The sequence below is a fragment of the Curtobacterium sp. NPDC089991 genome (genome assembly GCF_044748425.1).
Classification (GTDB): Bacteria; Actinomycetota; Actinomycetes; order Actinomycetales; family Microbacteriaceae; genus Curtobacterium.
Genome location: NZ_JBIVGB010000002.1, coordinates 733993 through 788472 on the forward strand (window position 1 = coordinate 733993; position 54480 = coordinate 788472).

Consider the following 54480-nt stretch of genomic DNA (forward strand, 5'->3'; position numbering starts at 1 on the left):
TGCTGTCAGCCGACGGCTTCCGGCTCTACCCGTCGTTCCAGTTCGATGCACGGGGCATCCTGCTCCCACGGTTGCGCGACGTCCTGGCCGGCCTGGACCCCGACCGGGTCGACCCCTGGGGCGATGCCGTGTGGCTGAACGCGCCGGCGGACGAACTCGACGGACTCACGCCGGCCCGGGCGCTCCGGACGGACCGCGCGGACGAAGCAGTCCGTCTCGCCGCACTCGCCGGAGCGTTCCGACTCGGATGACCACCGTCGCACGCACCGACGTCGTCCAGACCGCGCCACCGGCCGGTCTCGACCTGACCGGCTTCCCCGACGGGGGCAGACTCCCCGCCGAGGTGTTCCGCGCGCACCTCGCCGAGTTCGCGCCCTGGTACTTCGCCAGCCACCCCCACAGCCGCTTCAACCTCCGGGAACCGAACGGCACGTGCTGCTTCGCAGCCGCGGCCTCGACCGCTGTCCGAGAGTTCTTCGGCCCGAAGATCCGCCGCAACGAAGTGAGCGCTGCCGACGCTGCCGTCCTCCGCGTCTCGACGATCACCCCGCCGTCCGATGCGAGCTCCGCCCACGTCAGCGGCGCGGGCGCTGCACGCTTCGGGGTCACGAGCGAACTCACGACCATGGGCGACTACGCCGTGACGCAGACATGGGCCGAGCTGTTCAAGGACCTGGTCGATGCGCTCCGCTACGACTCGCGGTTCGACCCGGGGGGCGAGGCGTGGGCACTGTTCGGAACCGCGGGGCCGGCACCGTCGCTCGGCGGCGCGACCGCGGTCATCGACGGAGCACGTGCGGTCGAAGCAGCCGGCGTCTCGGTGCTGCCCGGGCCGCCGCGGAAGAGCGCCGTCCGGATGGTGCCGAACCCACCCGCCTGACCGGCCGGGTCGTGCATGGGACAGGATGGGCACATGGCCCGTGCTCCGAAGTCCCCCGACGGCGGACTCGTCGTCGCCGGCTGGCGCGAGTGGGCCGGCCTGCCGGACCTCGGGCTGCCGTGGATCAAGGTCAAGCTCGACACCGGTGCGCGCAGCTCGGCACTGCACGCGTTCGACCTCGAAGAACTCCCGGGCGACCGGGTGCGGTTCTCGGTGCACCCGTGGCAGGACACCGATGCCGACGCCGTCACGATCGAGTGCGCCGTGCACGACCGGCGCATCATCCGCAGCTCGACCGGGCACACCCAGGAGCGCATCGTCGTGCTCACCACGATCACCCTGGCCGGGCGCGCCGTCGTGTCCGAGGTCACCCTGAGCAACCGCGACCAGATGGGGTTCCGGATGCTCGTCGGGCGCGAGGCCCTGCGACAGGGCTTCCTCGTCGACCCTGCGAGGTCCTTCATGGCTGGTCGGGCGCCGAAGGAGATCCGGCGCCGCAACCGCGGGCGAGCCTGAGCGCTGCTCGCCACGCGGCACGGGCCGTGGGCGCGACCAGTCGACGGCCTGGAGGCGCGGTGCGGGGCCGCCACGGGCCTCCCGTCCGCCTCGGCGACCGCCCAGGGCGCGGGCTGGGTCAGCGACCCAGGTGACGGCCGAGGAAGGCGAGTTGCTGCGGTGCCAGGCGGCGCCAGTAGCCGTGTGTGTGGGCGCCGGGCTCGAAGCCCCCGGCGGGCGGCGTCGGGAAGCCGTCGACGTAGGCGTGCGCCGCCGGAGCGAACCCGTCGCCGTTGCCGCAGTCGACACGGACGGCGACTCCCTCGAGCGCGCGCTGCCGACCGAGGACCGTGTTCGCACGGAAGTCGGCCGCGTCGTCGAAGGCTCCGCGGGCGGTGTCCGCTGCTGCCGTCCAGAGCGCCGGACTGATCGCCGACACGGCGCGGACGCGGGACGCACCGAGCACCCCGCCGAGCCGGAGGGCGCCGAACCCGCCCATCGAGTACCCGGTCAGCGCGAGCCGGTCGGTGTCGAACCCGCGCCGCGCGATCCGGGGCAGGAACTCGTCGACGACCATCGCTGCGGGGCCGTCCCCGTCGGAACGGTGGTGCCAGTAGCGGTTGCCGCCGTCGATCGAGGCGATCGCGAACGGAGCGCCGCCACTCGTGATGTGCGCCGCGAGGAACCGGTCCCATCCGAGCTCCCGCCCGAAGAACGCCGAGTGGTCGTCGCCGTAGCCGTGCAACGCGACGGCCACCGGCAGCGGGGTGTCCGACTCCGGAGCGGCGATGGTCCACCCGACGGTCCGTCCCTTCCGCGCGGTCGACACGAAGGTGCCGGAGACCGAGGGGACCGGGTCGACGTCGGGGATCGTGCCGTCGGCACCGTTGAGCCCGAGCACGCGGTACATCGTCGACCGACCCGGCAGCAGGTCGAGGTTCACCGCCTCGGCGGCTGCACCCGCGGCGACGATGCCGACTCCCCCGATCAGCAGCGACCGACGGGTGATCGTCGACGCACGCGAACGGGTCATCCGAGGGGCACCGTTCCGTCAGGGGTCACGCGCTGCATCACGAGGGTCGGGGAGAGTCGCTGCACACCGGGCAAGATACCCAGCGCAGCGTCGGAGAACCCCGGGGCGCTGACGAGCGGTCAGGCTGCTGCGACGAGCGCCACGGCGACCGCACGCGCCGTCGCCGTGCCGACCGACGGATCGCGCAGGCGCATCGCGAGGTACCCGGAGACGACGAGCAGCAGCTGGTCGGCCAGGGCCCCGGCGCGCTCGCCGACGACGGGCGCGGCACGTTCGGTCAGCCGGGTCCGGAGCGCCCCGGTCTCGCGGTCGAGCACCTCGTGCACCTCGGCGGGGGCGTCCGCGTACTCGGCAGCGGTCCCGAGGAACGCGCACCAGCGTGAACCAGCGGCGGTCGACCGGTAGTCGTCGAGCGCGTCGAACACCGCGAGCAGGCGGCCACGGTCGTCCGGAGCAGCCTCGACCGCGCGGTCCCACGTGGCGAGCCAGTCGTCGTGCCGCCGATCCAGTGCCGCGGCGACCAGGGCTTCCTTGCTCGCGTACCCGCGGTAGAGCGTGGCGCTCGAGATCCCGGCGCGGTCGAGCACGGCGTCGATCGGGGTGGCGGCGATTCCCCGCGTGAAGAAGAGCTCCTCGGCCGCGTCGAGCAGCCGCTGCTCGGTTCCTGGACGCATCGCCATGCAAGCACCCTAGGCTCTCAAAAGTGAAACGATCGTTTTCGTTACGACAGTGGGTGTTCCTCGGCAGCGGGCTGGCCCTGATCGCCGCGACGTACGGGCTGGTCCGCCTGGCGTTCGGGCTCTTCCTGCCCGACGTCCAACGCGACCTCGGCCTGCGCCCGGACGCCGCCGGGTGGGTCTCCGCGGGGGCCTCTGCGATGTACTGCGTCGGCGCGGTGGTCGGGTTCCTGGTCGCCGCACGCGTCCCCCGGGGGCTCGTCGCCGCAGCCGCCGGAGTCGCCGGGGTCGGTGCGCTCGCGATGGCGGCGGCGCCGGGGACGTGGTCCTTCGGGATCGCCGCGGTGGTCGCCTCGACCGGGGCCGGGCTCGCCTCACCGGCCCTCGTGCAGCTCGTGTCGCGCGCGGTACCGGGGCCCGTGCAGGGAACTGCGCAGGCGGTCGTCAACTCGGGGACCGGTCCGGGGCTGGTCGCCGCGGGGGCGCTCGCACTCGTGCTCCTGCCCGACTGGCGGACGGCCTGGGCGTGGTCCGGGGTCTTCGCACTCGTCGTCGGCGTCGTGCTGCTGGTGGTGTCCCGTCGGAGCGGGTCCGGCGGTGGCCGACCAGCCGCACCGGGGACGGCGTGGTTCGCGGCGCACCGACGGGTCATCGCGCTCGCGCTGCTCTTCGGTGCCGGATCGGCGGTCGTGTGGACCTACGGCCGCTCCGCGCTGGTCGACGCGGGCGCGCCCGTCGTGGTGTCGGTGTCGGCGTGGATCGCGCTCGGGGTCGGCGGTGCTGCGGTCGCCGTGACAGCTCGGTGGACGAGCGGACTCCGCGCGCGGACGCTCTGGGCGGTGACCGCGGGCGCCGTGGCGGTGGCTGTCGTCACACTCGGTGTCGCGCCGCAGTCCACGGCGGTGGCGATGCTGGCGTGTGCGGTGTTCGGCTGGGGCTACACGGCGGCGACCGGCGCGTTGATCGCCTGGACGACCGAACTCGACGCTGCGCGGTCGTCGGCGGGGACGTCGGTGCTCTTCGTCGCGCTCGTGCTCGGCCAGGCCGTGGGATCGGCGGCATCGGGCGCACTCGTCGGAAGGGCGGGCTACGCGGCGACGTTCGTGGTCGGGGCGCTCGTCACGGCGGCGAGCGCCGTGCCCGCCGTGGTCGGGAAGCGGAGCGGGCCGAGGAGCGGTACCCGCGTCACAGCAGTGGACGCAGCTCGATCTTCCGGTTGCACGCCTGCGACGCCTCGTGCGCCACACGGAGCGCCGTCTCGGCATCCGGCAGCTCCATGACCCAGAAGCCCGCGACGAACTCGGCGCTGTCGGCCACCAGTCCGGGCGTGGTGTCCGAACCGCCGCCACGGGCGTCGACGACGGTGCCGTCGCCGGGGGCGGACACCCCGGCGGCAAACACGACGGCGTCGCCCAGGCGTTCGTTGAGGGCATCGACCGCAGTGGCCTCGGCTTGGGTGGCGGACTCCGTGCGACCGGCGGCGTCGGCCTGCCCGTCGTCGATGACGTTGACGAGGAACTGCATGGTGACTCCCCTGCTCGATGGCGGGAGGATACTCCCCGACCACCCGGTTCCGTGACGCTCCGTGACGAGCGACGGGACCGCGAGCCCCGGGACGTGCCTACGCTCCCTCCGACGGCGACCCGGCCGCCCACGACCACGGAGTACCCGATGCCCCACGACACCATCGCTCGTCGAGTCGACGAGTTCAACGACGGCTTCACCGCGCAGATCGGCCCCGAGCTCAGCGCCGTGTTCGATCGGGAACAGGCCGACCTGCGTGCCGACGGCGTCCCCGACGGTGTCCTCGCCGTCGGGGACGACGCCCCGGACGCTCCACTGCTGGACGCGACGGGCGCCGCCACGTCACTGGGCGCCGCGCGTGGTGACACGCCGACCGTGATCGTGTTCTACCGCGGCGCCTGGTGCCCGTACTGCAACCTCACGCTCCGCACCTACCAGCAGGAGTTGCTCCCCGCGCTGCAGGGACGCGGGGCACGACTCGTCGCCGTCTCGCCGCAGACCCCCGAGGGCACCGAGCAGTCGATCGCGAACGGCGAGCTGGCATTCCCGGTCCTGTCCGACCCGGAGAACGTGCTCGCCGGTCGGTTCGGCGTCGTCACGGCGCCGAGCACTGAGGCACGAGCAGCCCACACGGAGCTCGGGTTCGACGTCGCCGACAGCAACGCCGACGGAACCGCCGCGATCCCGTTCCCGTCGGTCTTCGTCATCGACGAGCACGGTGTCGTCCGGTTCGTGGACGTGCACGTCGACTACACGACGCGCACCGAGGTCACGGCGGTCCTCGCGGCCCTCGACGGCCTGGACGGGGGCGGCACCCGCTAGCGTTTGCTGCATGGGGACGACAGCGGAGTGGTCACGGCTGCCCGTGGGGCGCCGCGAGCACCGGCAGGACGCCGTGCTCGCCCTGGTGCTCGCCGGCGGCCTGACGATCACCACCGTCCTGTACGGGTCGGCGGGGACCTACGGCGACGACCAGGCGGCCTGGTGGGTCTCGGCCCTGATGATCGTCGCGAACGCGGTCCCGATCGCATTCCGTCGCCGGTTCCCGATGTCCGCTGCCGTGGTGTCCGCGCTGGCGTTCGCTGCCACGCAGCTGCTGCACGTGCCCGAGGTGTTCCTGGTCAACTTCACCCTGTTCATCTCGCTGTACTCCGTCGGCGCATGGTGCGCCGACCGGGTGCGGGCCGAGGTGGTCCGGTGGGTCGTCATCGGCGGGATGTTCGCGTGGCTGTTCCTCGCGATCTCGTTCGGCTGGGCGGTACCGAACGCACTGCCCAACGACGAGGGCGCCCTCATCCCCCCGTACATCGCGTACTCGCTGCTGAACATCGTGATCAACGTCATCTACTTCGGCGCCGCCTGGTACGCGGGCAACCGGGCCTGGGCCTCGGCCGTCGCCCGGCATCAGCTCGACGAGCGCACCGCGGAGCTCGCGGCCGAACGGGAGCGCAGCGCTGCCCAGGCCGTGACGATCGAGCGGGTCCGGATCGCCCGCGAACTGCACGACGTCGTCGCGCACCACGTGTCCCTGATGGGCGTGCAGGCCGGCGCTGCCCGACGGGTCATCGACCGTGATCCCGCGCAGGCGACGGCATCGCTCGGCGTGGTGGAGGAGAGCGCGCGCACGGCTGTCGAGGAGCTCCGCCGGATGCTCGGCACCCTGCGGTCGGCGGACGAACCGGGAACCGGTGACCGCGGTGTCGGGGACGCTCCGAGCACCGAGGGCATCGCACGCATCGTCGAGCTCGCCGAGTCCGCTCGGGTCGCCGGTCACCCGACCGAGTACGTGGTCGTGGGCAACGAGCGTCCCGTGCCGCCGACGGTCGCCGCCGTCGCGTACCGGATCGTGCAGGAGGCCGTGACGAACGTCCTGAAGCACGCTGGGCCCACCGCCCGCGCCGACGTCCGGCTCAGGTACCTCGACGACGGGCTCGAGGTCGAGGTCACCGACGACGGGCACGGTGACCGTGCTGCGCGGAACCCGTCGGGCAGCGGCCTCGGGCACATCGGCATGCGGGAGCGGGTCGCAGCCGTGGACGGACGGATCGAGATCGGGCCACGCGCCCGGGGAGGCTACCTGGTGCGGGCATGGCTGCCGACGACGTGAACGAGACGAACGACCCGAACGGCGCGACCGACCTGACGATCGTGCTCGCAGACGATCAGGAGCTGGTGCGGGCCGGGTTCCGCGTGATCCTGGAGTCCGAGCCGGGGTTCCGGGTGATCGGCGAGGCCCCCGACGGCGCCCGTGCGGTCGAGGCCGTCCGGGCCCTGCGCCCCGACGTGGTCTGCCTCGACGTGCAGATGCCCGGCGTCGACGGACTCGAGGCCGCTCGGCGGATCGCAGCGTTGCCGGACCCGCCGGCGGTGCTCATCCTGACGACGTTCGACAGCGACGACGCACTGTTCCAGGCACTCGAGGCGGGTGCCAGCGGCTTCCTGCTGAAGAACGCCTCCCCCGAACGGCTGATCGACGCCGTCCGGACCGTCGCCGCCGGGGACGCCCTGCTCGCGCCCGACGTCACGCGCCGGGTGATCAGCCGTGCGACCGCCGCACCGGTGGCGAGCGCGCGGACCGCGGACGGCGCGCTGGCAGCCGCCGGACTCACCGAGCGCGAGACCGAAGTGCTCCGGCTGCTCGCCCGGGGCCTCAGCAACGCCGAGATCGCCGCCGAGCTGTACGTCGGTGACGCCACCGTGAAGACCCACGTGTCGAACGTGCTGCAGAAGCTCGCGCTGCGCGACCGCATCCAGGCGGTCGTCTGGGCGTTCGAGCACGGCGTCGCCGGCTGACCGAGGCCGACAGATCCGGCACCGGCAGGACAAGTCCGCACGGTGCCGCGCTCGCACTACGCCCGCACCGTGCGCCCTCGCTCACCCCGTGCGGCGTTGACCGCACCGTGCCCCGCCACGACGACGCACCGAGCAACCAGAGCCCCACCGGCCGAACAACCCAGCACCGTGCCCGCCACCCGCCCGCCGCCCGCAGCCCGCAGCCCACCGACCCGCTCCCCCGCGCGGTGGAGCCAACCACCCGCCCAAGTCCCGCCGGATGGCGGAGGCGCCCCGTGCCTCCCGGCCAATAGCGTCGACGCAGGCGGCGCAGGCCGTCGCGAGAGGGGTACGACATGCTCACCATCGAAGGGGTGACCAAGCACTTCGGCGACCGCCGGGTGCTCGACGACGTGGGGTTCACGGTCGGCAACGGCCGCCTCACCGGGTTCGTCGGCGGCAACGGCGCCGGCAAGACGACCACCATGCGGATCATGCTCGGCGTGCTGCAGGCCGACTCGGGATCCGTCTCGATCGACGGCACCGCGGTCCGGCCCGCCGACCGCCGCCGCTTCGGCTACATGCCCGAGGAACGCGGGCTGTACCCGAAGATGCCGGTGGCCGAGCAGATCACCTACATGGCCCGGTTGCACGGCGTCGACAAGCGCGCGGCGACCACGCGGACCACCGAGTTGCTCGAACGACTCGAGCTGACCGGCCACGCCGACGACCCCGTCGAGAAGCTGTCGCTCGGCAACCAGCAGCGGGTGCAGATCGCCGCGGCCCTGGCTCACGACCCCGAGGTGCTGGTGCTCGACGAGCCGTTCTCGGGCCTCGACCCGATGGCGGTCGACACGGTGCTCGGCGTCCTGCGCGAGACCGCGGCGCGCGGGGTCCCGGTGCTGTTCTCGAGCCACCAGCTCGACGTCGTCGAACGGCTCTGCGACGACGTCGTCGTGATCGCGGGCGGCACCATCCGTGCCGCCGGCCCGCAGGACGAACTCCGCAAGCAGGCCGGGCCCGCCGCCTGGGAGCTGCTGGTCGACGGCGACGTCGCCTGGCTCCGCGACGAGCCCGGTGTGACGGTCCGCGAGTTCGACGGCGGCTACGCCGTCTTCGAGGCCGACCCGTCCACCGCCCAACACGTCCTGCAGCGGGCCGTCCAGCAGGGCACCGTCGGGTCGTTCGCCCCGCGGGTCCCGCGGCTCAGCGAGGTCTTCCGGGAGGTCATCCGATGAACGACTCCTTCGTGCAGGCCGTGCGGCTCGTCTCCGCACGCGAGATCCAGGCACGCATCCGCAGCAAGGCCTTCGTGGTCTCCGCCCTCATCCTGATCGGCATGGTCGTCGCGTCCATCGTGGTCGGCGGCATCGTCGGCAAGGCCACCGCCGACGACACCACGCCGGTCGCCGTGGTCGACAGCGTCTCGCTGCCCACCACGAGCGGGCTCGACGTCACGAAGTCCGGTTCCGTCGCCGACGCGGAACGGCTCGTGCAGAACGGCGACGTCGACGCGGCGATCGTGCCGTCCGACGACCCGCTCGGCTACAAGGTCGTCGGCCTCGACGAAGCCCCGACCGACGTCGTCTCCGCGCTGAGCGTCACACCGCGGATCGAGCTGCTCGACCCGGACGCGCTGCCCGGCGGACTCGTCTACCTCATCGCCATCGCGTTCGGCGTCGTGTACTTCGCCTCGGCCGTGACCTTCGGCCAGTCCATCGCGCAGAGCGTGGTCGAGGAGAAGTCGACCAGGGTCGTCGAGATCCTGATGTCCGCGATCTCGGCCAGGGCGCTGCTCGCCGGCAAGGTCCTCGGCAACAGCGTGATGGCGTTCGCGCAGATCGTCGCCGTGGCCATCGCCGCCGTCGTCACCCTGGCGGTCACCGGGCAGGACAACATGTTCTCGATGCTCGGCCCGAGCATCCTGTGGTTCGTCGGGTTCTTCGCCGTCGGCTTCGTGCTCATCGCGTCGCTGTTCGCCGCGGCGGCCGTGCTGGTGTCGCGTCAGGAGGACGTCGGCAGCGTCACCACGCCGGTGATGATGCTCGTGATGATCCCGTACATCCTGATCATCGTCGCGTACAACAACCCGACGGTGCTCGGCATCATGTCGTACGTGCCGTTCAGTGCACCGATCGGCATGCCGATGCGGATCTTCCTCGGCACGGCCGAGTGGTGGGAGCCGATCCTGTCGCTCCTGATCGTGGTCGCCGCGGTGGTCGTGGTCGTGCTGGTGGGCGCCCGCGTCTACGAGAACGCGCTGCTGCGGACGGGCAGTCGCGTGAAGCTGACGGAGGCGCTGCGCGGCTGACGCCGCGGTGTGGACGGGAGGCCCGGATCACGTGAGCAGATCGCCTCACGTGGTCCGGGCCTCCTGTCCGTTGCCCGGTGCCGGCCCGGCACGCAGCGTCGGTCCGGCACGCAGCGCAGGTCAGGCGCTCAGCGTCGCGAAGGCGGACCGGTGCCAGACCAGCGGGCTGTGCGCGAAGTCGGACATGAGTCCGAGCACCCGGAGCACGACGATGTCGTGGTCGCCGGCCGGGTAGGTGTGCTCGACCGAGCACTCCAGCCAGATCGGCGCCCCCTGCAGGAAGACCGCTCCCGTGTCGGCGACCGTCGTGTCGACCCCGACGAACCGGACCGACTTGTCGCGTGAGGCGAGCTGCCGCGTGACCTGCGCGTGCCCCTCGCCGAGGATCGAGACGCCGATCGTGCCGGCGTCGCGGAGCACCGGCCACGTGGTCGAGGTGTGCTGCACGGCGAACATCACCAGCGGTGGGTCCTGCGAGACCCCGACGGTGAACGACGACGCGACGAGCACGGTCGGTTCGCCGTCCACGACGGCGGACAGAGCGGCGACACCGCAGGGGAAGCCCGAGAACGCCTGCTTGAGTGCGGAGAGGTCCGGGGCCTCGGTGGAGTAGGGGCTGATCATGACGCGGTTCCTTCCTGGTGGCTGGCGGTCGCACCGAGGACGACGTCCCGCCAGCGGGCGAGCCAGACGTCGGTCGATGCGGGGTCCGAGTACTGCTTGTCGTTCAGGTACAGGGCGGGGGCGGGGACGGTCGCGCCGAGTTCGACCAGCACCGGTTTGAGGAAGACCTCCGGGGCGAGCGCGTGGGCCGGGCCGGCACCGAGCATGAGCGGTACCGCGACGACGCCGGCGAGCCCGTCTCCGGTGCCGAACTGGTCGAGGAACAGCTTGAGCACGCCGGTGTAGGTCGCCTTGAACGTCGGCGACGCGACGACCACGAGGTCGGAGCCGGCGACGGTCCGGACGGCGTCGGACACCGCCGTGTCACCCCAGCCGAGCAGGCCGGCGCCGAGGTCGATGACGTCGACGACGTGGTCGGGGGCGCGACCGGTGAGGCGTTCGAGCACGACCGTCGCGGCGTCGAGCGTCCGTGAGGCCGGCTTGGGGTTGCCGGCGACGACGGTGGTGATCATCGGGGTGCTCCTGTCGTGGTGGTTGGTGCTGCGGTCGTTGGTGCTGCGGGTCGTTGGTGCAGTCCACCGCTCGTTCGTTTCGCCGCCGTGCCGGATCCGTATCGGCTGGGTTACGCCAGCGGCCCGCGGACCGGCCACGCCGGAATGTCCCGGTCAGCGCGGCTGTGCGGCCGGGGCCCCTGGGCATTCCGCCAGCCGCCGTGCGCGGCCGTCGCCCGCGAATTGTGAGAGCGCCGTTACCGGAAGTCGCCTCGGATGCGTCCGGCGTGTTTCGCCCCGCCGTCGCCGCCCCGTCACCGCCCGGATCCGCGCGTCCACGGGCCTCGGTGGCGCAGTCGTCCCCCGCGGAACCACGCGGCGGACGCCCCGCGCGCACCATCGCGGCGGGTGGCCTAACACCAGCGAAACAAACGCCTAACAGGACCGTTACCGGGCGACCGCCTGCTGGCTCCCCGCTGCCGTTACATTCGCATCAGCCCCACTGCAGCGGCCGGCGTCACCCCGACGCCCCGCCGCCGGTGAACGTCTCCCGGCTCCCAGCACACGCCACCCCGCGCCGCGGGGTGTTCGTCGTACCCGCTGCAGCTTCCCCGCACCTTCCCTGCTCCACCCGTCCAGGAGGTCCCCGACCGATGTCGTCCCCCGCACCGTCCCGAACGCGTCTCCCCCGCCCCGCGCTCCTCGCCGCCGCACTCTCCGGCGTGCTGTTCCTGTCCGCCTGCTCGGCCACGTCGACCGCAACGACGACCTCCGGTGACGACACCGCCGGGGTCGAGCACGCCACGAGCCAGATCAAGGCGGCCAGCGTCGACCCCGAGTTCACCTTCGAGGGCGAGCCCTTCGACATGTCGGGGATCGCCGGCAAGACGATCTTCAACATCCCGAACTCGTCCGCCGTCCCCTTCATCACCGCGGTCGACGAGGCCGGCGAGAAGGTCGCCGAGCAGTACGGCGCGAAGTGGATCGAGTACACGAACCAGGGCACGCCCACCGAGCACTCCGCCGGCATCGACCAGGCGATCAGCCGCGGCGCCGACATCATCGTGCTGGCGCAGGGCGTCAACGGTGAACTCATCGTCCCGGCGCTGAAGCGTGCGAAGGCCGCGGGGATCCCCGTGCTGATCAGCCACACGTACCAGACCGGGGAGGCGCTGCCGGACCAGCTGCAGGACCTCGTCGCCGCGCAGGTGACCGCCCCGTTCCACGAGGCCGCGAAGCTCAACGCCGACTGGGCCATCAAGGAGACGAAGGGCCAGGGCGACGTCCTGATCATCACGTCCTCCGAGGTCCCCCCGTCCGGCGGCATCGTCAAGGCGATGCAGGACGAGTTCGAGGCGCAGTGCGACGGCTGCAGCGTCAAGGTGACGAACGTGCCGGTCGCCGACTGGGCGACGAAGATCTCGTCGACCGTGCAGTCCGCCGTGCAGTCCAACCCGAACCTCGACTACGTGCTGCCGGTCTACGACTCGATGACCCTCTACGTCGAGGCCGGCGTGACCGCGGCGGGCAAGACCGGCCAGGTGTTCACCTCGTCGTACAACGGCACCCCCGCCGTGCTGAAGATCCTGCAGGACGGCAGCGTCCTCACGATGGACATCGGCGAGAACATGGAGTGGCTCGCGTACGCCACGCTCGACCAGGCCGGCCGCGTCCTGACCGACACCCCGATCATCGAGGACGGTGACGAGAAGACCCCGCTCAAGGTCTTCACGAAGGACAACGTCGACGAGACCGGCACCCCGCCGGCGCCGAGCAAGGGCTACGGCGACGCGTACAAGACCGGGTACGAGGCCATCTGGGGCGCGGCCGAGTGACCGCCGTGCCGGTGCTGCGGATCAGCGGACTCACGAAGCGCTTCGGCGGACTGACCGCACTCGACGACGTCGACCTCGAGGTCCTGCCCGGCCAGGTCCACGCGCTCCTCGGCGAGAACGGCTCCGGCAAGTCGACCCTCATCAAGATCCTGTCCGGCACCTACGCGCCGGAGCCGGGAGCGACGATCGAGGTCCGTGGCGCCCGACTGCCCCTCCCGGTGCCGCCCGGGTACTTCCGCCGCGTCGGGATCAGCTTCGTCCACCAGGACCTCGCGCTCGTCCCGTCCCTGGGCGTGACCGAGAACCTACGGCTCGCGACCGTCGTGGCCGGCCGGGGCCCCTTCGTCCGCTGGGGCGCCGAGCACCGAGCCGCCGCCGAGCTGTTCGCACGGTACGGGGTCGACATCGACCCCCGCGCACGGATCGACGAGCTCTCCGACACCCAGAAGGCGCTCGTCGCGATCCTGCGGGCCGTCGCCGAACTCGGTGACGACCGCGCGCTCATCGTGCTCGACGAACCGACGGTGTTCCTGCCGAAGGAGGACGCCGACCTGCTGTTCCGGGTCGTCAAGGACCTCGTCGCGGACGGCCGCACCTCGGCACTGCTGGTCTCGCACGACATGTCCGAGGTCCTCGAGCACGCCGACCGGGTCACCGTCCTGCGGGCCGGCCGGGTCCAGGCGCACCGTGACACCGCCACGACGACGGCCGACGAACTCGTCGCGCTCATCGTCGGACGCGGGCTCGACGGCGCCGCCGCCAGGACCCCCCGGCCGGCGACCACCGGTGACGCCGTCGTGGCGGTCCGCGACCTCCGGGTCGGTGTCGTCGACGGCCTGTCGTTCGACGTCGCCGACGGCGAGGTCGTCGGCATCACGGGCCTCGCTGGCTCCGGGGTCGAGGACGTGCTGCCCGGCCTGTACGGCGCACGACCCGCGACCGGTTCGCTCACTGTGCGGGACGACGGGGTGCAGGCCGCCCCGATCGACCTGACCCGGGTGTCGCCCGGTTCCTCCATCGCCCGCCGTGTCGTGTACGTCCCCGCCGACCGCAAGCGCGAGGGCGGGGCGCTCACCCTGTCCGTCGAGCAGAACGTCACGCTCCCCGTCCTCGGGAAGCTGCGCGGACTGCTCGGCCTCTCCCCCGCGCGGGAACGGTCGCACGTCGCGGGACTGGTCCGCGACTACGACGTCCGTCCCGCCGACCCGTCCGCTCTGTTCGGCACGCTGTCCGGCGGCAACCAGCAGAAGGCCGTCCTGGCGAAGTGGATGCAGGACGACCCCCGGCTCGTGCTGCTCCAGGAACCGACCCAGGGCATCGACGTCGGCGCCCGCGCGGCGATCTTCTCGATGCTCCGCCGGAGTGCGGAGCAGGGCGTCGCCATCGTCTGCGCCTCCACCGACTACGACCAGCTCGCGAAGCTGTGCGACCGCGTCGTCGTCCTCGCCCACGGCCGCGTGCACGACGTGCTGACCGACGAGCGCGTCGACCGCGACGTCATCGCGGCCGCCGTCGTGGCGAGCCTGGTCGACGCGGCCGAACCCGCTGCTCCGTCCCCCGCTGCTCCGTCCCCTGCTGCTGTTCCCTCCCTCGTCAAGGAGAACGCCTGATGTCCACCACCGCCGACCCCGTCCTCGAGACCTCGATCGTCCGTCCGACCCGCCCGCGCTTCTCGTGGGGGCACACCGAGCGCTACGCCCTGCTCGGTGCCTGGCTCGTCATCGTCATCGCGTTCAGCATCGCGCTGCCCGACACCTACCCGACCCTCGGCAACCTGCAGAACATCCTCGGGTCCCAGTCGGTGCTGCTCATCCTGGCGCTCGGGTTCCTCTTCCCGCTGACCGCGGGCGAGTTCGACCTGTCCGGCGCCTCGACGATGTCGCTCTCCGCCATGACCATCGCCGTGCTCAACGCGAAGATGGACGTCCCGCTCGTGCCCGCGATCGCCGCCGGTCTCGTCATCGGCGTCGTGGTCGGGCTCGTCAACGGCCTGCTCACCGTCGGGTTCCGCATCGACTCGTTCATCGTCACACTGGGCACCTCGACGTTCATGATCGGGATCATCCAGTGGATGAGCGCCTCGTCGTCGGTGACGGGCATCGACCCCGCGCTCGTGCAGGCCACGGTCGGGTGGCGCGGGCTCGCCGGCCTGCCGCTGGCGTTCGTGTACGGCCTGATCGCCACCGTCGTCGTCCTGGTCGTGCTGAGCGCCACCCCGGTCGGCCGACGGCTGTTGTTCGTCGGCACCGGTCGCACCGTCGCCGAACTGTCCGGGCTGAACGTGCGACGGCTCCGGGTCGGTGCGTTCGTCGGCGCCGGCCTCACCGCCGCGGTCGCCGGGGTCGTCTACGCCGGCACGCTCGGCGGCGCGGACCCGTCGAGCGGACAGTCGTTCCTGCTCCCGGCGTTCGCCGCCTGCTACCTCGGCGCGACCGCCATCATCCCGGGCCGGTTCAACGCGATCGGCACCTTCATCGCCGTGTACTTCCTGTTCTCCGGGGTCGTCGGCCTGCAGATGCTCGGCGCGGACAACTTCGTCCAGCAGCTGTTCTACGGCGGCGCCCTGATCGTCGCCGTCGCCGTGTCGCAGACCATCCGGCGGCACTCCGTCGCGACCGCCGCCAAGGCCGCCGCGAAGCGTTCCTGACCCACCTCGTCCTCCCCTTCCCTGCTCGACACCCACCACAGAAAGCGAGTCCCCCATGGACATCGGAGTCTTCATCCCGATCGGCAGCAACGGCTGGCTCATCTCCACCACGTCGCCCCAGTACAAGCCGTCCTTCGACCTGAACCTCGAGATCGTGCAGAAGGCCGAGGCGTACGGCTTCGACTTCGCGCTGTCGATGATCAAGCTGCACGGGTACGGCGGCCCGAGCGGGTTCTGGGACGAGAACCTCGAGTCGTTCACGCTGATGGCCGGTCTCGCCGCCCGCACCGAGCGGATCCGCCTGTTCGCCACCACCGCGGTCCTGACGATCCCGCCGGCGATCGCGGCGCGCATGGCGGCGACGGTCGACTCGATCTCGCACGGTCGCTTCGGCCTGAACCTCGTCGCGGGGTGGCAGAAGGCCGAGTACGACCAGATGGGTCTGTGGCCCGGCGACGACGTGCACTTCAAGCGCCGCTATGCCTACCAGACCGAGTACATGCAGGTCATGAAGGAGCTGTGGGAGCACGGCGAGTCCGACTTCAAGGGCGACTACTTCACGATGAACGACTGCAAGATGCTGCCGAAGCCGACCGGACACATCCCGATCGTCTCGGCCGGCCAGTCGTCGCAGGGCATGGCGTTCGCCGCCCAGTACTCCGACTACAACTTCTCGATGGGCGTCGGCGTGAACGCCCCGACCGCCTACGCCGACCAGAACAAGGCCCTCATCGAGGCGCGGGCGAAGACCGGTCGTGACGTCGGCTCGTACGTGCTGTTCATGATCATCGCCGACGAGACCGAGGAGGCCGCCCAGGCCAAGTGGGCGCTCTACAACGACGGCGTCGACGTCGAGGCGATCTCGTGGATGACGGGCCAGGCGCTCACCGACACCGAGGGTGAGGAGGGCAACACCGCCAAGCGGATCTCCCTGCCCGAGGGCGCCGTGAACATGAACATGGGCACGCTGGTCGGCTCGTACGAGCAGGTCGCTGCGATGCTCGACGAGGCCGCCGTCGTCGAGGGCACGAAGGGCATCATGGTCGTGTTCGACGACTTCCTGCAGGGCATGGACGACTTCGGCACCCGCATCCAGCCGCTGATGCGCACCCGCGAGGGCGTGGAGTCCGTTGCTCCGAGCGCGGTCACCGCATGAGCGCCGCAGGGAGCCGACCGGTCATCGAGGTCGCGGTCGTGCAGGCCGGACAGACCCCGGCCGACGGCGACGTCGCGCTCGACGAGCTCATCGCCCTGTTCGAACAGGCGGCCGAGGGCGCCGACCTCGTCGTGTTCCCCGAGCTCTGCACCACGCCCTACTTCTGCGGCGTGGTCAACGACAGCCGCAAGGCCTGGGCGCAGCCCGTCCCCGGCCCCGCGACCGCACGGTTCGCCGCCGCGGCGAAGCGTCTGGGCACCGCCGTCGCCTTCGGCCTGTACGAGGACGCGGTCGACGCGCAGTACAACAGCGCCGTGCTCATCGACGCCGACGGCACGCTCGTGCACGGCACCGACGTGCACGGCGAGCAGGTGGCGTCATACCGCAAGACCTCGATCCCGACCAACGCGATCTCCGACGTCGACGAGAAGCACTACTTCGCCGCCGGCTCCGGACCGGTCGTGTTCGACGCGCTCGGCACCCGCTTCGGGATGCTCATCTGCTACGACCGGAGCTTCCCGGAGTACTGGCTCGCATCGCGGGCCGCCGGTGCCGAGGTGATGCTCGTGCTCGTGTCGTCGATGGGCTTCCGCGAGACGCTGTTCACCCAGGAACTCCAGGTCCGCGCGCTCGAGACGCAGACGTGGATCGTCGCCCCGAACCGCGGTGGCGAGGAGACCGTCGACGGCAAGACCGTGAGCTACTTCGGTCGGTCGTCGGTCGTCTCACCGCGGGGCGACCTGGTCGTCTCGGCACCGGCCCACCAGGCGGGGCCGATCATCCGGGCCACCGTCGACGTCGGCGAGGTCGCCGCGGCACGCCACGACTTCCCGCTCGGACGCGACCGCCAGCCCGGGGTGTTCCGGTACCTCGCCGACGCCCACGCACCGGCGGCGGTCCCCGCGTGACGGACGTCGCCGCCGTGGTCCGCGGCACCATCGCCCCGCAGCTCGACCGGGCGCTGGCCGCCAGCCGCGCGAACCCGTTGCCGGCCGCCCCGTCGGCGCTGCGCGCGGAACCGGCACACAGTGCGCAGCTGTTCGGTCGGCTCCTGGGCGCAGCGATCGAGGCGGCCCCGGCCGTGGCGGCGACACCGGGCACGGGCGCCGACACGACCCCGGCCCGGCCCGCAGACGCACCGTCGGCGTCCCGCCCCGCCGCCGACCCCGCCGCCGCCTCGGTCGTCGAGCTCCTCGACGCCTACCGGACCGGCACCACCACCCCGTCGGCCGTCCTGGCCGCACTCGCCCCGCACTGGACGAGCGACGACGTCTGGTCGGACGCGGTCCTGCGCCTGGTGGACGGAGCCGAGGCAGCCGCCGCCGAGTCCACCCGCCGCTGGGCGGACGACGAGGCCCGGCCGCTCGAGGGCATCCCGTTCGCCGTGAAGGACATCATCGACGTCGCGGGGACGATCGTCACGAGCGGCTCGCTCCAGACCGGCGACCGCGTGGCCCCGGCCGACGCGACCGTCGTGGCCCGACTCCGCGCAGCCGGCGCGATCCCCGTGTTCACGGCGGCCACGACGGAGTTCGCCTGCGGTGGGCCGCACAACGCCCGCTACGGTGCCGTGCGGAACCCCTGGGACCCCGAGCGGTGGACCGGTGGCTCGTCGACCGGGTCGGGTTCGGCGCTCGCCGCCCGGATCGTCCCGTTGGCGCTCGGATCGGACACCGGCGGGTCGATCCGCGTGCCGTCCGCGCTCTGCGGCACCACCGGGATCAAGCCGACGTACGGCCTCGTGCCGCGCACCGGGGTCGCGAGCCTGTCGTGGACCCTCGACCACGTCGGACCGATGGCCCGCTCCGCCGAGGACCTCGCGCTCGTCCTGGCGGTCATCGCCGGGTCCGACGGCGAGGACCCGACGACGTTCACCGCCGTCCCGCTCATCGAGGCGGAACCGGAGCGGGTCGAGGGGCTCCGCATCGGGGTGCCGCGCGGCTGGTTCACCGAACGCGTCGACACCGCGGTGCTCGACGCCCACGCCGCCGCGACCGAGCAGTTCCGCACCCTCGGAGCGACCCTCGTGCCGATCGAGTTCGACGACCTCGAGTCGATCGACGCGGAGTGCTGGACCGTCTTCTACGGCGAACTCGCCGCGAACCAGGAGGCCAACGCCGCCACGGCCGACCTGTTCGACGCCGGGACCCGAGCCCGGTTCGACGTGTCGTTCCTGCCGACCGCGGCGGACTACCTCCGGGCGCTCCGCCGCCGCCCGCTCGTGCAGGCCGCGATGGTCGCGCGGATGGACGAGGCGGGCGTGGACGTGGTGCTCACCCCCGGCATCGGGGCCACCGCTCCGCGACTCGACGACCTGACGATGTCCGTCGACGGTGAGCGGTTCAACCTGCACGACGTCATCCCCCGGAACACCCGCCTGTTCGACTACGTGGGGTTCCCGGCACTGATGATGCCGGCGGGTACCGCGCCCGACGGTCTACCCGTCGGCGTACAGCTCGTCGCGCGGCCGTGGGACGACCGCCTGGTGCTGTCCGCGGCCGCCGCCTTCCAGCGGGTCACGACGCACCACCGCCTGGTGCCGCCGTCGTCCGCCGTGCGAGGGCCGACCGATCAGTAGCCGCACCATCGACGAGGGCGCCGCCCGACGACGCGCCTGGCAGGTGCTCTGCGCCTCGAGCCTGAGCGTCGTCCTCGTCTTCATCTCCTCGAGCGCCCTGCTCGTCGCGCTCCCCGACGTCAGCCGCGACCTCGACGCCAGCGCGGTGCAGTCCAGCTGGGTGCTCCTCAGCTACATGCTCACCACGACCACCCTGATCCTGGTCTTCGGACGGATCGCCGACCTCGTCGGTCGGCGCCGCCTGTACATCGCCGGCATCCTCGTCTTCCTGCTCGCCTCGCTCGCGTGCGGGTTCGCCCCGGACGCCGCCGTCCTGCTCGGCGCCCGGCTCGTGCAGGGCGTGGGTGCGGCGGCCATCGTCACGAACACGACCGCACTGCTCACCGACGTCTTCCCGGAGTCGATCCTGTCGCTCGGCCTCGGCCTGAACGCCACCGTCGCCGCGGTGGGGCAGGTCATCGGCCCGGTCGTGGGCGGGTTGGTCGCCGAGTCCTTCGGGTGGCGCTGGATCTTCCTCGCCGGTGTGCCGATCTCGCTCGCCGGACTCGTCTGGTCGCTCCGGTTGATCCCGCACAGCACCCGCCCCCGTTCCGGCGAGCGCCTCGACGTGCCGGGGTCGATCCTGTCGGTCGCGGCCGTCGGCCTGCTCGTCGGTGCCGTCTCGATGGGTGGCTCGATCGGCTGGTCGGCGGTGCCCGTCGTGGCGATGGCCTCGGGCGCAGTCGTCCTCGGCGGCGTGTTCGTGTGGACACAGCGCCGGGTCGCGCACCCCCTGGTCGACCCGGCGATCTTCCGCGACCGCGCCACCATCACCCTGTTCTCCGCCGCCGGGCTCTGCGCCCTGTCCAGCTACGCACTGGTGCTGCTGGCATCCCTGTCGTTCCAGGCCGTCGACGGCAAGGACGCCGTCGAGGCCGCCCTCTGGGTGCTCCCGACCCCGATCGGCACGACCGTCGCCGCCGTGACCGCGGGGTTCCTCGCCCGTCGCGTGGCCGCCAGGACCCTGTCGACCATCGGCATGCTCCTCATCGCCCTCGGCGCCGCGGTGCTCGCGGTCTCCCTCGCCGACGGCAGCGCCTACGTCGTCACCGCCACCGGCCTCGGCGCGGTCGGGGTCGGGACGGGCGTGTTCATGACGCCGAGCACGTCCGCACTGATGACCCGGGTCCCGGAACACCGACGCGGCATCGCCAACGCCATCCGCTCCGCCCTGCAGAACGCCGGCTTCCTGTTCTCGACGGCCCTCGGACTCGCGATCGCGACGGGCGGCCTGTCCGCCTCCCAGGCGGCAGCCGCCTACGACGGCAGCCTGCTCGGTCTGCCGGCCGGCGACGTCCAGGTGTTCGTCGACGGCGTCCGCGCCGCAGCGCTCACCTTCGCCGGCTGCGCGGCCCTCGGTGCACTCATCGTCGCGTTCGGTCCGTTCGGACCACCCGACCGGGAGGCACCACTCCGGCCCGACAGGTCGGGTCCGGTCCCCGAGCCGGGGGCGTCCACGTGACCGTCCCCACCCTGGCAACGACCACCCACGACGGAAGCAGGACCCCATGACCGACGACCACCAGGACTACGCGGCGGCCGGGTTCACCGGCGCGCTGCAGCCAGGACGACGCGCTGCGCTCGTCGTCGTCGACCCGGTCCGCGCCTACGTCGACCCCGACTGCGGGCTCTACGCCGGGGTCGAGGAACCCGTCGAGCGGATGCGGGAGCTCACGATCGCTGCCCGCGCCGCCGGGGTGCACGTGGCGATCACCACCATGGCGCTGTCCGCCGACGGGTCGAACGCCGGGGTGTTCTTCCGCAAGGTGCCGGCGCTCGCCGCGTACCTGCCGGGGGCGTCCACGGGGGCGTTCGTCGACGGGCTCGAACCCCAGAGCGGGGACACCCTGGTGCCCAAGCAGTACCCGAGTGCGTTCTTCGGCACCTCGCTGGCCGCCGACCTCGTCGCCCGCGGTGTGGACACCCTGTTCATCGCGGGGCTGTCGACGAGCGGGTGCATCCGCGCGACCGCCACGGACGCCATGCAGCACGGGTTCGTCCCGATCGTCGTGCGCGAGGCGGTGGGCGACCGGTTGCCGAGCGTGCACGAGGCGAACCTGTTCGACATCGCCGCCAAGATCGGCGAGGTCTGGAGCATGGACCGGGTCCTCGAGCACTGGGCCGCGGCATGAGCCCCGCGACGAGCACGGTGACGAGCACCGCGGCGCCGGTCCGCGGTCGGCCTCGGAGTGCCGCCGTCGGCGAGGCCGTCTACACGGCGTGCGTCGAGATCCTGGCCGAGGGCGACCCGCGCGCGTTCACGATCCGGGCCGTCGCCGACGCGGCCGGGGTGGGGGCGGCGACGATCTACCGGCGGTGGTCGAGCAAGGAGGTGCTGCTCACCGAGACCGTCATCCGGTTGATGGAGGAGCACATCCCCACGATCCAGGACGCCCCGATCGCCGAGGGGGTCCTCGGGCTCACCCGGGGGTGGGTGCACGCCCTGGTCGCGACGCCGGTCGGCCGCGCACTCCCGCTCATCGTGGAGACCGCGTCGCACGAGCCGCGCGTCGCCGAGGCCGTCACCGAGTGGCACCTGGACCGGCGGCTGCGGGTGAACGCGATGCTGCAGCGGGCGATGGACGCCGGCGACCTGCGTCCGGACGTCGACCTCGGCATCGCCGTCGACCTGCTCGGCGGACCGACGTTCTACCGACGCGTGTTCGTCTCACTCGACATCCAGGCGCCCGACTACCCGGTGCGCCTGGCCCGGGAGTTCCTGCGGTGGGCCGGCTGGACCGGCGACGTCTCGACGGTGGGGGTGGCCTCGTGACCGGGATCGTGCCGGAGGAGTTCGCCCCGACCGCGGCCTGGACCGACATGGGCGTCGGGACGACCCCGTCGGCGCCGGGGCACTGGATCGGGTTCAACCGACGCTCCGACGCAGCGCGCCAGGTCTCCGATCTGATCCGGGCCGACATCGTCGCCGGCCGGTTCACCGGCCCGCTGCCGTACGAGTGGGAGTTGCTCGACCTGTACGGCACGACGCGGAACGTCCTGCGGGCTGCGCTGACCTTGCTCAAGGAACAGCGACTGCTCACCCGTGCACCGCGATCCGGCACGTTCGGTGTCCGGCCCGTCGCCTCGGTGAGCCTGGCCCGCACGTCCGACGAGGTCACGATCTACGGCGAGACGGCCGGCGGCAGCGTGTTCGAGTCACCCCGGCTCAGCATCGTGCACCTGTGCGTGCAGCAGGTGACCGCGCCGGAGACCGTCCGACGCAACCTGCAGATGACCGGCAGCAGCGCGTTCTTCGTCGAGAGCCTCATCTCGTTCGACGGCGAACCGAGCCGGGTCCGGACGAGCTGGGTCCCGCACGAGCGCTTCCCCGACCTGGTCGCCGAACCGCTCACCGAGTACGTGCCGGACGTGCTGGTCCGGAAGGCCGGTGCGCGTCCGGAGGCTCGGCGGCTGCTGCTGAGCACCGTGAACGCCGACCAGTGGACGGCCGACCTGCTGGACATCGATCCCGGGCAGGCGATCTTCCACATCGAACGGCTGATGTGCCTGGCGGACGGGACGCCCGTCGAGTACGGGTTCTCGCGGTACCGCGGCGACCGGGCGGTGATCGACTCGCGGATCATCTGAACGGTGCGTCCGCGCTCAGTCGATCCGTACCGAGAAGACGTCGCCCGGCTGGCACCCGAGCTCCTGGCAGAGCCGGGTGAGGGTGGAGAACCGGATCGCGCGTGCCCGGTTGTTCTTCAGCACCGACAGGTTCACCACGGTCACCCCGACCCGGTCGGCGAGCTCGGTCAGCGTCATGCCACGAGCGGCGAGCAGCTCGTCGAGGTGGCAGACGACCGCGTGGCCGTCCTCCTGTTCCGGGGGCATCAGACCAGCCCGGACTGGTCGCGCACCATCCGCTGCGAGGCGGTCAGGGCGAACCGGAAGCAGATGACGACGAGCAGGCCGAGGTACACCGGCACGAACTGGTGGTCGACGTCGGGCGTCGGGAGACGACCGTCCCAGCCGAGCCCCGACACCACCCAGTTCCACCCCATCCGGCGGACGAACTGGGGCACGAACCCGGCCACCAGCACCGCAGCCGCGAGCCAGTCGAGGATGCGGGTCGTCGACCGGTCGAACAGCCCGCCGCGCGAGATCTTCCACGCCACCGCGGCGACGAGGGCGATGAGCGCACTGACGAACAGGACCTCGAGCGCGTCACCGACCCGGATGTACCCGATCGCCCCGGCCGGCACGTCCGCGATCGGGGCCCGGAGCACGAGGTGTTCGGCGGTGACGGTCGCACCACCGGGCGGCTGCGGGACCTCGCTCGTCGCGGTCATCCGGACGGGCACCGACACCGTCCCGGAGCTGAGCGAGCGGACGAGCAGGTCGACGTACCGCCAGACGACGAGCGCGATGCCGATCACGCAGCAGGCGACGTAGGCGAGGTAGGAGTTCCGCCCGCGGGGCGGTTCGTACACGGGTGCGGTCATGGCGTCTTCCCCTGTCGATCATCGATACCATCGAATTTCGATACAACGATAAACGATGGGTCGGATCGGTGCAAGACCCCGCCCGGCTCCGACCTACAGCAGGCCGAACACAGCCTGCGCGCCGAGGCTCGTGCCCGCCACGAGCACCCAGAGCGCGATGCCGAGCAGCATCGGACGGAACCCGGCACGTCGCAGCGCCGCGAAGTCCGTCGAGCAGCCGATCGCCGCGAGCGCCACCGTGATGAGGAACGACGCCGCGGTCGAGAATCCCGGAGCAGCGTCAGCCGGCAGCACCCCGACGGTCCGGAGCAGCACCACCACCAGGAACCCGATCAGGAACCACGGGACCAACCGGAACACACGGAACCCGCTGCGCGACCCCGTGTCGGGCGCGAGCTGCTCGCGGGAGGCGCGTCGGGCCTCCAGTCCGGCCAGCCCGATGACGATCGGGATGATCATCAGGGTCCGCACCAGCTTCACGACGACCGCCGTGTCGGTCGCCTGGCGACCGTAGACCGTCGCGGTGGCGACGACGGACGACGTGTCGTTCACCGCAGTGCCCGCGAACACGCCGAAGGCGTGCTGGCTGAGGCCGAGGGCGTGGCCGAGCAGGGGGAAGGCGAACACCGCGGCGATGTTGCAGAGGAAGATCGTCGACATCGCGTAGGCGACGTCCGCGCTGACCGCACCGATGACGGGCGTGACGGCCGCGATCGCGGACGCACCGCAGATGCCGGTCCCCACGCCGATCAGGGTGCGGAGGGCGCTCGACACCCGCAACAGACGGCCGATCCCCCAGGCGGCACCGAGGCACACCACGAGGGTCGTCAGCATGACCGGCAGGGTCTCGCCGCCGATGCGCAGGACCTCGCCGATCGACAGCTGCGCGCCGAGCAGCACCACCGCAAACTGCAGCACACGGCTCGACGAGAACTTCACGCCGGGAGCGAGCACGGCGAGGGTGCCGCCGGTGCGCCGACGGACGAGCCAACCGAGCACCGCGCCGATCAGGACGGCGGGGACGGGTCCGCCCACGACCGGGACGACCGATCCGATCAGGGTCGCGACGAGGCCGATCGCGACGGCGACGGCGACACCGGGTGCGGTGGTGCGGGCGAACTGCATGGGAACAGCATCTCGTGCTCGCGGCCGTCGTGCGGTCCAGCCGGGCAGGATGGTGCGGTGGAGTACTCGGGCGAGCGGTGGGTGCAGCGGCTGCGCGACGGCGAGATGCCGAAGCGGTGGCCGTTCCTGGTCGGCCTCACGATCGTCACGGTGGCCGGCGGGATCGGGGTGTACTTCTCGGCGACCCACCTCGACGGCATCCTGCACTCGGACGCCCGACGCCCCTTCGCCGTGCCGTTGTTCTCGGTGCTGCTGCTCGGGTTCGGGCCCGTGGCCGCGGTGCTGTCCTGGCTGCGCGGGCGGCGCGACCGCGTGGTGCTGGACCGGATCCGCCGGAACGGGACCACAACGCGCTTCCACCTGCCCGTCCTCCGCTCGGGCCCGTACGCCGCCGACGACTTCCCGGACCCGAGGCCGGAGCTGTGGACGGTCGACGCGGCGGGTCTCCACGCGTGGTCACCCGAGCGCGACGATCCCGTGTTCGACCTGGTGTGGGACGACGTCAGGACGATCGAGCTGGCCTCGACGGACGTCCGCGGACAACGCACCGACACCGGGATCTGGATCGTCACCGAGGCGGTGGGCCGGTTCGTGCTGCTGCCGCGCGCAGTCATCGGGCGGCCGTTCGGCGCGAGCGTGACGAGGATCCACATCCTGATGCAGGTGCTCCGGTCGCTGCGGCGGGAGCTCGATCCGCACCACGACACCGGGCGCTCCGGTCGAGCCCCGGCCGATCGATGACGACACCCGACGAGCAGTGGGTGCAGCGGCTGCGTGACGGCGAGATGCCGAAGCGGTGGCCGGTCCTGCTCGTGGCCGCGGTGACGACGGCCGCGGGGCTCGGCGTGCTCGTCGCCGAGTTCGCGTCGCCGGACTTCCTGCGCGGTCTCGACAGCGCCCGCACACAGGCCAACTTCGTCCTGTGGCCGCTGCTCGTCGCCGGGTTCGGCCTGCTGCTGGCGGTGGTGACCTGGAGCGCCGGTCGGACCGATCGCCGCACCATGGCACGGATCCGGGAACGCCGCGCGCCCCGGTTCCACCTGCCGGTCTCCGCGTCGGGGTTGCGGGCAACCGACGACCTGCCGGGCCCCCGACCTGAGATCTGGACCGTCGACGCGTCCGGTCTGCACGCGTGGGCGCCGTCGCGGGCGGAGCCGGTGTTCGACCTGCCTTGGACCCGCATCCGGAAGTTCTCCGTCGCCACGAAGGACGCACGCGGACAACGGGTCGACTTCGGCGTCTGGATCAGCACGACGGTCGGCGAGGACGTCGTGGTGGAGCCACGACCAGCGCTCGGACGCGGGTTCGAGGGCGGCCCGGACGAGCTCGCGACGATCGTTCGGGTCCTCCGCGCACTGCAGCGCGAGCTCGGCGGTCGGGGTGCTGCCGCCGATCAGCCCTGAGCGGGCGGGACCTCGCCGGTCATGTCGACGCGCTCGGTGCCGTCGTTCCAGATGTACGTCGCGGTGGTGCGACCGGAGGCGTCAGCGTTCGCCTCGTTCTCCTTCGCGTACGTGTAGGTGACCTTGATCGAGGCGTCGGCCAACCGCTCGACCGTCGGCTCGAACGCGTACTGCTCGGAGGTCGCGGTGCCGAGGTACCGGCCCTGGTGGAAGAGCAGGATCGCGTACGGCGACCCGGCGGTGCCGAACTCGGGCGCGACGACGGACCAGGACAGTGAGGCGCAGGCGTCGTAGCCGGTGTAGTCGGCGTTCGCAGCGTCCCACTTGGTGTCCTCGAGGCCGGCGGGTGACGGCAGCGCAGCGATCCCCGCTGCTGCTGCTTCGGAGCCGGTCGCGGGACCACAGGTCGGGGTGGGGGTCGGCGTCGGTGTCGGCGTGCTCGTCGGCGTCGGGGTGGCTGCCGTGTCCGTCGGCGCCGCGGTCACGGTCTCGGTGACGGTCGGGGCCGCGTCGCCACCGTCCCCGCCACCGGAGCAGCCGGTCAGCAGGGCGACCACGGCGGCGCCGGTCAAGATCAGGGCAGTCTTCGAGGTGCGCACCACTCCACGGTGCACCGACCGCGGTGTCGGCGCTCGCATCGTTACCGACCCGTAGTCTGCTGGCATGCGGGGAGAGGGCATCGGGGCGTCGGTGGGGACGGTCGACGTCATGGACGACGTGCTCCCCGGCCCGCACGGACCGGTCCCGATCCGGCGCTACCGACCGCAGGATCCGGCAGCCGCTCCGGCCCTGGTCTGGCTGCACGGCGGCGGGTTCTTCCGGGGCGACCTGGACCTGCCCGAGTCGGACGCCGTGGCAGGGGCACTCAGCGCCCGCGGCATCCCGGTGGTCACCGTCGACTACCGCCTCGGTCCGCTGCCCGGCATGCCCTGGATCGGGCGGACGGGTCCACGAGCACGCCGACGTGCACCGCATGCGCGCGACGAGGTCGTGGCGGTGCTCCGCTCCCTCGCAGAGGAGGGTCCGGCCGGGCTGGTGCTCGGTGGCGCGAGCGCTGGAGCGTGCCTCGCCGCCACCGCGATCCCTCACGGACCCGCGCTGGCCGGCACCGTGCTCGTGTACGGGTTCTTCCACGCGCGGATCCCCCGCGACCCAGCGGTGCAGCGTCTCGTGCGCGGGCACCGGCGGATCACGCACGCTCCACTGTTGCTCGACGCCGCGAACCGCACCTACGCCGGGCCGCTCGGCGCCGGAGCGTTCCCGGCACCGGAGGACCTCAGCACGTTCCCGCGCGCCCTGATGCTCGACGCCGAGCGGGACACGATGCGCGCATCCGGCGACCGGTTCGCACGGCAACTCGGTGCCGCGGGGGTCGATCTCGAACGGCACGTCCTGCCCGACAGCCGGCACGCCTTCCTCAACCGACCGGACAGCATCGACTTCGCGGCTGCCGTCGACCTGATCGCTTCGTGGATGGTCCGTCGGCCCGTCTGAACGTTCGAGCGTGTGCGACCGTCGGACATTCCGGTGACGCCACGACGAACCGGACGTATTCTGCTGTCGGAAGCAACGGCGGTTCCGAACACCCTTCGCCACGTTCACCGTCGTGGCGTCCCGCCTCTGTGACGAAGAGTCCTACTGTGACCGAACACCTCATCGAGTACGTCGCCCGTGACCGCACGGGCATCACCGCCGTCGTGACGACCACCAGCGTCATCGACGTCGACACCGTGATCCAGCACATCCGCTCCGGCCACACCGGCTACTACGTGGCTGCCGACTCCTGGAAGCGCACACCGGTCCGGAGCATGTCGTTCATCGGCGGCACCTACCTGTTCGCGAACTGGGACGGCTCGAAGCGGAACATGCTGCACGACCTGGCGTTCCGGTCGCCGACGCGCGCGGTCCCGACCGCGCCGCCGTCAGAGTCCCGCTTCGCGCGGTTCCTCGACGCCGTGTTCGGCCGCCGGCTCCCACAGCGCTGAGCTGCCAGTACCGCCGCTGCCCCTACCCGTTCGCAGGCCCGTGAGAGCATGACGGGCATGCAGAAGGGGGAGCAGATGCTCGCGAAGGACGTGTCCGACAAGCGGTTCCGACCGACGAAGTGGCGGGAGGGCTACGACCAGGGCGAGGTCGATGCGTTCCTCGACCGGATCCAGACCACCCTCGCCGGGTACGAGCAGGGGCGGTCGGTGGATCCGCTCACACCGGAGCAGGTGACCGCCGCCCGGTTCCAGCCCACGAAGTTCCGCGAGGGCTACGACCAGGACCAGGTCGACGACTTCCTCGACGAGGTCGTCGTCGCCCTCCGCCAACACGCGGTGCGCTGAGACCGACACCGACGCAGAACGACATCCCCGTCGTCGTGCGACAACGGGGATGTCGTTCCGGGTCGATCCCGGCAGTCGATCCAGGCCTCAGACCTGCGCGCCCTCCAGCGTCGCCGCGAGCGGGTCGAAGTCCTCGGGCAGCGACGCGATCGGTGCGACGGTCGACTCGACCTCGATGAACGAGCGGGCGGCGACGGACTCCTCGACCGCGACCATGGTGTCGAGCACGTGGTACCCGACCTCACCGGTCGCGATGTGCGAGCCTCCGCCACGGATGGCCCGCGCCATGTCGAGCACGCCGAGCCCACGGCCGACGGTGGGCTCCTCGTCGAGCAGGACCTCGAAGTCCTGCGAGAAGGGGAACGTCGCGTCCGCGGTCAGCGGTCGCGCGATCCGGATCGGGTGCCCGCCACCGAACGTGTTCGGGTCGGGCAGGACGATCGTGCCCTCGGTCCCGTTGACCTCGAACACGCCGTGCCGGAACAGCGGGGTGTCGAACGACAGCAGCGACTGTGCGTTGCCACCCTGCTCGAACGAGGTCAGGACGGAGACGTGGGTCGGCACCTCGACGGGGAACGAGTCGCCCGCGTTCGGTCCGACGACCAACTGCCGCGTCGACCGCGACTGAGACCCAGTCGCGACGACCGAGTCGATCGGTCCGAGCAGGTGCACGAGCGCCGTGAAGTAGTACGGGCCGATGTCGAACAGCGGGCCCGCGCCCTTGGCGTAGAGGAACGACGCGTTCGGGTGGAACACGTCCGGCCCCTGCCACTGCATGCTCGTGACCGCGGTGAGCGGGGTGCCGATCGCGCCCGCCTCGATCGCGCGCTTGGCGGTCTGCCACCCCGGGCCGAGCACGGTGTCCGGCGCGATGCCGAGCTTCAGACCGAGGGAGTCGGCGAGTTCGACGAGCGATGCGGCTGAGGCACGATCCACGCCGATCGGCTTCTCGCTCCACACGTGCTTGCCGGCACGCAGTGCGTCCATCGAGACGGCGACGTGCGTGGCGGGGAGCGTCAGGTTGATGACGATCTCGACGTCGGGGTCGGCGAGCACGGATGCGCCGTCGCCCGAGGCCGCGACACCCCACTTCGAAGCCGACGCCGCGGCGCGCTCCGTGTCGATGTCGCCGATCCGGACGACCTCGACGTCGGGGAACGTCGTGAGGTTCGCCAGGTACTGCTCGCTGATCATGCCGGCGCCGATGAAGCCGATGCCGACGCGTCCGGTGCGGGTCATGCGGACACCTCCGACGCGGACGACGAACCGGCCGGCGCGAGCTGCGCCGCGAGCCACTCGTACGACTGCTGCACACCGTCGAAGACGTCCCCGTCGAACCCGTCGAACTCGATGACGGCGTACTCGAGGGCCGTCGCCGCACGCAGCGCCTCGGCGAGCCGGACGTCGCCCTGGCCGGCCGGGGTCTGGTCGGTGGGGATCGTCGCGGTGGAGATGTCGTCGCGCATCGGACCGTCCTTGACGTGCACGGCGACGATGCGGTCACCGAGCTCCTCGATGAACGCGACGACGTCGATGCCCGCGGCCGATGCCCAGTACAGGTCGAGCTCGAGCACCACGGCCGGGTCGAGCAGCGACGCGAGCACCTGCAGCGCGGGCTGCCCGTCGATCTGCGGCCGGAGCTCGTGGTCGTGGTTGTGGTAGCCGACGCGCAGACCGTGCTCGGCGGCCTCGACGGCGGCGGCGTTCAGTCGTGCGGCGACGCGCTCGACGCCCTCGCGGGTCGTCCACGCGTCGGGTCCGACGAACGGGTCGATGACGATCTCGAGGCCGAGTTCCTTCGCCGCGGCGAAGGTGTCGGCGTGCGACGGAGCGGTCATCACGGTGCCGTCCGGCAGCGGGATGGTCTCCTCGACCAGGAACGCGTGGCCGGTCTTCGCGGTGATGCCGTGGGCGTCGAACGCGGACTTGAGCTGCGCTGCTCGGTCCACGAACGCGAACGCTTCGACGGTGTCGAAGCCGATCTCGGCCAGGCGGCGGACGCCGCCGTCGAGGTCGGGCTCCAGCGCGGCGTTCACCGTGTAGAGCTGCAGGGAGATGGCGGGAGCCATGTCGGGTCCTTTCCGGGGGTGGTACAGGTGACTGCCTGGAGGCGCGACTCGCGTTGCGGACGCGAGTCGCGCCTCCCGGCCGCTGGTTTGGTGCGTTGCCTACCGGACCGACTTGATCGGCAGGATCACGAGGGCGCCGAGGATGACGGCGACGCCGGCACCCCAGAGCATGAGCGTGTAGTTCTGACCACCGCCGATGCCGAGCAGGAACAGGCCGACGGCCGGAGCGAGCGACTGCGGCAGCGCGTTCGCGATGTTGATGACGCCGAGGTCCTTGCCGGGGCGTTCCGGGTCGGGCAGCACGTCGACGATCAGGGCGGTGTCGATGGCAGCGTAGATGCCGAAGGCGAAGCCGAGGACGATCTCGGCGAAGTAGAAGCCGCCGACGGTGTCGACGTGGGCCAGGATCACGAGGCCGACCGCGGTCAGTGCGGTGGAGCCCCAGACGAAGACCTTGCGGCGCTGGACGCGGTCCGACACCCAGCCGGAGACGGCGGCGCTGACGAGCAGGGCGACCGTGTACAGCAGGACACCGAACGCGACGACCCCGACGGCCTCGGCCTGCGGCAAACCGATGCGGTCCTGCATGTAGAGCAGGCGGTACGTCGTGAACATGAACGTGCCGAAGGTGATGAGGAAGCGACCCCACCATGCCAGGCCGAAGTCCGGGTGCTTGATCGGGTTGGTCCAGAACGAGCTGATCAGGTTGATCCAGCTGAACGGCTTGACCGGCGTCGTCGGCAGTTCGTCGCGGGCCACGAAGCAGTAGACGAGGATCGCGATGATCGCCAGGACACCCGGGGCGATGAAGAGGACCGGCAGGTTCCCGACCAGGTACACGGCGAGGTACAGGCCGGCGAGGATCGCGATGTTCTGCGCCAGGGCGATGACGCTCGAGGCCTTGCCGCGCTGGAACTCCGGCACGTTGTCGGCGAAGCTCGCGGTCAGCGTGGCGAGGACGGCGTTCGCCGTGACCTGCGCGAGGACCCAGGCCAGCGTGAGCTGCAGGACGTTCGGCGAGAACGCGAGCCAGGCGAGCGAACCGACGAAGACGATGACGCCGCCGAGCATCCACGGGCGTCGGCGTCCCCACCGGCTGCGCGTGCGGTCGGAGATCGCGCCGAACAGCGGGTTGGCGAACAGCGCGCCGAGGGCACCGAACGGCAGGACGGAGCCGACCACGGTCTCGGGGCTCGTGGGGTTGAGCTCGGTCGCCTTGATCGACATGCTCACGAAGACCGGCGTGAGCAGGGCGACGAACAGGCCGAACTGGGCGAAGCTGAGGCCCCAGAGGTAGCCGCGGCCCACACGCATCGTGCTGACGGACTGCGTGATCCCCTCGACCGAGAACGCTCGGGGCGCCGCGGCGTCCGAGGCGGTGGCACCGGCGGCTGCGGTGACCGCTGGCGATGCGGTCCCGGCGATGCCGCGGGTGGGTTCTTCCTTCGACGTCGGTGTCGACATGACTCCTCCTCGAGTCATAGGGGGCTTCGGGGCCCTCGAATACCTAGTGCTGCTAGGTGATCGGGACTGTAGCACCGGAAACCTCCGACCGGAAGTTTTTGTCCCGATTGTTGCGCCGGTACATTGGCACGCGTGACCTCCAACGATGGAATCGGCACCAGGGGCCCCTACGCCAAGGGCGTGCAGCGTCGGCGGGAGATCCTCGACCAGACGCTCGACGTCGTCGCCTCGCGCGGGATCGACGGCACCTCGCTGCGCGCCATCGGCGATGCGATCGGGGTCTCGCACGCGGCACTGAAGCACTACTTCTCGTCACGCGAAGCGCTGCTGGTCGAGGTCCTGCGGGAACGCGATGCCGCCTCGGACCGGGCGCTCGGCGACACGGCCGGGGTCTTCACCCGACTGACCTTCGTCGCCGACCGGAACGTCAGCGAGCCGGCACTCGTGACGCTCTACACGACCCTCCTCGGGGCGTCGGTGGAGTCCGGCAACGAGACGGCGCGGGAGTTCTTCGCCGCACGGTTCGACGAGGCGCGGGGGAACCTGGTCGCCCAGCTGCACGACGAGCTCGCGGCGTCGGGGCGGCACTCGGACGCCGACCTCGAGCAGGTGGCGTCGCTCATCATCGCGGCGTTCGACGGGCTGCAGGTGCAGTGGCTGCTGGACCGGAACGTGGACATCGCGGGGACGCTGCGGTTGCTGGAGCGGGTGTTGTAGGGGACTTTCGGGCGGTCGGGGGTCGACTCAGAACGACACCGGGCCGACTCGTAACGACACCGGGTCGACTCGGAACGACGTCCTCGTCGTCGTACGACAACGAGGACGTCGTTCCGAGTCGACGAACGACCCCTACTCCTCGCCGTCCTCTTCCGGGTTGAAGTGCGAGTCGTCCCCGACGTGCCCAGCGGCGAGGCCGTCCGGGTCGTTGGGGATGGTGTTGTCGTCGCCGAGCCCGCCCGGCTTCTCGGTGCCCTCGGAGTCGTTCACGGGGGCCTTGGCGTCGTCGTCGTGCGTGTTGCTGCTGTCGGTCATGGTCTGCTCCAGTGCAGTGGTCGAACCGGGGGCGACGCCCCCGGCAGGTGCTGACCTCGGACGCTACGTGCCGCTGCTCGGAATCCACCCACCAGCCGCGTGCCCCGATCGGTCGACAGCGGAGTCGCCGCTCGGTAGATTGTTCAACAACCCGCGACGACAGGGAGTCCCCGTGACGACGATCGACCTGAACAGCGACCTCGGCGAGGGGTTCGGCGCCTGGACGATGGGCGACGACGCCGCGATGCTCGACGTCGTGTCGAGCGCCAACATCGCCTGCGGATTCCACGCCGGCGACCCGACGATCATGCTCGCCACCGCCCGCGCTGCCGCCGAGCGCGGGGTCGCCATCGGAGCGCACGTCGCCTACCGCGACCTCGCCGGCTTCGGGCGCCGACCGGTGCACGTCACCCCGGACGAACTCCACGCCGACGTCGTGCACCAGCTCGGCGCGATGGCCGCCACCGCGCGGGTCGCCGGCACCGCGGTCACCTACGTCAAGCCCCACGGCGCCCTGTACAACACGGCGTGCGCCGACCCGGTCCAGGCCGAGGCCGTGGTCCGGGCGATCGCCGACGTCGACGGCTCGCTCGCGGTGCTCGCGCTGCCGGGTTCCGAGCTCCTGCTCGCTGCCGAACGCCGCGGGCTGCGCGCGGTCGCGGAGTCCTTCGCCGACCGCGCCTACGAACCCGACGGTTCCCTGGTGTCCCGCAGCACGCCGGGTTCGGTGCTGCACGATCCGGGCGAGGTCGCGGCTCGCGTCCTCCGGATGGTCACCGACGGGGTCGCAACCGCCGTCGACGGCTCCGAGCTGCGGGTCAGTGCCGACTCGGTCTGCGTCCACGGCGACTCCCCCGGTGCCGTCGCGATGGCCCGCGCGATCCGATCACTGCTGACCGAGCACGGCGTCACGATCGCGCCGTTCGCACCGTGACCGTCCTCGACCTCCGGCCCGCTGGGCGCACCGGCTTGCTCGCCACCTTCGACTCCCTGCCGCAGGTCGCCGCGTTCCGTGCCGGGCTGACCGCGGCTCGGCTGCCCGGCCTCACCGAGGTCGTGTCCGGCGCGCGGACGCTGCTGCTCCGCTACGACCCGGCGACGACCGACGCCGCGAGACTCCGCAGTGCACTCGAACACGTCGTCCCGTCCGCCGACGCCGATGCGGCGAGCGCCACGGACCCGCTCGTCATCCCGGTGGTCTACGACGGCGAGGACCTCGACCAGGTCGTCGCCCTGACGGGCATGCGCCGCGACCGCGTGATCGCGTGGCACACCGGCCAGCTCTGGACGAGCGCGTTCTGCGGCTTCGCCCCGGGCTTCAGTTACCTCACCGGCACCGAGCCGTCACTCGACCTGCCTCGCCGGAGCACGTCGCGCACCGCCGTGCCGAGCGGTGCCGTCGCACTGGCGGGCGAGTTCAGTGCCGTCTACCCGCGCGTCTCCCCCGGCGGCTGGCAGCTCATCGGCCGCACCGACGTGCCGATGTGGTCGCTCGACCGGCAATCGCCGGCGCTGGCACCCGCTGGCACACGGGTCCGGTTCGTCGACGCGGGTGTGGCATGAGCGCGCTGACCGTCCTGCAGGTCGGCTACGGCGCGGCAACGCAGGACCTGGGGCGGCCGGGCTTCAGTGACATGGGCCTCGGCGCGGCGGGCGCCGCCGACCGCGGGTCCGCAGCACTGGCCAACCGGCTGGTCGGCAACCGTCCCGATGCGGCCGTCCTGGAGGCCCTGCTCGGCTCCGTCACGCTGCGGACCGACGCGTACGTGGTCGTCGCCACCGCCGGGGCCGCCTGCCCGGTCGAGATCGAGCGGGCGGACGGCCGGGTCCGCGGTGAGGCCTCGCACGAGGTCCTGATGCTCGCACCGGGTGACACGCTCCGGATCGGCACGGCCACCGCCGGGCTGCGCTCCTACATCGCGGTCCTCGGCGGGTTCGCGGTCGAGCCCGTACTGGGTAGTCGCTCGTGGGACTCACTTGCACGCCTCGGGCCTCCGCCGTCGTCGCCGGGTGACGTCCTGCCGATCGGCGATGCGCGCGCTTCGTGGCCCATCGTCGACGCCGTGCCGCAACCCGACGAGCACTGGCCGGACGACTCGGTCGTCCTCGACGTCACCGCCGGCCCCCGCGACGACTGGTTCACGCCGGACTGGCGCGACACCCTGACCCGTCAGGACTTCACCGTCGGGTCGGACAGCGACCGCGTGGGGGTCCGCACCACGGCTCCGCAGCCACTTGTCCGCGCCGTGACGCACGAGCTGCCGAGCGAAGGGGTGGAGACCGGTTCGCTGCAGGTCCCGCCGGAGGGCTTCCCGGTGCTGTTCCTCGCCGACCACCCGGTCACCGGCGGCTACCCCGTCGTGGCGGTCCTCACGCCGGAGTCGGTCGACCGTGCCGCGCAGCTCCGCCCGGGCGACGCCATCCGCTTCCGGTTCGTCCACTGACGACCGGCTCGCTGACCGATCCGGAACAGGTCGGCGCCGCTGCGGGTTGAGTCGGACACTGCTGACGAAAGGTGCACCACATGTCGATCACCGTCCTGCTCGAGGTCCAGTTCCGGAGCGACGTCCCTGCCGACACCGTCGAGGCGGCGATCCGCGAGACGCTCGCGCAGACCCGGGCCTTCGACGGCTGCGAGTCCCTCGAGGTGCTGGTCGACGACGCCGACCCGACGCGCATGGTCGTCGTCGAGTCCTGGACGAGCGGGGCCGCCCACGACGCCTACGAGGCATGGCGGGCGACCCCGGACGGTGCCGCAGCGATCGGACCGATCGTCGCCGCTCCGCCCGTCGCACGGACGTTCGCCCGGACGATCGCGATCAGCTGACCTGCTGTGGGTCAGCCCGTGTACTCGTAGGTGCTGACCCAGTCGATGTCGAGGTGCCCGGCGGCACCCCAGTTGCCGACCTGGAACATGTACCGGTGCGCGGTCTTCGGCACGTTCGACGTGACCGTCTTGATGACCTTGCCGTCGAGCAGGTACTGCACCGACTTGCCGGGGATCCACTCGACCGAGTAGACGTGCCAGCTGCGCCAGGTCACCCCGGTGCTCATGCTCGTCGAGTTCGCTTCCTGCCCGGCGACCATCGAGTGGTGGTGGAGCATCGGCGACCCCTCGAAGTTCGCCTCGGGGTAGTCGATCTCGCCGTCCGACCAGACGTTCGACGACGGCCACAGCATGAACGCTGCACCGTTCCCGTCGCCGCCGGTGGCCTTCGCGCGGACGCTGAACTTGCCGCCCACGTGCGACCACGCGCCGTTCGGGGTCCCGAAGGTCCCCGCGGCTCCGTGCTTGCCGTCGAGCGTGACGTCCATGTAGCCGTTGCGGGCGCTGACCTGCGAGCCCGAGTAGTACGTGCCGCCCGTCCCGTCCGGGTAGGGCTGCCACGAGTTCGCGTAGGTCTTCGCGAACTGGCCGTTGGCCGAGGCCGTCGTGCTGAAGTTCTCGACGAAGGTCTGCTTGAACTTGCCGACGTTGCCGACCGGGGCGGTGACCCCCGCGTAGGCAGCGGTTCCCGCTCCGAGCGGTGCCGCCACTACGACGGCTCCGATGAGTGCGGCGATGAGTGCTGTCCGCCTGATCCTGCGGTGCTGCATGTGTCACTCCCTGGTGTGACTGGTGGCACCCGTTCCCCTCGGGCACCCAGCCGGATCTCGGCTGCGCACCGAGGGTAGGTGCATTCTGCAACCGATGCAGGGGGTTGACAGCAGCACGCCGGACCGGCGACCATGCCCCTCGTTCGAGGGTCAGCGCGCGGCGTGCTCGCGTGCTTCCATGGCGTCCCAGGCGAAGCTCGCGAGCCAGTGCGTGGAGTAGTACTCCTCGCCGACGCTGGCGGCCAGACCCGAGGCCAGCAGCCGGTCCGCCGCCTCGTCGAGCAGGCTCGCGAGCCCGTCGTCGTCGAGCTCACCGGCGCGCAGGGCGTCCGCGATGCGCCGGGCCGATCCCGCTCGCGACAGGTCGAGCCCGAACAGGTGCACCTGCTGCGGGTCGTTCTCGTCGCGGACCACGGTCGACTGCAGGATCGCGTCGCCCGACCGCACCTGGGCGAAGAAGCCGTCCGACCACGTCGCGAACTCGGCCGGGGTCAGCACGGCGCGCATCAGGTCGGCCTCGGCCAGTCCGGCGGACAGGAAGTCGTGTCCGCTGCGCTCCCAGGCGAACGGCCACCCGGCGTCCTCGCCGAACCACTCGCGCGCCGCCCGCTCCACCGTCGCGGCGAGCTCGTCGCGGCCGAGCGCCCGTGCGGCCTCGAGCACGAGCAGCAGCCCGAACGCCGAGTTCGAGTGCACCCCGTGCCGCACCGGGTGGGCAGCGCCGTCGACCCAGCGTGTGACGAGGTCCTCGAGCACGTCGACGACGGGCGCGAACCCGGGGGCGAGCTGCCGGATGGCCGCCACCTCGGACGCGGAGACCTCGGCGGCGAGCTTCGCGAGCCAGGCCCACCCGTAGGGGCGCTCGTAGTGCGGCGTCGTGTGGAAGTAGGCGGCTTCCGTGGCCAGGTGATCCGCACTCAGGTGGGCCTGCAGGATCGCGGTGAGCCGGGCCTCCAGGTCGGCCGGCAGGCCGTGCGCGACCAGACGCGCTGCGAGCCAGTGCATGTGCACGGACGAGTGCCAGTCGTACGACGTGGCGAAGGCGGGGTGCAGCTCGACCGGCAGCGCCCGGTCGTCCGGGCCGGACGTCGTGTGGTGCGCCGCGTACGGGTACTCGCGGGTGGTGTTCTCGGCGGCGACGGCCGCGAACCGGTCGGCCCACGCGGCCCGGGTCAGGTCGAGCGGGGCAGCATCAGAAAGCGACAAGGTACATGACTCCTATGTTGACGACGAGCAGGATGGCGGCGGTCGGGATCTGCGCCTTGATCGGACCGTACTTGTCCCGCATCTCGAGCAGGGCAGCCGGCACCAGGTTGAAGTTCGCGGCCATCGGCGTGACGAGCGTGCCGCAGAAGCCGGCGAGCATGCCGATGGCGAAGATCGCGGCGGGGTTGCCGTCGAAGCCCTGCACCAGGACGGGCCAGCCGATCGCGGCCGTCATGATCGGGAAGGCGGCGAACGCGTTGCCCATGATGATCGTGAAGAGCGCCATGCCGAGGCAGTAGACGACCACCGCGGCGAACAGCGACCCGCCGGGCAGGATCGACTTGATGATCGTGCCGACGGCGTCGCCGACCCCGGCCTGGGTGAACACGATGCCGAGGGTGGAGAGCATCTGCGGCAGCAGCGCTGCCCACCCGATGGCCTGCAGCAGACGACCGCCCTCGCGGATGGGCGTGGCGATCCTCGGCGGGCGCAGGACGAACACCGCGACGACCACGGCCAGCACCGAGCCGATGCCCAGTCCGGTCAGGGTCGCGCTGCCCTCGGCGAGCAGCGGCGCACCGCCGATCGAGACGAGCGGACCGAGCGTCGCCACGAGGACGGCGACCACGGGCACGACCAGCGCCGGGATGAAGAGCTTGGTGCCGAACCGGGTGGCGAACGCCGCGCGCTCGTCGGGGCTGGTCGTCGCGAGGACGCTCGTGCTGGCGGATGGCTTCGTGGCCGCAGCGGTGGGTTCGGCCGGGCCGGTCTCCGCCCCCGTTCCGGCACCGGGGATGCTGGCGACCCGCGTGCGACTGGTGGTCCCGGTGAACCCGAGTCCGGCGAGCGCGACCATCACCAGGACGGCGATGCCGAGCACCCACGACGGCGCGGTCTTCGCGGCGACGAAGGTGCCGTAGAAGAACGAGACCCCGAGGATCCCCCAGAACGCCGCGTTGCCGAGTCGCTTCGCGTGCGAGGTGTCCGTGACGATGAGGACGGCGACCGCGATGAAGAACGCGCCGATGAGCCAGTAGAGCCATTCGCTGGTGATCACGCTGCGGCTCCCTGCGTCGGGGCGTCGACGCGTGCGTCGGCGGCCATCTTGTCGAGCGTGCGGTCGAACAGCAGCAGTCGCGTGCCGTGGACCAGGAGAGCGGCGATGCCGGTCGGGATCGCCCACAGCGCCAGGTCGATGGGTTCGAGCGACAGACCGTAGGTGGCATCGACGAAGGTCGTGATGAGCAGGATCGAGCCGACGGCGACGAAGACGTCCTCGCCGAAGAAGACCCCGACGGTGTCCGACGACGCCGAGTAGCCCTTGATCTTCTCGCGCATCCGCTCGTCGATCCGGCCGTACTTCTTGATCGCCGCCCCTTCGGCCATCGGGTGGACGAGGGGCCGCACGGTCTGCGCCGGCCCGCCGATGCTGGTGAGGCCGACCGCGGCCGTGACCTGCCGGATGGCCAGGTACCCGGCCAGCAGACGACCCGTCGTGAGCTTGTCGAGCTTCGCGATCAGGCGCTTGGCCTGGTCCTGCAGCCCGTAGCGCTCGATCAGACCGATGACCGGCAGGACGAGCGCGAAGGTCGTGACGGACCGGCTCGACGCGAAGCCGTCGCCGAACGCGGTGAGGATGCCGACGGGACCGATCCCGCCGATGGCCGCGGTGACGATGCCCGCGACGGTCACGACGAGCAGCGCGTTGATGCGCAACGCGAACCCGATGATGACGACGGCGACGCCGATGAGGACGAACATGCGGGACAGTCTGGACCGCATTGTTCAACAATCGCAAGGGGGTGTTCTGCTCTGTAACACGACGGTCACACGGTGCGGGGTTCGCACCTGCGATGCCCGAGGCCGTGTCAGGATCGGGACATGACCCGAACCGTCAGTGGTGCCGACTCGACGGCCGACCGGCTGCGCACCATGATCGCGGCGGGCGAGTTCTCCCCCGGGGCACAGCTGTCGGAGAAACGGTTGAGCGACCAGCTCGGGGTGTCACGGAACACCCTGCGCGAGGCCTTCCGGCTGCTCGCGCGGGACCGGCTGGTCGAGCACGTGTTCAACCGTGGGGTCTTCGTACGACGGCTCTCCGCCGAGGACGTCACGGACTTGTACGCCGCCCGGCGGGTGCTCGAGGAAGCCGCGGTCCGCTCGTGCTCGCCGACGTCACCGGCCCTCGATGCAGCAGCTGCGGCCGTCACGGCTGCACGGGACGCTGCCGCCGCGGGCGACTGGGGCGCCGTGGGCACCGCGGACATCCGGTTCCACTCCGAGCTCGTCCGAGCGGTCCCGAGCACGCGGATCCACGGCCTGATGGACGGGCTGCTCGCCGAGATGCGGCTGGCGTTCCTGACGACCGACGACCCGGGGTCGTTCCACGCCGAGTTCGTGGACCGGAACGACGCGATCGTCGCGGCGTTGCGCGCCGGCGACCAGGCACGAGCGTCGGCGCTGTTGGCGGACTACCTCGACGATGCGGAGCGGACGCTGCGGGTGGCCGCTGGCGCGGTGGGCTGACGGGAGGCCCGGTGCGGGTCCTGCCTGTGCGCTCGGATCGCCTCGACTAGCGCTGGTACCGGCCGAGGCCGCGCTTCCTGTCGCGGAGTGCGACGGCGAGCATGCTGCCGCCGAGCACGAGCCACACGACGGCCATGATCGTGCGGAAGACGTCCGGTCCGATCACGGCCATGACACCCCAGAGCACCCCGACCGCGAGCCACACGACACCGACCCAGACCAGCGGACGTCCGAAGGTCGCGCGGAGGAACCGGTTGTCGCTGCTCATGGGCCGAACCCTACGCCCGGCCGTGCGCCACGTCAGCCCCCGACGAGCGCCTTCACCGCGTCGATCACGATCTGCCGACGCCGCGCAGGTGCGACCGCCGCGACCAAGGAGCCGTACTCGGGAGAGGCCGAGCTCCAGAACGCGGCGAGGTGCATCACCAGGCCCAGCAACACTGCCGGCCGGTAGCTGCGCGGCAGGACCCCGGCGCGCTGGGCGTGCTCGACGGCGGCGACGGCCTCGGCATTGCTGGCGATGACGGCTTCGAGCGCACCGTCACTCCCCCGCTCGAGGCGGTGCCACGTCGCGAGCCGTTCGGCCCACGGACGCTGAACGTACGAGTCGTGCAGGCGAGCAGCCCACTCGGCGAGGTCGTCGGTGTCGACGGGGACCTCGTCGAACGTCTCGGCGACGGTCTGGGCGAGGAGCGCGTCGAACAGCCCCTCCTTGCTGCCGAAGTAGTGGAAGATCTGCGCCTTGTTGCTCGACGACGCCGCGGCGATCCGCTCGATCTTGGCGCCGACGAGCCCAGCCGCGGCGAACTCGTCGCGTGCTGCAAGCAGGAGTCGTGCGCGCATCGCGTCGGCGGCTGGGGGCGTGAAGCGTGCCATGCAGACAACCGTATCGACCGAGTCGGCACCGCGGAGCCGAACGGCCACCATGCCGCACGCGTCAGGCGCGCTGCCGCCGAACAACACCCCACACACCCAGCCCCACCGCCAGCAGGACGCCGGCGACCACCGATCCCTGGACCAGGTCGGAGAAGCCCTGGCGCACGTCGGAGTTCCAGAAGAGGACCACAGCGATGAGAGCTGCGGTCAGGCCGAGCACGATCGACCGGGCGCGCAGTCCCCCGCCGGAACGACTGACAGCGGCGTCGATCGCCACGAGCGGGACCGGGAGCAGCGCGGCGAGTGCAGTCGATCCTCCGAACACCGCGGTTCCCACGAGGGCGCCCGCGCCGAGTCCGATCGCTGCCCCCAGCCAGTTCGCCCGGCGCACGCGGAGGGTCGTTGGAACAGCGCTCCTGCGCGACGCGAGCAGGAGGGCGAGGAGCCCGAACACTCCCACGACGAGCAACGTCGAGCCCACGTCCCACCAGGCAAGGTCCGGGCCGCCGACGATCGTGACTCCGAGGCCGAGGGCACCGAGGCAGGCGAGTGGCACCCACGATTCGTCGATCGTGCGGTCGCGCGGTTCCTTCTCTTCCACCTGACGAACGTACCGCCGAATCCGACCATGCGGCGTGTGAAACATCAGTACTGTAGCGAGCGAACGAGGCCCCATGTCCGAGAAGTCTCGTGTCCGCCGCATCGTCAGCACCGGGCTCGCGGTCGGCTCAGTCCTGCTCGCCACAACCTGCGTCGTACTCGTCGCTGGTGGCTGGCCACTTGCCGTCGCAGCCGGAGCAGCCGGACTTTCCGCTTCGGGGTTCGCGGGCACCGTCGACCCGAAGAGCAAGGCCGCCCCGGCCGCCTTCTTGATCTGCGTCGCAGCGATCGGCCTGGCGCTGCTCCTCCACCAGATCCGCGCCTGAGCGGTGATGCGTTGCGCAGGGGATCGACTTTCCCGCGCGGAGAACGGCGCCGCGCACGAAACCCCCGCGGATGGGCAAGAATGCGTCCCCCGATCCTCCCTAGGCTCATGACAAGCGCACCACCACGCCGCAGATCCGCGGCCGGCCCAATGATGGGAGATTCGACATGTCACAGTTCGTCCAGGAGTTCACGCAGGGCGCCATCGTCGGAGAACCCGAGGTCGTCGAGGACCGCCCGTCGGTGCGCGAGGTCGCCGAGTTCCCCGCGTGGACGCGGCTGAAAGCCGCTGTCGTGTCGTTCCGTGCGCTGCAGACAGCCGACGGCTCGATACCCGACCAGTCGGACCACGCGACCGCTTCGGAACACCTGGCCACGATCCTCCCGGCCGTTGCCGAACTGGCCCCGTTCTTTCCGCACGATGCGGCGTACCTCGCTGCACTACAGCGCGATTTCGCACGCTGGGAACGCGACGGTTTCGGCGTTCCCGACTTCCTCGACGCACTGAACGCATTCCAGCCGCAACAGCACCGCATCGACGGACTCGGCCACCTGGTCGTCTTCCCGATGGTGACGCAGAACGGCAGTTCCTCGCGGTTCGTCGAAGCCGTCCTGGTCGAGGTCATCTGGCCGGAGTTCATCGCGGAACTCGAAGCGGGCGACTACAGCAACAAGCTCTTCGTCGCGTTGCGGTTCGTCGACTTCACGCCCGGGTACGACACGAATTCTGCGGTGCTGTTCCCCGAGACGGTCGCGATGCGCGAGATCCCGACGTTCACGTGGGGCGCGATCTTCCAGGATCGCGAAGCCGCTCGCTACCGCCGAGTCGTCCGTGCCGCTGCGGAGATCACCAAACTGGAGTTGCCGGACGACGCTGCAGCAATGCTCGACGACCAGGAGCTGACGGAACGGGTCTTCGTGATGTGGGACATCATCCACGACCGATCGCACATGCGCGGGGATCTGCCGTTCGACCCGTTCATGATCAAGCAGCGGATGCCGTTCTTCCTCTACTCACTGGAAGAACTCCGCTGCGACCTGACGGCGTTCCGGGAATCCGTGCGGCTCGAACGCGCGCTCTCCGCGGTGCCGGATGCAGATCTCGACGAGGCGCAACGCGCAATCCGCGACCACGCCCACCTGGTGCAGTACGCCGTCGTCTTCGACCGCATCTTCCGGTTCGCGATCACCGGCAGCCGCGTCCGGAACTACGACGGACTCGGCGGGCAGTTGTTGTTCGCGTGGATGCACCAGCACGATGTCCTGCACTGGACGGACACGCAGCTCACCATCGACTGGGATGCCGTTCCCGATGTGATCATCGCGCTCAGTGATCAGATCAACGAGTTGTACCGGCGGTCGATCGACCGGCCGAAATCGGCGCACTGGCTCGCTGCGTACGAGATGCTGACCCGGACGCTCACGCCGCACCCGGCGTCGAGATGGGCGCGGGGACTGCCGGAGGAAACGCTCGCCGGAATGCCCAAGGGCTACACCGACGCCGTGCTCGACGACGAATTCCCGCTGTCGATGTTCTACGAGGCGCTGAACAAGAAGATGGCTGCGGTCATCGCTTCGACGGCCGGCATCACCGGCTCGTCGTCGGTTGCTCCGTCCGCTGTTCCGTCTGTTCCGGACGTCGCCGCGTGAGCGCTGGCTCCCTGTCCGGTCGCACGGTGCTGGTCGCGGGCGCGACCAGCACCAGCGGCGCGGCGGTCGCGCGCGCACTCACCTCCGCCGGGGCGGCCGTCGTCGCGGTCGGCACCAGACCAGACGCACTGGAGGCCCTTCTCGCTTCCGTCCCGGGCGTCACGACCCACACGTGCGACCTCGCAGACCTCGGCGCGGTCACCGCGCTCGCGGCTGCGGTCCACGAGACGGCGGGTTCGGTCGACGGGCTGGTGCACCTGGTCGGTGGGTGGCGCGGGGGCGGCGGCATCGCCGGCCAGTCGGACGACGACTGGGACTTCTTCGACCGGGCGTTCCGCACCCTGCGGAACACCACACGCGTGTTCTACGACGACCTGGTGGCGTCGCCGGCCGGTCGGCTCGCGTTCGTCTCGTCCACCGCCGTCGACACCCCCACCGCGAGTGCCGCGAACTACGCGGCCGCCAAAGCCGCCTCCGACGCGTGGGTCCGTGCCGTCGCCCAGGGCTTCCGGAAGGACGCACCGGACTCGGCGGCAGCCACCGTGTTCCTCGTCGGCGCCCTCGCCGGTCTCGAAGAGCGGCTCGGCGACGAGGTCGTGCGGCTCTGGACGGCACCGCCGGCCGACGTGAACGGCGCCCGTCTCCCGCTCTCGGCCGCTCCAGCTGCGGCCTCGAACCTAGGATGAACCAGTGACCCTTCGACTCCACGACCTGGACCTGCGGGGCTTCGCCTCGGACAACTACGCCGGTGTCCACCCCGAGATCCTCGACGCGATCGCCGCGGCCAACGACGGCCACCAGATCGCCTACGGCGAGGACGTCTACACGGCCCGTCTCAACGAGGTGATCGGCGACCACTTCGGCTCGCAGGCGCAGGCGTTCCCGGTGTTCAACGGCACCGGCGCGAACGTCGTCGGGCTGCAGTCGATGCTGCCGCGGTGGGGCGCCGTCGTGTGCACCACGACCGCGCACATCCACACCGACGAAGCGGGTGCTCCCGAGCGCATCGGCGGGATCAAGCTGCTGCCGGTCGAGACCCCCGACGGCAAGCTCACCCCCGAGCTCATCGACAAGGAGGCCTGGGGCTGGGGCGACGAGCACCGCGCCCAGCCGCTCGTCGTCTCGATCACGCAGACCACCGAACTCGGCACCGCCTACACGGTCGACGAGATCCGGGCGATCGCGGACCACATCCACCCGCTCGGCATGACGCTGCACATGGACGGCGCGCGCATCTCCAACGCCGCTGCGACCCTCGGCCTGCCCCTGCGCGACTTCACCACCGATGCCGGCGTGGACGTGCTGAGCTTCGGCGGCACGAAGAACGGCATGCTCTACGGCGAGGCGATCGTCGTGCTCAACCCCGCGGCGTCAGAGGGGCTGCACTACCTGCGCAAGATGAACATGCAGCTGTCGTCGAAGATGCGGTTCGTCTCCGCGCAGCTCATCGCGCTGCTGTCCGACGACCTGTACCTGCGCTCCGCCGGGCACGCCAACGCCATGGCCGCCCGACTCCGCGGCGCGCTCGAGGCCCGGATCGCCGACGGCAGCATCCAGGGCGTCGGGTTCAGCCAGGAGACCCAGGCGAACGGGGTGTTCGCGACGCTGCCCGCAGGGGTGGCCGAGCGGCTGCGCAAGCACTTCCGGTTCTACGACTGGGACGCCAGCCGCAACGAGGTGCGGTGGATGTGCGCGTACGACACGTCGGAGCAGGACATCGACGACTTCGTGGCGGCGTTGACGCGGGAGCTCGACGCGGCCTGATCCAACGTAGAATCCCGTGTGATCTCCGAGCACCCCGAACCCAGCGGCATCCTCCCCGAGGACCTCGACGCCACACTCCGGGTGCTCGAGCAGATGAGCGACATCGACGAGACGCACCCCGACTTCGTAAGGGTGCGTCAGGCCACGGCGAAGATGTTCAAGGCCGTGAAGCGGGCGCACCGACTCGAGAAGCGCGCGGTCATCGCCGAGGCCGACCGCCTCGTGATCGCCGCGACCGCGACCGGCGCCGCCGACCGGATCGACGACGAGACCCGCGGCGTCCCCATCAGCACCTCGACGACGGCGTCCACCGCCGGCACCCTGCTGAAGTCCCGCCCCTGCTACATGTGCAAGCAGCAGTACACGGTCGTGGACGCGTTCTACCACCAGCTGTGCCCCTCGTGCGCGGCGATGAGCCACGCGAAGCGTGATGCCCGGACCGACCTGACCGGCAAGCGGGCGCTGCTGACCGGCGGCCGCGCGAAGATCGGCATGTACATCGCGCTCCGCCTGCTGCGCGACGGCGCCCACACGACCATCACGACGCGGTTCCCCCGCGACGCCGTGCGCCGGTTCACGAGCCTGCCGGACTCCGCCGACTGGATCTCGCGCCTCAAGGTCGTCGGCATCGACCTGCGCGACCCGGCCCAGGTCATCGGTCTCGCCGAGGACGTCGCCGCTGCTGGCCCCGTCGACATCCTGATCAACAACGCCACACAGACGGTCCGCCGGTCGCCCGGCGCGTACCAGCCCCTCGTCGACGCCGAACTCGCGCCGCTGCCGGACGGCCCGCTGCCCGAGCTCGTGACCTTCGGGCACACGAACGACCAGCACCCGCAGGCGCTCGCCCGGTCGGTCACGGCGCACCCGATCCTCGCGGCCGCCGCAGCCAGGGCCGACGAACTGACCGAGCAGGCCATGGCTCCGGGGTCGAGCTCGCTCGAGCGTCTGGCCATGGGCACCGCGATCGACGCTGGTGGCCTCGTGCCCGACCTGCACGACGTGAACTCGTGGACGCAGGCCGTCGACGAGGTCGACCCGCTCGAGATGCTCGAGGTCCAGCTCGCGAACACCACCGCGCCGTTCATCCTGATCTCGAAGCTCCGTCCCGCGATGGCCGCGAGCGAGGCGCACCGCACCTACGTGGTGAACGTCAGCGCGATGGAAGGTGTGTTCGGCCGGGCCTACAAGGGACCGGGGCACCCGCACACGAACATGGCGAAGGCCGCCGTGAACATGCTCACCCGCACGAGTGCGCAGGAGATGTTCGAGACCGATCGCATCCTGATGACGAGCGTCGACACCGGGTGGATCACCGACGAGCGACCGCACCCGACGAAGGTCCGGCTGGCGGAGGAGGGCTTCCACGCGCCGCTCGACCTCGTCGACGGGGCTGCCCGCGTGTACGACCCGATCGTGCGGGGCGAGGCGGGCGAGGACGTGTTCGGCGTGTTCCTGAAGGACTACAAGCCCAGTTCCTGGTGAGCTCGGCGGCCGGAGCCGCTTCACTGCGGTCCAGCAGCGCTGCCATACTGACGACGTGACGAAGGCGCAGCCCGTCATCGGGCGTGAGCGGGAGACCTCGGCTCTCCGAGACGCGGTCGGTCACGTGGACAGCGGTGGTTCCGCGTTCGTGATCGACGGCGAAGCGGGCATCGGCAAGTCGTCGCTGGTCGCCGATGTACTCGAGCACGCGAGCCTCCACGGACTGCGAGTGCTCACGACGACCGGCACCCTCGCCGAGTCGGCGGAGCCGTACTCAGCGCTCCACATGCTCCTGTACCCGTTGCGCGGCGGCATCGCGAACCTGCCGTCGCCGCAGCGACGGGCGTTGGACGTCGCGTTCGGGGTCGCCACGGGAATCCAGCCGTCGCCGCTCCTCGCCGGACTCGCCGCGCTGACCCTGCTGTCGGACGCGGCGGCCGAACGTCCGCTCCTGATCGTCGCCGAGGACCTGCACTGGATGGATGCACCCTCCGAGTGGGCGCTCCGCATGATGGCCCGTCGCGTCGGCGAGGACCCGGTCGTCATCGTCATGACAACGCGGAACACCGATGCAGTGGAGAACCCGGGCATCCGACGCCTGCACCTCCGTCCACTCGACCAGTCCGCTGCCGACGAACTGCTCGACGGAGTGCCTGGAGCGCCGACGGGGCAAGCGCGACGCGACCTCGTGCTCCGCGCCGAGGGCAATCCCCTGGCACTGCACGAGCTCGGCCGGTCAACTGCGGCGGCCGAGCGCACGCGGGAACGACCCGTCGTCGGACGGGTCGAGCAGGAGTTCGCGGATCGGTACATGGAGCTCGACCAAGGGGTCCGGTTGGCGATCCTCGCCGTGGCACTGTCCGGTGGCACCGTCGCCGAGGAAGCCGCCCGAGTCGCCGCACGCGCAATCGGCAGGTTCCCGACGCCGACCTGGACCGAGCAGGCATCAGCGGCCTCGCTCCTCGAGTGGGTCGCACCCCGTGCAATCCGGTTCCGGCACCCGCTCGTGCAGTCGGCGGTCCTGTCGGTGGCGTCACCGCCGGAGCGCACCGCTGTCCTCCGGTCGCTCGTGCTCGAGCACCAGGACGACCCGGCACGGACCATCTGGTGGCGCGCCGAGCTCGCCACCGGTCACGACGATCCCCTCGCGGACGAGATCGCCGCGCTCGGCGACGAACGGACCGCGATGTCCGACACCTTCGTCGCGAGCCGGGCGTACGAGCGTGCCGCCGAGCTGACGTCAGACGTGGCCCGACGCGTCGAGCGTCGCATCGTCGCGGCGGAACTCGCCGGGCTGTCCGGCAGGACCTCAGACGCGTCGCTCTTGGTGCAACAGGCTCGCGGCGAGGCGCCTCCCGGGTTGCTCGCGGCGCGCGCAGCGTGGGTCGCCGAGACCCTGCCCACTGGTCGGACGGGCCTGGCAGTCGGCGACCTCGGACCGGCGCTCCACGCCGTCTCCGAGATGCAGCTGGCAGGCGGGGTCGAACACGCCACCGCCGCACTGCTCCACCTGGCCGCGATCGCCTGGGACCACACTGCCGAGGCGGACCCGGGCGACCCGATGCTCGTCGTCGTCGAAGCCCTCGCGCTTCCAGAGGACGACCCTCGGTCGATCCTGCTTGCCGCCCGGACCGAGCCGCTGGCCCGGGGCGATCGTGTGCTGGAGCTCGCGTTGGCGGCGGCGCCCGCGGCCCTGGACGAAGAGACCGCGTGGCTCCTCGGGTACGCGCTCAACCTCGTGGGCGAGATCGACACGGCTCGTGTCCTGCTCGACCGTGCCCTCGCGAGCATGCAGACGCGTGGCGAGTTGCGGACGTTCCCGCAGGCCCTCATGGGGACCTCGATGACCACGTACCTCGCCGGGGACGTCGCCCGGGCGCGCGCCCTCGCGCAGCAGGCCGCGTCGCTCGGACGGGACCTGGGCGACGCCGGGTTCTCCGCCGCGGCGCGGTGCGCGCTCGCCTGGTTCGACGCCCTCGAGGGCGAACAGCCCGACACCGAGCGGATCGCCGGCGGGACCGAGGCGGGCGCGCAGGTGCTCCGCTCGAGTGCGATGCGCGCAACGCTGCTCGGCGCGACCGGATTGGCGCACCTGGTCTCCGGCCGGGCAGCGGACGCACTCGAGCCCCTGCGAAGTCTCTTCGACCCCGACGACGACGCGTTCAACCCGACCTTCGCCGTGCTGACCTCCCACGACTACGTCGATGCCGCGTTGGAGTCCGGCAACCGACCGGACGCCGAGCAGCGGTTGGCGGACCTCGAGCGGCTCCACGAGCGGTGGCACGCTCCCCTGGTGCGCACGGCCGTCCACTCCGCCCGGACCGCGCTCCTGTCGGACGACGACCTCGAGTCGGCGTGGGCGACCCTGCAGCACGATCGTTGGCCGGTCCCGTACGTGCAAGCGCGAGCGCTCCTCCGACTCGGTCGCCGTCTGCGTCGCGCAGGGCGGAGCACCACCGCCCGAGCAGTCCTGCACGCAGCCCTGGACCTGTTCGAGGCGATGCCCGCACCGATCTGGGCAGAGCGGACACGAGACGCCATCCGGGCCACGGGCGAGCGCCTGCCGACGACGGGGCAACGCAGCATCGACCTGCTCACCCCGCAGGAGCTCCGCGTCTGCACGCTCGCAGCCCAGGGCCTGAGCAACCGCGCCATCGGCGAACACCTCTTTGTCTCCCCCAGGACGGTGGGCGCCCACCTGTACGCGGCGTTCCAGAAGCTCGGCATCTCGACCAGGCAGCAGCTGCCGTCGGTCCTGGCACCCGGGGCGACCGCGGCGGACGACTAAGTCACACGACGCCACATCTCGGTCATCGTGACCGATGTGCACCGCCGGCCCGCGGCCCTAGCGTCACGGACGGAAGCAGACGCTTCCACCACCGACGGAGGTCCACGGCACCGGCTGCGGACCGGGACGGACCGCACCGTGACCGAATCGCCCACCATCGTCCTCATCCACGGAGCCTTCGCCGACGCCGCCAGCTGGGCGCCCGTCACGAAGCTCCTCCTCGATCAGGGGCACGAGGTCCTCGTTCCGCCCGTGTTCAACCGCAGCCTGTCCGGCGACGCGGCCTACATCCAGTCGTTCGTCGAGCAGATCGACGGACCGGTCCTGCTCGCCGGGCACTCCTACGGCGGTGCGATCCTCACCGTCGCAGGCGTCGCCGAGAACGTCGTCGGGCTCGTGTTCGTCGCCGCCTACGCGCTCGAGGAGGGCGAGAGCCTCGGTGCCCTCCAGGGCGGGTTCCCCGACAGCGACCTCGCGGCGAACCTCGTCTACGCGCCCTACCCCGTCGACGGCGCCGAGCCCGGCACCGACGTCTCGGTGGCCATCGACGCCTTCCCCGCGGTCTTCGCGGGCGGCCTCGACCTCGAGAAGGCCAAGGTCCTCGCAGTGTCGCAGCGCCCGCTGTCCGCGGTTGCGTTCGGCGAACCCGCATCCGTCGCGGCGTGGAAGACCAAGCCGTCCTGGGGCATCGTCTCCAGCGCCGACCACACCATCAACCCGGACGTCGAGCGTTTCGGCTACCAGCGCGCCGGGGTCCGCAAGGTGGTCGAGATCGACGGACCACACCTGGTGATGCAGACGCACCCCACCGAAGTCGCGGCCTTCATCACCGACGCCATCGCCGAACTCGGCTGACCACCCACCGACCGCCACAACCGAACACCAGCCACAGGAGACCGACCATGGGTTACGTGACCACCGACGACGGTGCAGAGATCTACTTCAAGGACTGGGGCAACGCCGATGCGCAGCCGATCGTGTTCCACCACGGCTGGCCGCTGTCCTCCGACGACTGGGACGCGCAGATGCTGTACTTCCTGGCCGAGGGCTTCCGCGTGATCGCGAGCGACCGACGGGGTCACGGGCGCTCCTCGCAGATCGGCACCGGCCACGACATGGACCACTACGCCAGTGACGTGTCCGCCGTCGTCGAGCACCTCGATCTGCACGATGCGATCCACATCGGCCACTCCACCGGCGGTGGCCAGGTCGCCCGCTACGTCGCGAAGCACGGTCAGCCGCAGGGCCGGGTCGCCAAGGCCGTCCTCGTGTCCGCCGTGCCGCCCCTGATGGTGAAGACCGACGCGAACCCCGAGGGCACGGACATCGCGGTCTTCGACGGGTTCCGCCAGGCACTCGCCGCCAACCGCGCCGAGTTCTTCCAGGCCGTCGCCTCCGGCCCGTTCTACGGCTTCAACCGTGACGGCGTGACGCCGTCCGAGCCGGTCATCGCCAACTGGTGGCGTCAGGGCATGACGGGCAGTGCCGTCGCGCACTACGAGGGCATCAAGGCGTTCTCGGAGACGGACCAGACCGAGGACCTGCGCGCGATCACCGTGCCCGTCCTCGTCCTGCAGGGCGACGACGACCAGGTCGTGCCCTACGCGGACGCCTCGCTGAAGCAGGCCGAACTCCTCAGCGACTCGACCTTGAAGGTCTACGAGGGCTACCCGCACGGCATGCTGACGACCCACGCGGACGTCATCAACCCCGACATCCTCGCGTTCATCCGCGGCTGACGTCACAGACGCTGCGTTCGCAGCGACCCGGACTGGAGGCGCGGTGCGAGTGAGTCGATCGACTCACCTGCACCGCGCCTCCAGTCCGTTGCCCACCGTGCGTCGGCGGACCAGCCGGCCGTTCAGAACAGGTAGCCGCCGGACGCGACGTCCGTGACGAACTCAGCGACGACGAAGGCCGCCAGGAGGCCGGCGAGCGTGCCCAGGGCGGCGAAGGACCCCGGCTGCCACCGGCGCCGACGGGCGACGGCCCAGCACGTCCCGACGACGGCGATGACACCCGAGACGAGCGGATACGCGATGAGGACGACCGAACTCGCGTCGTCGTTGCAGTTCCTCGCGGTGTCCGTGCACCCGACGAAGGCCATCTGGCTGAGCACGACCCAGAACCAGGCGAGGGGCGCGGCGACGTAGGTGACGGCCAGCGTGACAGCGGTCACGACGAGGTCGATCGCGCCGGGCTTCGTCGGGACGTACGGTGTCCGAGGCTGCGCTCGTGCCGGGCGGAGGTACGCGTCCTCATCGGGGCCGAGCCACTGGTGGTTGCGTTGCTCCCCCATGCGCTCACGCTAGTGGATCGTCGCACCACTCCGGGGAGCGGCAGCACCATCGCCTGAACCGGACCACGCGGCGGACGGGAGGCACGGAGCACGCTGACGCCGCGCCTCCCGCCCGTCCGCCCCTCAGTCGCCCTCGTGCGCAGCCAGGGTGGCGAGTACGAGCTTCGTGATCCAACGCTGCCCCTCGTCGTTGGGGTGGATGCCGTCCGTCGAGTAGATCCCCGTCCCGGAAGTGTCGGCCTCGGGGAAGGTGTCAGCCATGCTGACGTACGCGGCTCCGCCCTTCGCTGCAGCACGCTTGATCTCGACGAGGTAGCTCGACCACGGCTCCGCCATACCGTCCGTCATGCTCGAGGCCGGGGTGAACTCGCCGATCACGAGCAGCGAGGGCTTCGTGGGCAGCGCCTCGAGCGCCTCGAGGAACGCCATGTACTGGGCGCCGAGCTCGTCGGGTGTGAGGTTCGCCGCGTCGTTGCCACCCAGCGTGACGGTGATGAGGTCCGGAGCAGCACGACGCATCGCCGTCAGGAAGCCCTCCTGGTCATCGGTGAACGTCGCGATCGTCGATCCCGAGTGCGCGGAGTCGTAGCGGTGGATCCCCTTGTCCCGGTCACCGTCGTAGATCGTGAACCCCAGCAAGGAGAACGGCGCGACGGCGGTGACGGTCACCGTGTGCTCCCCGCTCGACAAGCCGTCCACCTTCGTGATCGTCCCCGTACTGGCAGTCCCGGTCGTGGCGACGGTCGTCGGTGCGGCTCCGTCGACGCTGTAGGTGAAGTCACCGGACCCGGGGTAGCGCGCCCACCAGATGTCGATCCCGGTGCCCGTGAAGCCGTAGCTCCGCGAGGCGCCCGCCTGCATGCCGACCGATCGGTAGCCGAGGTCGGGGGTGGTGATGTCGAACTGGCTCTCCCCCGTGCGCGCCGTCGCCCAGTCACCCCAGGTCGAGTCCGGTTCGTACACGGCGAACTGCGCCGGGAGGTACCCGGCCCCTCCGGTGACCCCGTCCGTCGGGTGCTCCGTGCGCAGCTGGTCGAGCGTGAGGTCCATCCACCGGGTGGAGCGTGACGAGGCGCCCTGCCCCTCGGTGATCGAGTCCCCCAGGGCGACCCAGTTCGCGGGCGCCTCGGTCCGGTCGGCCACGGCGGCGTTCCAGGTCGCGAGCGGCTCGGCGACCTCCGGGGTCTTCGCCGCGGAGCACCCCGTCGCGACGATCGACACGATTGCGACGACCAGGCCGGCGACGAGCCGGGGCGCCCCGCGACGCCGACCGCGATCGGTGGTGCGCTCGTGGCCGTTCACGTTGTCTCCCCTGGGTGGGATGTGGTCCGCGACCGGGCGCCGGGTCGGGCAATGCTAACCGCGCAACCCTGGTGAACTACCGTCGTCTCCGTGCCCTCCTCCACCGGAACTCCGGACCCGACTGCCGGTCCAGCGACCGCGCCGCACTCCGTCAGACGGACCATCGCGGTCGGTCTGGCGATCGCCGTGTCGGCAGCAGCGCTGGTCGGCATCGATGCGGTCGTCGGATCAGCGGACACCGCAGCGTCGCCGGTGACGGTCACCAAGGTCACCGCAGCGTCCACCGTCACCTCGACCGGCAGCGCCGTCCGGACCACCCTGAAGGTCGCGAACACCACCTCGGTGCGGAAGCCAGCTTCGTCGGCCTGGCTCTCCCTGTCGACCGGCACGAAGAAGTACTCGCTCGGCCGGGTCGCGGTGAAGCCACTCGCCCCGGGCTCGAGCACGACGGTCAGCGCGGTCCGCACGACGCCTTCCCGTGCCGCGGCCGGGAAGTACTCGGTGCTCGCCTGCGTGGGTGCGTACTCCGGGCAGCACTGCCGCACGTCCGCTTCGACCGTCACCACCAAGCCCACGTCCCGCGCACGTCCCCAGACCGGCGTGATGCTCGACGTCGCTCGCGCCTACTACCCCGTGGCACTGATCAAGCGGTACATCGACCTGCTCGCCGACGACGGCGGCCGCTTCCTGCACCTGCACCTCACCGACGACCAGAACGTCGGGATCGAGAGCAAGGTCCTCGGCCAGACCCTCGCGAACGCCGATCTCGACCACGGCGTCTACACGAGCCGCGTGACCGGCCGTCCGTTCCTCAGCGCCGCACAGGCACGCACGATCGCCGAGTACGCGGCGAAGCGGGGCGTGGCGATCGTGCCCGAGATCGACACTCCCGGCCACATGGCGGCCGCCTTCGCCCTGCTCGAGGTGCAACACGGCACGAAGTGGGTCGACCGCATCCGTTCGGGCGAGAGCGAGCTCGACCCGTCGGCGCCGGGCAGTCTCGCGCTGGCGACCAAGCTGTACGCCGAGGTGCAGCGGACGTTCCCGTCCAGCCGCACCGTGCACATCGGTGGGGACGAATGGGGCGGCGACGTCACCGCCGCCCAACGCGTCGCGTGGATGAACGCGATGGC

60 protein-coding genes and 2 pseudogenes (2 of these 62 cut by a window edge) are annotated in these 54480 nt (G+C 71.2%); 40 read left to right on the forward strand and 22 right to left on the reverse strand.

Annotated features, from left to right (window positions below):
- The 3 genes in view from ACIPV1_RS08670 to ACIPV1_RS08680 are tightly spaced (at most 33 nt apart) and all read left to right on the forward strand, a layout consistent with a single transcriptional unit that may run on beyond the window.
- A protein-coding gene (locus ACIPV1_RS08670) for a hypothetical protein (RefSeq protein ID WP_402726163.1) crosses the window boundary here: on the forward strand, positions 1-251 show its 3' portion. The gene continues 226 nt to the left of window position 1, outside the view; 251 of the gene's 477 nt are visible here — the last part of the coding sequence; its start codon lies beyond the left edge, outside the window; the stop codon is at positions 249-251.
- Positions 248-880: an RES family NAD+ phosphorylase gene (locus ACIPV1_RS08675; RefSeq protein ID WP_402726164.1), complete on the forward strand. Its 633-nt coding sequence runs from the start codon at positions 248-250 to the stop codon at positions 878-880. Before ACIPV1_RS08670 ends, ACIPV1_RS08675 begins: the two co-directional genes overlap by 4 nt.
- A gap of 33 nt (positions 881-913) precedes the next feature.
- Positions 914-1396: a RimK/LysX family protein gene (locus ACIPV1_RS08680; protein WP_159573400.1), complete on the forward strand. Its 483-nt coding sequence runs from the start codon at positions 914-916 to the stop codon at positions 1394-1396.
- Positions 1397-1514: 118 nt separating this feature from the next.
- Here ACIPV1_RS08680 and ACIPV1_RS08685 read toward each other — a convergent pair whose 3' ends face one another.
- Both ACIPV1_RS08685 and ACIPV1_RS08690 read right to left on the reverse strand, forming a co-directional pair.
- Complete coding sequence (locus ACIPV1_RS08685) at positions 1515-2408, reverse strand: alpha/beta hydrolase (protein ID WP_402726165.1); 894 nt, start codon at positions 2406-2408, stop codon at positions 1515-1517.
- Positions 2409-2527: 119 nt separating this feature from the next.
- A complete protein-coding gene (locus ACIPV1_RS08690; protein ID WP_123939328.1) occupies positions 2528-3088 on the reverse strand; it encodes a TetR/AcrR family transcriptional regulator in 561 nt (186 codons plus the stop codon).
- 53 nt (positions 3089-3141) lie between these two features.
- Here ACIPV1_RS08690 and ACIPV1_RS08695 point away from each other — a divergent pair, with 53 nt between their 5' ends.
- Positions 3142-4365: an MFS transporter gene (locus ACIPV1_RS08695; RefSeq protein ID WP_402726166.1), complete on the forward strand. Its 1224-nt coding sequence runs from the start codon at positions 3142-3144 to the stop codon at positions 4363-4365.
- Here the strand turns inward: ACIPV1_RS08695 and ACIPV1_RS08700 are convergent.
- A complete protein-coding gene (locus tag ACIPV1_RS08700; protein ID WP_402726167.1) occupies positions 4271-4609 on the reverse strand; it encodes a YciI family protein in 339 nt (112 codons plus the stop codon). The two genes, ACIPV1_RS08695 and ACIPV1_RS08700, sit on opposite strands and share 95 nt — an antisense overlap.
- Positions 4610-4756: 147 nt before the next feature.
- Between ACIPV1_RS08700 and ACIPV1_RS08705 the strand changes: the two genes are divergently transcribed.
- The 5 genes from ACIPV1_RS08705 to ACIPV1_RS08725 all read left to right on the forward strand — a co-directional run bounded on the left by ACIPV1_RS08705 (position 4757) and on the right by ACIPV1_RS08725 (position 9692).
- Positions 4757-5431 (forward strand): peroxiredoxin-like family protein, encoded by a 675-nt coding sequence (locus tag ACIPV1_RS08705; RefSeq protein WP_402726168.1) that lies wholly within the window; start codon positions 4757-4759, stop codon positions 5429-5431.
- A 10-nt stretch (positions 5432-5441) separates the two neighbouring features.
- Positions 5442-6716 carry a sensor histidine kinase gene (locus ACIPV1_RS08710; RefSeq protein WP_402726169.1) on the forward strand — a complete coding sequence of 425 codons (1275 nt, stop codon included), beginning with the start codon at positions 5442-5444 and terminating at the stop codon, positions 6714-6716.
- Complete coding sequence (locus tag ACIPV1_RS08715) at positions 6698-7402, forward strand: response regulator transcription factor (RefSeq protein ID WP_123291748.1); 705 nt, start codon at positions 6698-6700, stop codon at positions 7400-7402. Before ACIPV1_RS08710 ends, ACIPV1_RS08715 begins: the two co-directional genes overlap by 19 nt.
- Positions 7403-7737: 335 nt before the next feature.
- Positions 7738-8619, forward strand: a complete 882-nt coding sequence (locus ACIPV1_RS08720; RefSeq protein ID WP_402726170.1) for an ABC transporter ATP-binding protein — start codon at positions 7738-7740, stop codon at positions 8617-8619.
- A complete protein-coding gene (locus tag ACIPV1_RS08725; protein ID WP_132099822.1) occupies positions 8616-9692 on the forward strand; it encodes an ABC transporter permease in 1077 nt (358 codons plus the stop codon). The genes ACIPV1_RS08720 and ACIPV1_RS08725 overlap by 4 nt, the downstream gene beginning before the upstream one ends.
- Before the next feature lie 120 nt (positions 9693-9812).
- Here the strand turns inward: ACIPV1_RS08725 and ACIPV1_RS08730 are convergent, their stop codons facing one another.
- Together ACIPV1_RS08730 and ACIPV1_RS08735 are read right to left on the reverse strand one after the other, a co-directional pair.
- Positions 9813-10316 carry a flavin reductase family protein gene (locus ACIPV1_RS08730; protein ID WP_123673676.1) on the reverse strand — a complete coding sequence of 168 codons (504 nt, stop codon included), beginning with the start codon at positions 10314-10316 and terminating at the stop codon, positions 9813-9815.
- Positions 10313-10828, reverse strand: a complete 516-nt coding sequence (locus ACIPV1_RS08735; protein ID WP_131880358.1) for an NADPH-dependent FMN reductase — start codon at positions 10826-10828, stop codon at positions 10313-10315. The genes ACIPV1_RS08730 and ACIPV1_RS08735 overlap by 4 nt, the downstream gene beginning before the upstream one ends.
- Before the next feature lie 632 nt (positions 10829-11460).
- Between ACIPV1_RS08735 and ACIPV1_RS08740 the strand changes: the two genes are divergently transcribed.
- From ACIPV1_RS08740 to ACIPV1_RS08785, 10 genes are read left to right on the forward strand one after another with little or no spacing between them, the layout of a single operon-like run.
- Positions 11461-12642: a sugar ABC transporter substrate-binding protein gene (locus ACIPV1_RS08740; RefSeq protein WP_402726171.1), complete on the forward strand. Its 1182-nt coding sequence runs from the start codon at positions 11461-11463 to the stop codon at positions 12640-12642.
- Entirely contained in the window at positions 12639-14252 is a 1614-nt protein-coding gene (locus tag ACIPV1_RS08745) for a sugar ABC transporter ATP-binding protein (protein ID WP_402726172.1), read from the forward strand. Before ACIPV1_RS08740 ends, ACIPV1_RS08745 begins: the two co-directional genes overlap by 4 nt.
- Positions 14252-15289, forward strand: coding sequence for an ABC transporter permease (locus ACIPV1_RS08750; RefSeq protein WP_123341179.1), 1038 nt, complete (start codon positions 14252-14254; stop codon positions 15287-15289). The genes ACIPV1_RS08745 and ACIPV1_RS08750 overlap by 1 nt, the downstream gene beginning before the upstream one ends.
- Positions 15290-15344: 55 nt before the next feature.
- Positions 15345-16445 (forward strand): pyrimidine utilization protein A, encoded by a 1101-nt coding sequence (gene rutA / locus ACIPV1_RS08755; RefSeq protein WP_402726173.1) that lies wholly within the window; start codon positions 15345-15347, stop codon positions 16443-16445.
- The gene (locus ACIPV1_RS08760) at positions 16442-17353 is read left to right on the forward strand and encodes a carbon-nitrogen hydrolase family protein (RefSeq protein ID WP_402726174.1); all 912 of its coding nucleotides are present in this window, start codon (positions 16442-16444) and stop codon (positions 17351-17353) included. Before rutA ends, ACIPV1_RS08760 begins: the two co-directional genes overlap by 4 nt.
- The gene (locus ACIPV1_RS08765) at positions 17350-19023 is read left to right on the forward strand and encodes an amidase (protein ID WP_402726175.1); all 1674 of its coding nucleotides are present in this window, start codon (positions 17350-17352) and stop codon (positions 19021-19023) included. The genes ACIPV1_RS08760 and ACIPV1_RS08765 overlap by 4 nt, the downstream gene beginning before the upstream one ends.
- A 43-nt stretch (positions 19024-19066) precedes the next feature.
- Complete coding sequence (locus ACIPV1_RS08770; RefSeq protein WP_165932389.1) at positions 19067-20524, forward strand: MFS transporter; 1458 nt, start codon at positions 19067-19069, stop codon at positions 20522-20524.
- A gap of 46 nt (positions 20525-20570) precedes the next feature.
- Positions 20571-21194, forward strand: coding sequence for an isochorismatase family protein (locus tag ACIPV1_RS08775; protein WP_402726176.1), 624 nt, complete (start codon positions 20571-20573; stop codon positions 21192-21194).
- The gene (locus ACIPV1_RS08780; protein ID WP_132099817.1) at positions 21191-21835 is read left to right on the forward strand and encodes a TetR-like C-terminal domain-containing protein; all 645 of its coding nucleotides are present in this window, start codon (positions 21191-21193) and stop codon (positions 21833-21835) included. The genes ACIPV1_RS08775 and ACIPV1_RS08780 overlap by 4 nt, the downstream gene beginning before the upstream one ends.
- Positions 21832-22650: a GntR family transcriptional regulator gene (locus ACIPV1_RS08785; RefSeq protein WP_131846589.1), complete on the forward strand. Its 819-nt coding sequence runs from the start codon at positions 21832-21834 to the stop codon at positions 22648-22650. The genes ACIPV1_RS08780 and ACIPV1_RS08785 overlap by 4 nt, the downstream gene beginning before the upstream one ends.
- 15 nt (positions 22651-22665) lie before the next feature.
- Here ACIPV1_RS08785 and ACIPV1_RS08790 read toward each other — a convergent pair whose 3' ends face one another.
- The 3 genes from ACIPV1_RS08790 to ACIPV1_RS08800 form a co-directional block, all read right to left on the reverse strand.
- Entirely contained in the window at positions 22666-22896 is a 231-nt protein-coding gene (locus ACIPV1_RS08790; protein WP_402726177.1) for a helix-turn-helix domain-containing protein, read from the reverse strand.
- Positions 22896-23507, reverse strand: coding sequence for a hypothetical protein (locus ACIPV1_RS08795; RefSeq protein WP_123291744.1), 612 nt, complete (start codon positions 23505-23507; stop codon positions 22896-22898). Before ACIPV1_RS08795 ends, ACIPV1_RS08790 begins: the two co-directional genes overlap by 1 nt.
- Positions 23508-23600: 93 nt before the next feature.
- Entirely contained in the window at positions 23601-24632 is a 1032-nt protein-coding gene (locus ACIPV1_RS08800; RefSeq protein WP_131921412.1) for a YeiH family protein, read from the reverse strand.
- A 57-nt stretch (positions 24633-24689) separates the two neighbouring features.
- Here ACIPV1_RS08800 and ACIPV1_RS08805 point away from each other — a divergent pair, with 57 nt between their 5' ends.
- Together ACIPV1_RS08805 and ACIPV1_RS08810 are read left to right on the forward strand one after the other, a co-directional pair.
- A complete protein-coding gene (locus ACIPV1_RS08805) occupies positions 24690-25373 on the forward strand; it encodes a hypothetical protein (RefSeq protein ID WP_402726178.1) in 684 nt (227 codons plus the stop codon).
- On the forward strand, positions 25370-26035 hold the full coding sequence (locus ACIPV1_RS08810) for a hypothetical protein (RefSeq protein ID WP_402726179.1): 666 nt from the start codon (positions 25370-25372) through the stop codon (positions 26033-26035). Before ACIPV1_RS08805 ends, ACIPV1_RS08810 begins: the two co-directional genes overlap by 4 nt.
- Here the strand turns inward: ACIPV1_RS08810 and ACIPV1_RS08815 are convergent.
- Positions 26026-26634: an LppP/LprE family lipoprotein gene (locus tag ACIPV1_RS08815; RefSeq protein ID WP_402726180.1), complete on the reverse strand. Its 609-nt coding sequence runs from the start codon at positions 26632-26634 to the stop codon at positions 26026-26028. The genes ACIPV1_RS08810 and ACIPV1_RS08815 overlap by 10 nt on opposite strands.
- 64 nt (positions 26635-26698) lie before the next feature.
- On the opposite strand from ACIPV1_RS08815, the gene ACIPV1_RS08820 reads away from it, so the two are divergent.
- The 4 genes and pseudogenes from ACIPV1_RS08820 to ACIPV1_RS08835 form a co-directional block, all read left to right on the forward strand.
- Complete coding sequence (locus tag ACIPV1_RS08820; RefSeq protein ID WP_402726181.1) at positions 26699-27529, forward strand: alpha/beta hydrolase; 831 nt, start codon at positions 26699-26701, stop codon at positions 27527-27529.
- A 146-nt stretch (positions 27530-27675) separates the two neighbouring features.
- Positions 27676-28020: a hypothetical protein gene (locus ACIPV1_RS08825; protein ID WP_123939340.1), complete on the forward strand. Its 345-nt coding sequence runs from the start codon at positions 27676-27678 to the stop codon at positions 28018-28020.
- A 75-nt stretch (positions 28021-28095) separates the two neighbouring features.
- Positions 28096-28188 (forward strand): annotated as a pseudogene (locus ACIPV1_RS08830) (DivIVA domain-containing protein); the annotation flags it as partial.
- A 39-nt stretch (positions 28189-28227) separates the two neighbouring features.
- Positions 28228-28350, forward strand: a pseudogene (locus tag ACIPV1_RS08835) (DivIVA domain-containing protein); the annotation flags it as partial.
- A gap of 102 nt (positions 28351-28452) precedes the next feature.
- Here the strand turns inward: ACIPV1_RS08835 and ACIPV1_RS08840 are convergent.
- The 3 genes from ACIPV1_RS08840 to ACIPV1_RS08850 all read right to left on the reverse strand — a co-directional run bounded on the left by ACIPV1_RS08840 (position 28453) and on the right by ACIPV1_RS08850 (position 31898).
- Complete coding sequence (locus ACIPV1_RS08840) at positions 28453-29604, reverse strand: Gfo/Idh/MocA family protein (protein WP_402726182.1); 1152 nt, start codon at positions 29602-29604, stop codon at positions 28453-28455.
- A complete protein-coding gene (locus tag ACIPV1_RS08845; RefSeq protein ID WP_132099813.1) occupies positions 29601-30434 on the reverse strand; it encodes a sugar phosphate isomerase/epimerase in 834 nt (277 codons plus the stop codon). Before ACIPV1_RS08845 ends, ACIPV1_RS08840 begins: the two co-directional genes overlap by 4 nt.
- Positions 30435-30533: 99 nt before the next feature.
- A complete protein-coding gene (locus ACIPV1_RS08850; protein WP_402726183.1) occupies positions 30534-31898 on the reverse strand; it encodes an MFS transporter in 1365 nt (454 codons plus the stop codon).
- A gap of 132 nt (positions 31899-32030) precedes the next feature.
- Here ACIPV1_RS08850 and ACIPV1_RS08855 point away from each other — a divergent pair, with 132 nt between their 5' ends.
- Complete coding sequence (locus ACIPV1_RS08855) at positions 32031-32615, forward strand: TetR/AcrR family transcriptional regulator (RefSeq protein WP_402726184.1); 585 nt, start codon at positions 32031-32033, stop codon at positions 32613-32615.
- Between the two features lie 132 nt (positions 32616-32747).
- Here the strand turns inward: ACIPV1_RS08855 and ACIPV1_RS08860 are convergent, their stop codons facing one another.
- Positions 32748-32930 (reverse strand): hypothetical protein, encoded by a 183-nt coding sequence (locus tag ACIPV1_RS08860; protein WP_123939346.1) that lies wholly within the window; start codon positions 32928-32930, stop codon positions 32748-32750.
- 172 nt (positions 32931-33102) lie between these two features.
- Between ACIPV1_RS08860 and ACIPV1_RS08865 the strand changes: the two genes are divergently transcribed.
- The 4 genes from ACIPV1_RS08865 (at position 33103) to ACIPV1_RS08880 (ending at position 35757) form a co-directional block, all read left to right on the forward strand.
- Positions 33103-33864: a LamB/YcsF family protein gene (locus tag ACIPV1_RS08865; protein WP_402726185.1), complete on the forward strand. Its 762-nt coding sequence runs from the start codon at positions 33103-33105 to the stop codon at positions 33862-33864.
- Positions 33861-34493 (forward strand): allophanate hydrolase subunit 1, encoded by a 633-nt coding sequence (locus tag ACIPV1_RS08870; RefSeq protein ID WP_402726186.1) that lies wholly within the window; start codon positions 33861-33863, stop codon positions 34491-34493. Before ACIPV1_RS08865 ends, ACIPV1_RS08870 begins: the two co-directional genes overlap by 4 nt.
- Positions 34490-35374 (forward strand): biotin-dependent carboxyltransferase family protein, encoded by an 885-nt coding sequence (locus ACIPV1_RS08875; RefSeq protein ID WP_402726187.1) that lies wholly within the window; start codon positions 34490-34492, stop codon positions 35372-35374. Before ACIPV1_RS08870 ends, ACIPV1_RS08875 begins: the two co-directional genes overlap by 4 nt.
- A gap of 80 nt (positions 35375-35454) precedes the next feature.
- Positions 35455-35757 (forward strand): putative quinol monooxygenase, encoded by a 303-nt coding sequence (locus ACIPV1_RS08880; RefSeq protein ID WP_111086660.1) that lies wholly within the window; start codon positions 35455-35457, stop codon positions 35755-35757.
- Between the two features lie 11 nt (positions 35758-35768).
- On the opposite strand, the gene ACIPV1_RS08885 is transcribed toward ACIPV1_RS08880, so the two are convergent.
- The 4 genes from ACIPV1_RS08885 to ACIPV1_RS08900 all read right to left on the reverse strand — a co-directional run bounded on the left by ACIPV1_RS08885 (position 35769) and on the right by ACIPV1_RS08900 (position 39494).
- A complete protein-coding gene (locus ACIPV1_RS08885; protein WP_123939350.1) occupies positions 35769-36527 on the reverse strand; it encodes a glycoside hydrolase family 16 protein in 759 nt (252 codons plus the stop codon).
- Positions 36528-36677: 150 nt separating this feature from the next.
- On the reverse strand, positions 36678-37733 hold the full coding sequence (locus ACIPV1_RS08890; protein WP_402726188.1) for a DUF2891 family protein: 1056 nt from the start codon (positions 37731-37733) through the stop codon (positions 36678-36680).
- On the reverse strand, positions 37720-38790 hold the full coding sequence (locus ACIPV1_RS08895) for a DUF979 domain-containing protein (RefSeq protein ID WP_402726189.1): 1071 nt from the start codon (positions 38788-38790) through the stop codon (positions 37720-37722). The genes ACIPV1_RS08890 and ACIPV1_RS08895 overlap by 14 nt, the downstream gene beginning before the upstream one ends.
- A complete protein-coding gene (locus tag ACIPV1_RS08900; RefSeq protein WP_123291728.1) occupies positions 38787-39494 on the reverse strand; it encodes a DUF969 domain-containing protein in 708 nt (235 codons plus the stop codon). The genes ACIPV1_RS08895 and ACIPV1_RS08900 overlap by 4 nt, the downstream gene beginning before the upstream one ends.
- Positions 39495-39614: 120 nt before the next feature.
- On the opposite strand from ACIPV1_RS08900, the gene ACIPV1_RS08905 reads away from it, so the two are divergent.
- Positions 39615-40259, forward strand: a complete 645-nt coding sequence (locus tag ACIPV1_RS08905; protein WP_123939352.1) for a GntR family transcriptional regulator — start codon at positions 39615-39617, stop codon at positions 40257-40259.
- A 46-nt stretch (positions 40260-40305) separates the two neighbouring features.
- On the opposite strand, the gene ACIPV1_RS08910 is transcribed toward ACIPV1_RS08905, so the two are convergent.
- The 3 genes from ACIPV1_RS08910 to ACIPV1_RS08920 form a co-directional block, all read right to left on the reverse strand.
- Positions 40306-40527, reverse strand: coding sequence for a hypothetical protein (locus ACIPV1_RS08910; RefSeq protein ID WP_402726190.1), 222 nt, complete (start codon positions 40525-40527; stop codon positions 40306-40308).
- Between the two features lie 32 nt (positions 40528-40559).
- Positions 40560-41135 carry a TetR family transcriptional regulator gene (locus ACIPV1_RS08915; protein WP_248703880.1) on the reverse strand — a complete coding sequence of 192 codons (576 nt, stop codon included), beginning with the start codon at positions 41133-41135 and terminating at the stop codon, positions 40560-40562.
- A gap of 61 nt (positions 41136-41196) precedes the next feature.
- Complete coding sequence (locus ACIPV1_RS08920) at positions 41197-41736, reverse strand: hypothetical protein (protein WP_402726191.1); 540 nt, start codon at positions 41734-41736, stop codon at positions 41197-41199.
- Positions 41737-41809: 73 nt separating this feature from the next.
- On the opposite strand from ACIPV1_RS08920, the gene ACIPV1_RS08925 reads away from it, so the two are divergent.
- The 8 genes from ACIPV1_RS08925 to ACIPV1_RS08960 all read left to right on the forward strand — a co-directional run bounded on the left by ACIPV1_RS08925 (position 41810) and on the right by ACIPV1_RS08960 (position 51485).
- Positions 41810-42061 (forward strand): hypothetical protein, encoded by a 252-nt coding sequence (locus tag ACIPV1_RS08925; RefSeq protein WP_402726192.1) that lies wholly within the window; start codon positions 41810-41812, stop codon positions 42059-42061.
- A gap of 166 nt (positions 42062-42227) precedes the next feature.
- Positions 42228-43709 (forward strand): DUF6421 family protein, encoded by a 1482-nt coding sequence (locus tag ACIPV1_RS08930; RefSeq protein WP_402726193.1) that lies wholly within the window; start codon positions 42228-42230, stop codon positions 43707-43709.
- Positions 43706-44395 (forward strand): SDR family oxidoreductase, encoded by a 690-nt coding sequence (locus ACIPV1_RS08935; protein WP_402726194.1) that lies wholly within the window; start codon positions 43706-43708, stop codon positions 44393-44395. Before ACIPV1_RS08930 ends, ACIPV1_RS08935 begins: the two co-directional genes overlap by 4 nt.
- Before the next feature lie 4 nt (positions 44396-44399).
- Complete coding sequence (locus ACIPV1_RS08940; RefSeq protein WP_333925267.1) at positions 44400-45473, forward strand: low specificity L-threonine aldolase; 1074 nt, start codon at positions 44400-44402, stop codon at positions 45471-45473.
- Between the two features lie 18 nt (positions 45474-45491).
- Entirely contained in the window at positions 45492-46958 is a 1467-nt protein-coding gene (locus tag ACIPV1_RS08945) for an SDR family NAD(P)-dependent oxidoreductase (protein WP_402726195.1), read from the forward strand.
- A gap of 55 nt (positions 46959-47013) precedes the next feature.
- Positions 47014-49746 (forward strand): AAA family ATPase, encoded by a 2733-nt coding sequence (locus ACIPV1_RS08950; protein ID WP_402726196.1) that lies wholly within the window; start codon positions 47014-47016, stop codon positions 49744-49746.
- A 138-nt stretch (positions 49747-49884) separates the two neighbouring features.
- A complete protein-coding gene (locus tag ACIPV1_RS08955) occupies positions 49885-50601 on the forward strand; it encodes an alpha/beta fold hydrolase (protein ID WP_402726197.1) in 717 nt (238 codons plus the stop codon).
- Positions 50602-50648: 47 nt separating this feature from the next.
- On the forward strand, positions 50649-51485 hold the full coding sequence (locus ACIPV1_RS08960) for an alpha/beta fold hydrolase (protein WP_402726198.1): 837 nt from the start codon (positions 50649-50651) through the stop codon (positions 51483-51485).
- Between the two features lie 122 nt (positions 51486-51607).
- Here ACIPV1_RS08960 and ACIPV1_RS08965 read toward each other — a convergent pair whose 3' ends face one another.
- Together ACIPV1_RS08965 and ACIPV1_RS08970 are read right to left on the reverse strand one after the other, a co-directional pair.
- On the reverse strand, positions 51608-52045 hold the full coding sequence (locus tag ACIPV1_RS08965; protein WP_402726199.1) for a hypothetical protein: 438 nt from the start codon (positions 52043-52045) through the stop codon (positions 51608-51610).
- Positions 52046-52168: 123 nt separating this feature from the next.
- Positions 52169-53347 carry a GDSL-type esterase/lipase family protein gene (locus ACIPV1_RS08970; RefSeq protein WP_402726200.1) on the reverse strand — a complete coding sequence of 393 codons (1179 nt, stop codon included), beginning with the start codon at positions 53345-53347 and terminating at the stop codon, positions 52169-52171.
- 90 nt (positions 53348-53437) lie between these two features.
- On the opposite strand from ACIPV1_RS08970, the gene ACIPV1_RS08975 reads away from it, so the two are divergent.
- Positions 53438-54480, forward strand: the 5' portion of a protein-coding gene (locus tag ACIPV1_RS08975) for a family 20 glycosylhydrolase (RefSeq protein ID WP_402726201.1). 451 nt of this gene lie beyond the right edge of the window; the window shows 1043 of its 1494 coding nt (coding positions 1-1043); the start codon lies at positions 53438-53440; its stop codon lies beyond the right edge, outside the window.

What these genes read in the sequence shown, in the direction of transcription:
- ACIPV1_RS08675 (WP_402726164.1), top strand. Translation starts at nt 248, where the DNA reads ATGACCACCGTCGCACGCACCGACGTCGTCCAGACCGCGCCACCGGCC.
- ACIPV1_RS08680 (WP_159573400.1), top strand. Translation starts at nt 914, where the DNA reads ATGGCCCGTGCTCCGAAGTCCCCCGACGGCGGACTCGTCGTCGCCGGC.
- ACIPV1_RS08685 (WP_402726165.1), bottom strand. Translation starts at nt 2,408, where the DNA reads ATGACCCGTTCGCGTGCGTCGACGATCACCCGTCGGTCGCTGCTGATC.
- ACIPV1_RS08690 (WP_123939328.1), bottom strand. Translation starts at nt 3,088, where the DNA reads ATGGCGATGCGTCCAGGAACCGAGCAGCGGCTGCTCGACGCGGCCGAG.
- ACIPV1_RS08700 (WP_402726167.1), bottom strand. Translation starts at nt 4,609, where the DNA reads ATGCAGTTCCTCGTCAACGTCATCGACGACGGGCAGGCCGACGCCGCC.
- ACIPV1_RS08705 (WP_402726168.1), top strand. Translation starts at nt 4,757, where the DNA reads ATGCCCCACGACACCATCGCTCGTCGAGTCGACGAGTTCAACGACGGC.
- ACIPV1_RS08710 (WP_402726169.1), top strand. Translation starts at nt 5,442, where the DNA reads ATGGGGACGACAGCGGAGTGGTCACGGCTGCCCGTGGGGCGCCGCGAG.
- ACIPV1_RS08715 (WP_123291748.1), top strand. Translation starts at nt 6,698, where the DNA reads ATGGCTGCCGACGACGTGAACGAGACGAACGACCCGAACGGCGCGACC.
- ACIPV1_RS08720 (WP_402726170.1), top strand. Translation starts at nt 7,738, where the DNA reads ATGCTCACCATCGAAGGGGTGACCAAGCACTTCGGCGACCGCCGGGTG.
- ACIPV1_RS08725 (WP_132099822.1), top strand. Translation starts at nt 8,616, where the DNA reads ATGAACGACTCCTTCGTGCAGGCCGTGCGGCTCGTCTCCGCACGCGAG.
- ACIPV1_RS08730 (WP_123673676.1), bottom strand. Translation starts at nt 10,316, where the DNA reads ATGATCAGCCCCTACTCCACCGAGGCCCCGGACCTCTCCGCACTCAAG.
- ACIPV1_RS08735 (WP_131880358.1), bottom strand. Translation starts at nt 10,828, where the DNA reads ATGATCACCACCGTCGTCGCCGGCAACCCCAAGCCGGCCTCACGGACG.
- ACIPV1_RS08740 (WP_402726171.1), top strand. Translation starts at nt 11,461, where the DNA reads ATGTCGTCCCCCGCACCGTCCCGAACGCGTCTCCCCCGCCCCGCGCTC.
- ACIPV1_RS08750 (WP_123341179.1), top strand. Translation starts at nt 14,252, where the DNA reads ATGTCCACCACCGCCGACCCCGTCCTCGAGACCTCGATCGTCCGTCCG.
- rutA (WP_402726173.1), top strand. Translation starts at nt 15,345, where the DNA reads ATGGACATCGGAGTCTTCATCCCGATCGGCAGCAACGGCTGGCTCATC.
- ACIPV1_RS08760 (WP_402726174.1), top strand. Translation starts at nt 16,442, where the DNA reads ATGAGCGCCGCAGGGAGCCGACCGGTCATCGAGGTCGCGGTCGTGCAG.
- ACIPV1_RS08775 (WP_402726176.1), top strand. Translation starts at nt 20,571, where the DNA reads ATGACCGACGACCACCAGGACTACGCGGCGGCCGGGTTCACCGGCGCG.
- ACIPV1_RS08780 (WP_132099817.1), top strand. Translation starts at nt 21,191, where the DNA reads ATGAGCCCCGCGACGAGCACGGTGACGAGCACCGCGGCGCCGGTCCGC.
- ACIPV1_RS08790 (WP_402726177.1), bottom strand. Translation starts at nt 22,896, where the DNA reads ATGCCCCCGGAACAGGAGGACGGCCACGCGGTCGTCTGCCACCTCGAC.
- ACIPV1_RS08795 (WP_123291744.1), bottom strand. Translation starts at nt 23,507, where the DNA reads ATGACCGCACCCGTGTACGAACCGCCCCGCGGGCGGAACTCCTACCTC.
- ACIPV1_RS08800 (WP_131921412.1), bottom strand. Translation starts at nt 24,632, where the DNA reads ATGCAGTTCGCCCGCACCACCGCACCCGGTGTCGCCGTCGCCGTCGCG.
- ACIPV1_RS08810 (WP_402726179.1), top strand. Translation starts at nt 25,370, where the DNA reads ATGACGACACCCGACGAGCAGTGGGTGCAGCGGCTGCGTGACGGCGAG.
- ACIPV1_RS08820 (WP_402726181.1), top strand. Translation starts at nt 26,699, where the DNA reads ATGCGGGGAGAGGGCATCGGGGCGTCGGTGGGGACGGTCGACGTCATG.
- ACIPV1_RS08840 (WP_402726182.1), bottom strand. Translation starts at nt 29,604, where the DNA reads ATGACCCGCACCGGACGCGTCGGCATCGGCTTCATCGGCGCCGGCATG.
- ACIPV1_RS08845 (WP_132099813.1), bottom strand. Translation starts at nt 30,434, where the DNA reads ATGGCTCCCGCCATCTCCCTGCAGCTCTACACGGTGAACGCCGCGCTG.
- ACIPV1_RS08850 (WP_402726183.1), bottom strand. Translation starts at nt 31,898, where the DNA reads ATGTCGACACCGACGTCGAAGGAAGAACCCACCCGCGGCATCGCCGGG.
- ACIPV1_RS08860 (WP_123939346.1), bottom strand. Translation starts at nt 32,930, where the DNA reads ATGACCGACAGCAGCAACACGCACGACGACGACGCCAAGGCCCCCGTG.
- ACIPV1_RS08875 (WP_402726187.1), top strand. Translation starts at nt 34,490, where the DNA reads ATGAGCGCGCTGACCGTCCTGCAGGTCGGCTACGGCGCGGCAACGCAG.
- ACIPV1_RS08880 (WP_111086660.1), top strand. Translation starts at nt 35,455, where the DNA reads ATGTCGATCACCGTCCTGCTCGAGGTCCAGTTCCGGAGCGACGTCCCT.
- ACIPV1_RS08885 (WP_123939350.1), bottom strand. Translation starts at nt 36,527, where the DNA reads ATGCAGCACCGCAGGATCAGGCGGACAGCACTCATCGCCGCACTCATC.
- ACIPV1_RS08900 (WP_123291728.1), bottom strand. Translation starts at nt 39,494, where the DNA reads ATGTTCGTCCTCATCGGCGTCGCCGTCGTCATCATCGGGTTCGCGTTG.
- ACIPV1_RS08905 (WP_123939352.1), top strand. Translation starts at nt 39,615, where the DNA reads ATGACCCGAACCGTCAGTGGTGCCGACTCGACGGCCGACCGGCTGCGC.
- ACIPV1_RS08910 (WP_402726190.1), bottom strand. Translation starts at nt 40,527, where the DNA reads ATGAGCAGCGACAACCGGTTCCTCCGCGCGACCTTCGGACGTCCGCTG.
- ACIPV1_RS08915 (WP_248703880.1), bottom strand. Translation starts at nt 41,135, where the DNA reads ATGGCACGCTTCACGCCCCCAGCCGCCGACGCGATGCGCGCACGACTC.
- ACIPV1_RS08925 (WP_402726192.1), top strand. Translation starts at nt 41,810, where the DNA reads ATGTCCGAGAAGTCTCGTGTCCGCCGCATCGTCAGCACCGGGCTCGCG.
- ACIPV1_RS08930 (WP_402726193.1), top strand. Translation starts at nt 42,228, where the DNA reads ATGTCACAGTTCGTCCAGGAGTTCACGCAGGGCGCCATCGTCGGAGAA.
- ACIPV1_RS08960 (WP_402726198.1), top strand. Translation starts at nt 50,649, where the DNA reads ATGGGTTACGTGACCACCGACGACGGTGCAGAGATCTACTTCAAGGAC.
- ACIPV1_RS08965 (WP_402726199.1), bottom strand. Translation starts at nt 52,045, where the DNA reads ATGGGGGAGCAACGCAACCACCAGTGGCTCGGCCCCGATGAGGACGCG.